Genomic DNA, 56,221 nt, shown 5'->3' on the forward strand with positions numbered 1-56,221 from the left:
CTACCTGGGCAGTATCGACCAGCAGGCCGAGACCCTGACCACCGACGGCCGCGCCGCCTTCCCGCGGACCTTCAGCGCCCAGTTCATCAAGGCGCAGGACATGAGATACGGCGAGAATCCGCACCAGCAGGCGGCCTTCTATGTCGAGCACGCCAGCGAAGCCTGCGTGGCCACCGCCACCCAGCTGCAGGGCAAGGAACTGTCCTTCAACAACGTCGCTGACACCGATGCCGCCCTGGAAACCGTGAAGAGCTACGGGGAACCGGCCTGCGTCATCGTCAAGCACGCCAACCCCTGCGGCGTGGCCGTCGCCGGCGACATCCGCCAGGCCTATGAACTGGCCTATGCCACCGACAGCGAATCGGCCTTCGGCGGCATCATCGCCTTCAACCGCGAACTGGACGCCGAAACCGCCCGCGCCATCGTCGAGCGCCAGTTCGTCGAGGTGATCATCGCCCCGCGCGTCAGTGCCGAAGCCCGCGACGTCGTCGCGGCCAAGGCCAACGTCCGCCTGCTGGAGTGCGGCGAGTGGCCCGCCGAGCGCAAGCCCGGCCTGGACCTCAAGCGCGTCAACGGTGGTCTGCTGGTGCAGAGCCGCGACATTGCCATGATCACCGCCGACGACCTCAAGGTGGTGACCCGCCGCGCGCCCAGCGAGCAGGAGCTGCAGGACCTGATCTTCGCCTGGAAGGTGGCCAAGTTCGTCAAATCCAATGCCATCGTCTACGCCAAGGGCCAGCAGACCGTGGGCATCGGCGCCGGCCAGATGAGTCGCGTCAACTCGGCGCGCATCGCCGCCATCAAGGCCGAGCACGCCGGTCTGGCCGTGGCCGGCGCGGTCATGGCCTCGGACGCCTTCTTCCCCTTCCGCGACGGCATCGACAACGCCGCGGCCAACGGCATTACCGCGGTGATCCAGCCGGGTGGCTCCATGCGCGACGCCGAGGTGATCGCCGCCGCCGACGAAGCCGGCATCGCCATGGTCTTCACCGGCATGCGCCACTTCCGCCACTAAGGCCCGCCACGGCGAGGGCCGCAGCCCTCACCGTCGACCCATTTGCGTGGCGGACGTGCCCAGCGTCCGCCCAGAGGAAAGCTTCATGAACGTACTCATCATCGGCAGCGGCGGTCGCGAACACGCCCTGGCCTGGAAGGTCGCCCAGGACACCCGGGTCACCAAGGTCTACGTCGCCCCCGGCAACGCCGGCACCGCCACCGAAGCCAAGTGCGAGAACGTCGCCCTCGACGTCCTGGCCCTGGAGCAACTGGCCGACTTCGCCGCCGCCAACGTCGAGCTGACCATCGTCGGTCCCGAGGCGCCGCTGGTGGCCGGCGTGGTCGACCTGTTCCGCAGCCGGGGCCTGCCCTGCTTCGGCCCCACCGCCGGCGCGGCGCAACTGGAAGGCTCCAAGGCCTTCACCAAGGATTTCCTCGCGCGCCATCAGATCCCCACCGCCGCCTACGCCAACTTCACCGAGGTGGAGCCGGCGCTGGCCTATCTGCGCGAGCAGGGTGCGCCCATCGTGATCAAGGCCGATGGCCTGGCCGCCGGCAAGGGCGTGATCGTCGCCATGACCCTGGCCGAAGCCGAGGACGCCGTGCGTGACATGCTCTCCGGTAATGCCTTCGGCGATGCCGGTGCGCGAGTGGTGATAGAGGAATTCCTCGATGGCGAGGAAGCCAGCTTCATCGTCATGGTGGATGGCAAGAACGTGCTGCCGATGGCCACCAGCCAGGACCACAAGCGCGTCGGCGACGGCGACAGCGGTCCCAACACCGGCGGCATGGGCGCCTACTCCCCGGCGCCGGTGGTGACCGCGGCGGTCCATGACCGGGTCATGCGCGAGATCATCGAACCCACCGTGGCCGGCATGGCCAGCGAAGGCAATGTCTACACCGGCTTCCTCTATGCCGGCCTGATGATCGACCAGAGTGGCGCACCCAAGGTCATCGAATTCAACTGCCGGTTCGGCGATCCCGAGACCCAGCCGGTGATGCTGCGCCTGCAGTCCAGCCTGGTGCTGCTGGTGGAGGCCGCCCTGGCCGAGGCCCTCGACAAGATCGAAGCCTGCTGGGATCCACGTCCGAGCCTGGGCATCGTCCTGGCCGCCGGCGGTTATCCGGGCGACTATGCCAAGGGTGACGCCATCGCCGGTCTCGAGGCCGCCGCAGCGCTGCCGGGCAAGGTGTTCCACGCCGGCACCGGCCTGCGCGACGGTCAGGTCGTCACCGCCGGCGGTCGGGTGCTGTGCACCACGGCTCTGGGCGAAACGGTCTCCGCCGCCCAGCAGAACGCCGCTGCGCTGGCCCGGGAAATCTCCTGGCAGGGCTGCTTCTACCGCAGCGACATCGGCTACCGCGCCATCGCTCGCGAGCGACAGTGAAGCTCGCCTAAGGGATCAGCCTGTTACACTGTTACGTCAACAGACGTGACGGGCTGGTCTATACTCGACGTCCGCATTTGCGAAGGGAACTCTCGTGCACCGGCTCTGGATCGCCATAGGCTTTGTGGTCAGCTGGCTGCTGTTGCTGCTGGTGGCCAATTCCGTGCAAGCCGAGAATTCGCCGGATGCGGGCTGGGCGCAGTACGAGGACGTCACCGGCGAATTCTCGCTCGACGATGTCCGTGATCGGCTGTCCGCCTTCAAACCGCTGACCACCGCCAGGGCCCACCGCCCAGCCGGTTCCGGTGCGCTCTGGCTGCACACCCGCATCCAGCCCGACGCCCAGCAGCGGCTGCTGCGCATCATTTCGCCCAACGTCGGCTATCTGGATTTCTTCGCCTATCGCGATGACCAGTTGCTCAGCGAGATCCGCGATGGCCTGTCGCGGCCGCTGCTCAATCCGCAGCAACTCAGTCGCGACTTCGTCTTTCCGATTCCACAGAGCGATCAGCCGCTCGACCTCTTCCTGAGATTCGAATCGCCCCAGCCGATGCGGATCGCCCTGACCCTGAGCAGCAGTGCCGAAGCCGAGATCACCCATCGCCTGGTGATGTTCGGCGTGTTGCTCGGCTGCCTGGCCATGCTGGCGCTGTACAACGGCGCCCAGCTGCTCTACCACCGCAGTCGCGCCACCAGCGCCCTCACCCTGCTGCTGGTGATGCTGGTCTGCGTGGCCCTGAACATCTTCGGACTGAGCAAGTTCTTCCTGGGCACCTTCAAGGGCCAGACGCCGCTGCTGACCGATCTGTCGGTGCTGGCCTGCAGCGCCGCCGGGCTGAATCTCGTGGGCGCCTTCTTCGGCTGGCGACGGCTGCCGCTGTGGGTCCGCCGCACGCTGCGGGGTCTGCTGGCCCTGGTCGGCCTGGCCGCCGTGGTGCGTATCGCCGCCGGCGAATTCTATGTCGGCGACTGGCTGATGGCGGTCAATGGCCTGGCACTGTGCGCCTGCCTGATCATCGCGCTGGAGCGCTGGCACCAGGGCGCCCGCTATGGGCGGCTGCTGGTGATGAGCTGCGCCCTGCTGGCCCTGGCCGGGCTGATCGCGCTGCCGATCCTGGCCGGCTACGCCAATCCACCGGTGTGGATGGGCCGCGGCCTGATCGCCAGCTGCATGCTCAGCGGCATCCTGCTGACCCTGGCCCTGGAGGAGCGGCGTCGCTATCTGCGCGAGGAACATTTCACCCGCACCCGTGACAGAGCCACGGACCATGCGGAGCTCAAGGGCAAGGCCGAATTTCTCTCGCGCATCAGTCACGAGATCCGCACGCCCATGAACGGCGTGCTGGGCATGACCGAATTGCTGCAGGGCACGGCGCTGTCGGCCAAGCAGCGCGACTATGTGCAGACCATCCACAGCGCCGGCGCCGAGCTGCTCAACCTGATCAACGAGATCATCGACATCACCCGCCTGGAAAGCGGCCAGATCGAACTCGAGGAGGTCACCTTCGACCTCAATGCCCTGCTCGACGACTGCCTGGACATCTTCCGGCCGCGTGCCGAGGAGCACCGGGTCGAACTGCTCAGCTTCATCCAGCCCCAGGTGCCGCGCCGTTTCATCGGCGACCCGACCCGCTTGCGCCAGATCCTGCTCAACCTGCTGGAAAACGCCTTCCAGCGCACCGAGGAAGGCGAGATCCTGCTGGTGATCTCACTGGAAGAGGCCACCGGCCAGCCACCACGCCTGCGCATCTCGGTGCAGGACAGCGGCACGCCGCTGGACGCGGCGCTCAGTCGCCAGCTGCTGTCCACCCACCTCGACCGCCGCGACTTCCTCGCCAGCGACACCGACAGCCTGGATTTCGGCCTGATCATCGCCCGCCAGCTGGTGCTGCTGATGCAGGGCGACTTCGGCATCCAGAACAACGCCGAGGGCGGTTCCAGCTTCTGGATCAGCCTGCCCATCCCGGCTCAGGCGCTGGTCCTGTCGCGCGGCGACAGCGACTATCCGCTGCAGGACGTGCGGGTGCTGGTGGTCGACGACAACGAACTCTGCCGCAAGGTCCTGCAGCAGCAGTGCAGCGCCTGGGGCATGCAGGCGGTGACCGCCGCCTCCGGGCGCGAGGCCCTGGCCCTGCTGCGTACCCAGTCGCACCTGCGGGAATACTTCGATGTGGTGCTGCTCGATCAGCAGATGCCGGGCATGACCGGCATGCAGCTCGCCGCGCGCATCAACGAAGACGAGAATCTCAACCACGACCTGCTGCTGATCATGCTCACCGGGCTGAGCAACGCGCCGAGCAAGGTCATTGCCCGCAACGCCGGCATCAAGCGGGTGCTGGCCAAGCCGGTGGCCGGCTATACCCTCAGAGCCACCCTGGCCGACGAACTGTCGCGCCGCGGCCAGCGGGTCAGCGAGCCCGAGCCCCAGGAACAGCCCAGCGGCATCCCCAGCGACTTCCGCGTGCTGGTGGCCGAGGACAACAGCATCTCGGTCAAGGTGATCCGCGGCATGCTGAAGAAGCTCGGCGTCGAACCCGATACCGTGAGCAACGGCCTGGAGGCCTTCGAAAAGCTCCAGCAGAACACCTACGACCTCATCCTGATGGATTGCGAGATGCCCCTGCTGGACGGCTTCGGCGCCACCCGCCGGCTACGTGCCTGGGAACAGCAGAATCATCGTTCGCGCACCCCGGTGGTGGCCCTAACCGCGCATATCCTCGCCGAGCACAAGGATCGCGCCCAGGAGGCCGGCATGGACGGCCACATGGGCAAGCCGATCGAACTCTCGCAACTGCGTGAATTGCTGCTCTACTGGGCCGAGCGGCGGCGCCTGGACGTGACCCGCGCCGGCCTCAAGGCGACTCCTTGAACCTGTCCTCGACATAGGTGATCCGGGTCTTGCCATGGGGCACCGGATTGCCTTCCTCGTCGAGATTGACGAAGACGATCTTGTCGATGGTGAGGATGCTCTTGCGGGTGATCTTGTTGCGCACCTCGCATCTCAGGGTGATGGAGGTACGCCCGAACTCGGTGGCGGTGATGCCCAGCTCGATGATGTCGCCCTGACGCGAGGCGCTGATGAAGTTGATCTCCGAGATGTACTTGGTCACCACCTTGGGATTTTCCAGCTGCACGATGGCGTAGATCGCCGCCTCCTCGTCGATCCATTTCAGCAGACTGCCGCCGAACAGGGTGCCATTGGCGTTGAGGTCTTCGGGTTTCACCCACTTGCGGGTATGGAAGTTCATCAGGGCTCCTTGAATTTCCAGGGGGGTTGGGGCATCAGATCAGGGTGCGCGCGGTAGATTCCGGTCGACATGAGGCAGAGCGCCACCCTTTGGGTTTATCGCGATCCTCGTTATACTGCCCGCGCATCGCGGCCACCAGGCCGCCCCGCCTTCCGTTCGAGGGGCGCTGCAGCACGCTGCGTTATCCCATCCTAGCCGACCCGCCGCTGGCGCGGGCATCACGGCCGGCATGACGTCAGACGTTGTCAGGCTCGAACGGAGCGTTATCAGAACGCATCAACGGCGCCCATTCGCACCTAACGAATGGAGACTCTTCAATGAGCGCTGTCCTCACGCCTGCCGCTTTCAACGATTTCAAGGTCGCCGACATCTCCCTGGCCGACTGGGGTCGTCGCGAAGTCATCATCGCCGAATCGGAAATGCCCGCCCTCATGGCACTGCGTGGCAAGTACGCCGGCGAACAACCCCTGGCCGGTGCCAAGATCCTCGGCTGCATCCACATGACCATCCAGACCGCCGTGCTCATCGAGACCCTGGTGGCCCTGGGCGCCGAAGTGCGCTGGTCCAGCTGCAACATCTTCTCCACCCAGGACCAGGCCGCCGCCGCCATCGCCGCCGCCGGTATCCCGGTGTTCGCCTGGAAGGGCGAGACCGAAGCCGAATACGAGTGGTGCATCGAGCAGACCATCCTCAAGGACGGCCAGCCCTGGGACGCCAACATGGTGCTGGACGACGGCGGTGACCTGACCCAGATCCTGCACGACAAGTATCCGCAGGTGCTGGAGCGCGTCCACGGCATTACCGAAGAGACCACCACTGGCGTACACCGCCTGCTGGACATGCTCAAGGACGGCACCCTCAAGGTCCCGGCGATCAACGTCAACGACTCGGTCACCAAGAGCAAGAACGACAACAAGTACGGTTGCCGCCACAGCCTCAACGACGCCATCAAGCGCGCCACCGACCACCTGCTGTCCGGCAAGCAGGCGCTGGTGATCGGCTACGGCGACGTAGGCAAGGGCTCGGCCGCCTCGCTGCGTCAGGAAGGCATGATCGTCAAGGTCTCGGAAGTCGACCCGATCTGCGCCATGCAGGCCTGCATGGACGGCTACGAGCTGGTCTCGCCCTATGTCGATGGCCTGAACGACGGCACCGAAGCCTCGGTGGATCGCGCCCTGCTGGGCAAGATCGACCTGATCGTCACCACCACTGGCAACGTCAACGTCTGTGACGCCAACATGCTCAAGGCGCTGAAGAAGCGCGCCCTGGTGTGCAACATCGGTCACTTCGACAACGAGATCGACACCGCCTTCATGCGCCAGCACTGGGGCTGGGAAGAGGTGAAGCCGCAGGTGCACAAGATCCACCGCACCGGTCTGACCGTCGACTCGGCCAACGACGACTACCTGATCCTGCTGGCCGAAGGCCGCCTGGTGAACCTGGGCAACGCCACCGGCCACCCCAGCCGCATCATGGACGGCTCCTTCGCCAACCAGGTGCTGGCGCAGATTCACCTGTTCCAGGAGAAGTTCGCCGACCTGCCGGTCGCGGAAAAGACCGCCAACGTCACCGTCATGGTCCTGCCCAAGAAGCTCGACGAAGAAGTGGCGCTGGAAATGGTGAAGGGCTTCGGTGGCGTGGTGACCCGTCTGACCGAAGCTCAGGCCAAGTACATCGGCGTGACCCAGGAAGGCCCCTTCAAGCCCGACAGCTACCGCTACTGATGGCCAGGCCACCCGCTCCCCGGAGCGGGTGGCCGCCCACGAGAGAGACGACGTGAAACCCAGTCTGAGTTTCGAATTCTTTCCCTGCAAGACCGAAGCGGGCCACGAGAAGCTGATCGCCACGGCGCGGCAACTGGCAAGTCATGGGCCGGAGTTCTTTTCCTGCACCTATGGCGCCGGCGGTTCGACCCGCGACGGTACCTATCGCACCGTGCGCCAGCTCAACGACGAGGTCGGGGTGCCGACCGCACCGCACCTGTCGTGCGTCGGTGACAGCAAGGCCAAGCTGCGCGAGTTGCTGCAGCAGTACCGGGAAGCCGGCATCAACCGTATCGTCGCCCTGCGCGGCGACCTGCCGTCCGGCATGGGCCTGTCCGGCGGTGGCGAATTGCGCCACGCCAGCGATCTGGTCGCCTTCATTCGCGAGGAAACCGGTGATCACTTCCATATCGAAGTCGCCGCCTATCCGGAAACCCATCCGCAGGCGCGCAGCTTTACGGACGACGTGCGCAATTTCGTGTACAAGATGCAGGCCGGTGCTGACCGCGCGGTCACCCAGTACTTCTTCAACGCCGATTGCTACTTCCATTTTGTGGAACGTGTCCGCAAACTGGGAGTCGAAGCCCCAGTGATCCCTGGCATCATGCCGATCACCAACTACAGCAAGTTGGCGCGCTTCTCCGATGCCTGTGGCGCTGAACTGCCACGCTGGCTGCGGAAGCAACTGGAAGCCTACGGTGACGACACCCAGAGCATCCAGGCCTTTGGCGAAGAAGTCATGACCGACCTCTGCGAGCGACTGCTCGAAGGTGGGGCACCCGGTGTGCACTTCTATACCCTGAACCAAGCGGAGCCGTGTATCGCCATCTGGCGAAACCTCGGTTTTTGAAGTCGGCCAGGCGAACTGGCGGCGACTTTACCCAATCGTGATTACCGCTATCGGTCATCGTCCGACTCGTCATCCAGCGCAGGATGACGAGGGTGGGCGAGACGTCCCAAGCCTTTCGGACGTCAACCGGCAGCGCAACCGCGCCCCCACGTCGGCGGGACGCCGACAGAGACAGGAACCCCGCATGTCCTTCATTTCCCTCGGTCTCTCCGAGGCCCTTGCCCGCGCTGTGGAAGACGCTGGCTACACGAATCCCACGCCTGTTCAGCAACGCGCCATTCCGGCCGTCCTGCAGGGTCGCGATCTGATGGTGGCTGCCCAGACCGGCACCGGCAAGACCGGTGGCTTCGCGCTGCCGGTACTCGAGCGCCTGTTTCCCAACGGTCATCCCGATGGTCACCACTATGTGGCCAAGCAGCCCCGCGTGCTGGTGCTGACGCCGACCCGCGAACTGGCGGCCCAGGTCCACGACAGCTTCAAGGTGTACGCCCGCGACCTGCCCATGCGCAGCGCCTGCGTCTTCGGTGGCGTCGGCCTCAAGCCGCAGGTCACCGCCCTGGCCAAGGGTGTCGACGTGCTCGTCGCCTGCCCGGGTCGCCTGCTGGACCTCGCCGGTCAGCAGAGCGTGGATCTGTCCGCCATCGAGGTCCTGGTGCTGGACGAAGCCGACCGCATGCTGGACATGGGCTTCATCCACGATGTGAAGAAGGTCCTGGCCCGTCTGCCGGCCCGCCGCCAGAACCTGCTGTTCTCGGCCACCTTCTCCAAGGACATCACCGACCTCGCCGGCAAGCTGCTGCAGGATCCCGAGCGGATCGAGGTCACCCCGCCGAACACCACCGTCGAGCGCATCGAGCAGCGGCTGTTCCGCATCCCCGCCAACCAGAAGCGCGCTCTGCTCGCCCACCTGATCACCCTGGGTGCCTGGGAACAGGTGCTGGTGTTCACCCGGACCAAGCACGGCGCCAACCGCCTGGCCGAGTATCTGAACAAGCACGGCCTGCCGTCGGCGCCGATCCATGGCAACAAGAGCCAGAACGCCCGCACCAAGGCCCTGGCCGACTTCAAGAGCAACGAGGTTCGTGTCCTCGTCGCCACCGACATCGCCGCTCGCGGCCTGGATATCGATCAGTTGCCCCACGTGGTCAACTTCGAGCTGCCCAATGTCGAGGAAGACTATGTCCACCGTATCGGCCGCACCGGTCGGGCCGGTCGCAGCGGCGAAGCCATTTCGCTGGTCTCCCCGGACGAAGAGAAGCTGCTCAAGGCCATCGAGCGCCTGACCAAGCAGAGCATCCAGGACGGCGACATGCAGGGCTTCGACCCGCAGTCCGTGCCGCCCGAGCAGCCGGAAGTCCGGGCACCCCGCGAACCGCGTGGCAAGCCGCAGCAGAATCGCCAGAAGAAGGCCGACAAGCCGGCGCGCAGCGAAGGCAGAGGCCAGGGTCAGGGTCAAGCCCAGAACCCGGGCAAGGCCGCCGGTGGCGAGCAGTCCGGCGCTCAGCCCCAGGGCGAGCGCAAGGGTCGTTCCCGCAATCGTCGCGACCGCCGCGATCGCGATGACGCCGGCCAGGACAAGGCCGCCGTGCAACCCGGCCAGGCCGTTGCCCAGCAGCCGCGCAATCGGGATCCGGAAGAATTTCTGGATGACGCCTACGACAACTTCGGCAACAGCGTCGACTACGTGAGCCCCTACCAGGGCAAGGGCCGCAAGGGTCCGCGCAGTGGCAACGGCGGCAGCGCGCCGCGCGCCGCCACTACCGGCGGCCAGGGCCAGCCCCGTCAGGGTCAAGGCCAGGGCGCTGCCCGCGGTCCGCGCAGCCAGCAACAGCAGCAGCCCGGCAAGCGGCGTGGTCAGAACGGTCAGCCCCGTGCCGCCCGGCCCTATGAAGCCGCGCCCAGCGAGCCGCGCGCCTATGCCACGGAAGAGCGGGCGTCGAACAAGCCGCAGCCGAAGATCGTGCACAAGCCGTCGCGTGCCGACCGCCTGCCGACCCTGGAGCAGCTGGAAGAGATGCCAAGCCGGCCGCGCAGCGAGAAGCCCGCGCTGCTGACCCGCAACCGCGACGCCTGATGGCCGACGGGCCGCTCATGCGGCCCGTTCACCAGGCAAAAAGAAACCCCGCCATGGCGGGGTTTCTTTTTTATGCGGCCATTTAGGCGTGGGCGGCGCGCAGGGCGTCGATATAGGGCTCGGCCTGGCGATGACTACGGATCAGCTCGATGAAGTCTTCACCCTGGTCGTTACGGGCATCCAGGTCGTAGCCGGCTTCGACGAAGAAGCCGACGAAGCGCTCGAAGTCGTCCGGGCGCAGGCCGCGATAAGCCTTGACCAGCTTGTGCAGAGACGCGGGAGTATCGTCCGCCGGCTCGACCGCGAGAAACAGCTTGATCTGCTCGTCGCTGATCTCTTCACCGATGACCTGCTTTTTATCCTTGCGCATCCTTTGGCTACCTGTGCTGGGGGATTCTTTGGAGAAAAGGAGGACCGATTCTAACCCCCGCCCCTCGCCTGCCCGCCAGTGACAAACCGTGGTGATACCGCGACCCTGGTCGAAAGTTCAATCGAATTGAGCGCGCATCCAGCTGCGATAGCACTCGGCGTCGGGCGCGCCCTCCAGCGGGGCCCAGGCCGGTCGTTCACCCTTGCCCAACGGCACGAAGGGCCCGGCCTTGCATTCGAAGAACAGGCAGTCGCCCCCCAGGGCAACCAGCGCATGGTAGTGCCCGGGGGCGAGATCGACGCCCGGGCAACCGGCGCGCTGGGACAGTTCGCGGCGCAGCAGCACCTGTCCGTCTTCACCGAAGATGAGCAGCCCGAGCCGGCCCTGCAGCACCAGCAGGCTCTCGGCCTTGTGCGGATCCAGGTGGCGATGGGGCGGTATGTAGCTGTCTTCGCACATCCCCACCACCAGGCGATGGCAGGGCTCGTCCATGAGATGCAGGTTGTGATGGGCGCGCCGTCGCGGGCTGGCCGCCGCCTGCCGGAGCAGGTCGGCGAACAGCGCCTGATCGAACAGCCGCGTGGTCACAGCCCCTTCACGGCATAGATGCCGGGCGCGTTGCGCCAGTAGCCCTTATAGTCCATGCCGTAGCCGAAGATGTAGCGATCGATGCAGGGCAGGCCGACGTAGGTGGCTTCCAGGCCCTTGACCTTGCGGTCGTGGGTCTTGTCGATCAGCACCGCGGTGTGGACTTCGCGGGCGCCGGCATGGCGGCAGAAGTCGATGATGGCCTTGAGGGTATGGCCCTCGTCGAAGATGTCGTCGACGATCAGCACATCGCGATCGATAAAGGACACCTCGGGCTTGGCTTTCCAGAACAGCTCGCCGCCGGTGGTCTCGTTACGATAGCGGGTGGCGTGCAGGTAGGACATTTCCAGCGGGAAATGCAGCCGGGTGGCCAGCTTGCCGGTCAGGATCAGGCCGCCGTTCATCACGCAGAAGACCACAGGATTGCGCTCGGCGAGATCGGCGGTGATAGACGCGGCGATCCGGTCGATGGCCGCTTCGACCTGGGCTTCGTCATACAGGCAATCGGCTTCCTGCATGATCTGGCGGATGTGGGCGAGATCGGCGGACATGGGGCTTCTCCGGGGGACGGGGCGCCTGCCTGATGGTTGGCGCGGATAAAAGGCGGCAAAGGTACAGACACCGCGAACCGATCTCAAGCGCCGCCAGGCGGCTACTATTGTCGCAGGGTACTGCCCACCTCGGGTCGGATGCTTTAATGTACCGCGGTTTTTTTGTGCGCCTGCCCTTCCTGCGGCAGGCCTTCGGGCCGCCGGTCGTACCGAAAACGTCCTCGATCCGCTGCCCTACCGTCTCTGGAGAATCCCATGCCCGTCCACGAAATCCGCCACCCGCTCATCCGTCACAAGCTCGGCCTGATGCGGCGCGCCGACATCAGCACCAAGAACTTTCGCGAACTGGCCCAGGAAGTCGGCGCCCTGCTGACCTACGAGGCGACCAAGGACCTGCCGGTGGAAGAGGTGGACATCGAAGGCTGGTGCGGCACCGTCAAGGTGGAAAAGATTTCCGGCAAGAAGGTCACCGTGGTGCCCATCCTGCGCGCCGGCATCGGCATGCTCGACGGCGTGCTCAGCCTGATCCCCAGCGCCCGGGTCAGCGTGGTGGGCCTCGCCCGCAACGAATCCACCCTGCAGGCCCACACCTACCTGGAAAAGCTGGTGGGTGAACTGGACCAGCGGATGGCCATGATCATCGACCCCATGCTGGCCACCGGTGGCTCCATGATCGCCACCATCGACCTGCTGAAGAAGGCCGGGGCCAAGGAAATCCGTGCCCTGGTGCTGGTGGCGGCGCCCGAGGGCATCGCCGCGGTCGAGGAAGCCCATCCGGACGTGCGCCTCTACACCGCCTCCATCGACGAACGGCTCAACGAGCACGGCTACATCCTGCCGGGGCTGGGCGATGCCGGTGACAAGATCTTCGGCACCAAGCAGAAGGACGCCTGAGCGTGAGCGCGCGGGAACCGCTCTGGCGGGAGATCCTGGTCGGCGCCCAGATGCTCTTCGTGGCCTTTGGCGCCCTGGTGCTGATGCCGCTGATCACCGGCATGGACCCCAATGTAGCCCTCTTCACCGCAGGCTTCGGCACCCTGCTGTTCCATCTCGTCACCGGCCGCCAGGTGCCGGTGTTCCTGGCGTCGAGCTTCGCCTTCATCGCCCCGATCATCGCCGCCAAGGCTGAATTCGGTCTGCCGGCGGTACTGGGCGGGGTCGTGGCGGCCGGCTTCGTCTACACCTTCCTGGGGCTGGCGGTGAAGGTGCGCGGCGTGGGCTTCATCGACCGCCTGCTGCCGCCGGTGGTGATCGCCCCGGTGATCATCTCCATCGGCCTGGGGCTGTCGCCGGTGGCGGCCAACATGGCCATGGGCAGGGCCGGGGACGGCAGCGCCCAGCTGGTGCCCTATGCCACGGCGATGATGATCTCCATGCCGGCACTGGTCACCACCCTGCTGGTGGCCATCTACGGCAAGGGCATGTTCCGTCTGGTGCCCATCCTCGCCGGGGTCTTCGTCGGCTACGCGCTGGCCTTCGTCTTCGGCATCGTCCATACCGAGGGCATGGCCGCCGCCCCCTGGCTGGCGATCCCGGCCTTCGTCGCGCCGGAATTCCACTGGGGCGCCATCCTGTTCATGGTGCCGGTGGCCCTGGCGCCGGCCATCGAGCACGTCGGCGGGGTGATCGCGGTGGGCGGCGTGACAGGCCAGAACTACCTCAAGCAGCCCGGGCTGCACCGCACCCTGCTGGGGGACGGCCTGGCCACCTCTTCCGCCGGGCTGTTCGGCGGGCCGCCGAACACCACCTATGCCGAGGTGACCGGCGCGGTGATGCTGACCAAGAACCACAATCCGCGAGTCATGCTGTGGGCCGCCGGCTTCGCCATGGTGCTGGCCTTCGTCGGCAAGTTCGGCGCGGCGCTGCAGACCATCCCGGTGCCGGTCATGGGCGGCATTCTCTGCCTGCTGTTCGGCTCCATCGCGGTGGTGGGGCTGAACATCCTGATCCGCCACCAGGTGGATCTGTCCGAGGCACGCAACCTGGTGATCGTCTCGGTGACCCTGGTGTTCGGCATCGGTGGCATCGTCTTCGGCAACGGCGAGATCGGCCTCAAGGGCATCTCTCTCTGCGGCCTGATCGCCATAGGCCTCAACCTGGTCCTGCCCGGGCACAACGCCTGGAAGAAGGACGCCGAACCGCCAGAGCGTCCGCTGCTCTGACGGTCAGCCCAGGATGCCGTTACGCCGGCATCCTGGGTTGTTCGATCGGCTGCGGCGGCAGTTCCGCCACCTCTTCGCACAACTCCACCAGCGCCCGGGCCCAGGCCGGGTCGTCGTTGACGCAGGGAATCAGCACCAGCTCCCGGCCACCGGCTTCGATGAACTGCTCGCGCCCGCGATCGCCGATCTCTTCCAGCGTCTCGATGCAGTCGGCGACGAACGCCGGGCACATCACCAGCAGGCGCTTGACCCCCGCCTTGGCCAGCGCGTCCAGCCGCGCCTCGGTGTAGGGTTCGATCCACTTGTCCTTGCCCAGCCGCGACTGGAAGGACACCGACCACTTGCCATCGGGAATGCCCAGGCGCCGGGCCACCAGTTCGGCGGTGCGCTGGCACTGGCTGCGGTAGCAGACGGCCAGGGCCTTGGCGGTGACCTTGCTGCTGTCGGGGGCGCGCAGGTCGTGCTTGCGATCCTTGACCAGCTTGCGGATATGCCGCTCGGGCAGGCCGTGGAAGGACAGCAGCAGGTGGTCGTAGGGCTCTTCGAGATAGGGCTCGACGCTGGCCGCCAGCGCCGCCTGGTATTCCGGACGGTCGTAGAACGGCGGCAGGATCTTCAGCGTCAGCGGCAGCTGGTGGGCCTGGATCACCCGCCGCGCCTCGACGATGGCGGTGGTGGTGGTGCTGTCGGCGAATTGCGGATAGAGCGGCGCATAGGTCACCTCGCGGATGCCCTGGCTGGCCAGGCGCTTGAGCACCGTTTCCACCGAGGGTTCGCCGTATCTCATGCACAACTCCACCGGACCGTGCCGCCAGAGTGGCCGTACGGCTTCCTGCAGCCGGCGGCTGAGCACGATCAATGGCGAGCCGTCGTCCCACCAGATCGACTCATAGGCCTCGGCCGAGGCGGCGGGTCGCTTGATCAGCACCAGGGATACCAGCAGACGGCGCAGCGGCCAGGGCAGATCGACCACATAGGGGTCCATCAGGAACTGGTTCAGATAGCGCTTCACGTCGGGGACATGGGGCGAATCGGGCGAACCCAGGTTGGCGAGCAGCAGAGCGTTGGTAGTCATCGTGAATCCTTGGCAGCGAGCAGGTCGGCCAGGGCCGCATCCAGCTCGGGATAGCGAAAGACATACCCGGCCGCGAGCAGGCGCTCGGGTCGGGCGCGCTGGCCACCCAGCAGGAGGATGGACAGCTCTCCCATCAGGCGCAGGGCGAAGGCGGGAATCAGCAATCGCGCCGGGCGCCGCAAGGCCCGTCCCAGCGCCTCGGTGAATTCCCGGTTGCGGACCGGCTGGGGGGCACAGAGATTATAGGGACCCTGGGCATCGCTTCGGTTGAGAAGAAAATCGATGGCCCCGATTTGATCCTGCAAATGAATCCAGGGCATCCACTGGCGTCCATTGCCCAGGCGCGCGCCCAGCCCGAAACGGAAGGGCGGCAGCAGGCGCAGCAGGAAGCCGTCGTCGGCGGCCAGCACCAGGCCGGTGCGCAGGTTGACCACACGGATGCCCAGCTTCTCGGCTTCGTTGGCGACCTGCTCCCAGGCCAGGCACAACTCGCCGGCGAAGTCGGGACCGGCCAGGCTGTCCGCCTCGCTCACCGGCTTCTCGCCGCTGTCGCCATAGAAGCCGATGGCCGAGCCGGACAGCAGGACCGCGGGTTTCTGCGGGCGGCCCTGCAGCCATTCGATCAGGCGCTCGGTGGTGCCGATGCGGCTCTGCCAGAGTTCGGCCTTGCGACCTTGGGTCCAGGGCTTGTCGGCGATGGGGGCGCCCGCCAGGTTGACCACGGCATCCAGGTGTTCGTCGCCCAGCGCCTCCAGTTGGGCGATGCCGCGCACGCCGGGTCCGCATTCGCGCGCCACCCGCCCCGGGTCGCGACTGAGCACGGTGAGTTGGTGCCCGGCGGCCGCCCATTGGCGGCACAGCGCACGGCCGATCAATCCGGTGCCACCGGTCAGCAGGATATGCATGTCGTCACTTCCTTCTCGTATTGCCCTGCCGCCCGTATGCATCTGAACGAAGGGAAGAGGATTGTTTGGTATGGTCGTGGGTCGAAAGATCCAGAACGGTTGCCAGTCGTAGCCGTAGAGCCCTTGCGCGCGCAAACGTTCGACAAGGGCGAATCGTCAGACAAGCGAGGTCCATCATGACTGCCCCCATCGCCATCGTTGGCGCAGGAATAGCCGGACTTGCCGCGGCCCAGACGCTGATTCGCGCCGGGCAGCAGGTCCAGATCTTCGACAAGAGTCGCGGCAGCGGCGGCCGCATGGCCAGCAAGCGCAGCGAAGCCGGCGCCCTCGACCTGGGCGCCCAGTATTTCACCGCCCGCGACCGGCGCTTCATCGATGCCCTCAACGAGTGGCGTCGAGCCGGTTGCGCGGCCGAATGGAACCCGGCGCTCTACCAGTATCGCGACGGTCGCCTGAGTCCGTCCCAGGACGAGCAGCCGCGCTGGGTCGGGGTGCCGCGCATGAGCGCCATCACCCGCCACCTGCTGGCCGATCTGCCGGTCACCTTCGACTGCCGCATCACCGAGGTCTTTCGCGGGGCCCAGCACTGGCACCTGCTGGATGCCGGCGGCGAGACCCACGGGCCCTTCGCCCAAGTCATCGTCGCCATGCCGGCGCCCCAGGCCACGGCGCTGCTGTCCAGCGTGCCCAAGCTGGCGGCCACCGTGGCCGGTGTCAGCATGGAGCCGACCTGGTCGGTGGCCCTGGCCTTTCCCACGCCCCTGCAGACCCCGGTGGAAGGCTGTTTCGTGCAGGACAGCGAACTGGACTGGCTGGCGCGCAATCGCTGCAAGCCCGAGCGCGACACCACCCTGGACACCTGGGTCCTGCATGCCACCAGCGCCTGGAGCAAGGCGCACCTCGACGCCTCGAAGGACGAGGTGATCGAACGCCTGCATGGCGCCTTCGCCGAACTGATCGGCTGCCCGTTGCCGGCGCCGACCTTCAGCCTGGCCCATCGCTGGCTCTATGCCCGCCCCGCGCAACCCCACCAGTGGGGCGCCCTGGGCGATCCCGACATGGGCGTCTTCGTCTGTGGCGACTGGTGCTCCAGCGGTCGGGTGGAAGGTGCCTGGTTGAGTGGTCATGAGGCCGCGCAGCAGCTCCTGGGCAGTCTGGATTAATCGACGAAGCGCACGCCGTCTGTAACCTGCAGCGAATCTTTTACCGCAGCCCCCTGTCGAAAGTTGCACCAAACTTGTACAAATAGGAAAACCTTGTACAAGAAAATACACGACAGGGGATCTCCATGGTTGCCAACGCCTCCTCCAGCCTGCCCCGCCCGCGCCTGGGTATCAGTGCCTGCCTGCTGGGTGACGAAGTCCGCTACAACGGTGGACACAAGGAATCCCGGCTCTGCAGCCAGACCTTCGCCGAGCACTTCGATTTCGTCCGGGTCTGCCCGGAAATGGCCATCGGCCTCGGCACGCCTCGCGAACCCATCCGTCTGGTGGGCGACTCCCAGGCGCCGCGCGCCGTGGGTACCGTCGACCCCAGCCTGGACGTGACCGCCGCCCTGACCGGCTACGGGGAAAAGATGGCGGGCGAGCTGACCGACCTGTCCGGCTTCATCTTCATGCAGAAATCGCCCTCCTGCGGCATGGAGCGCGTCAAGGTCTACCACGCCAACGGCCAGGGCAGCGAAACCGATGGCCGCGGTCTGTTCGCCGCCGCCATCATGCGTCTACAACCGGACCTGCCAGTGGAAGAAGCCGGCCGGCTGAACGATGCGGTGCTGCGGGAAAACTTCGTCACCCGCGTCTTCGCCCATGCCCACTGGCAGCAACTGCTGCAACAGGGTCTGACGGCGCGGGCGCTGCTGTCCTATCATTCGCGTTACAAGTACCAGCTCATGGCCCACGACGCCCATCGTGCGCGGGCCCTCGGTCAGCTGGTCGGCAGCATCGGCCAGCGCAACCTGGACGAGCTGGGGCAGGAGTATTTCAGCGGCCTGATGGCTGCCCTGAAGAAGTGCGCCACCCGTGGTACCCATTGCAATGTGCTCTATCATCTATTCGGTTATCTGCGTCGGGTCCTGAGCGACAGCGAGAAGCAGGAAATGCAGCAACTGATCGAGCAGTACCACGAGGGCATCGTGCCCCTGGTCGTGCCCCTGACGCTGCTCAAGCACCACTTCCGCCAGCATCCGGATCGTTATGTGAACGAGCAGGCCTATCTCCAACCGCACCCCGAACGTCTGAGTCTGCGAAATGCCATCTAGCGCCACTCCCTTGCCTTCGTCGTCGAACGGCGAAGATCAGGACTACCAGTCCGCTCTCCACGAGGGCTGGCTGCCCATCCGGGAAATCGCCCGGCGCACCGGTGTGAATGCCGTGACGCTGAGGGCCTGGGAGCGGCGCTATGGCTTGCTGGTCCCCAAGCGCACGCCCAAGGGCCATCGCCTGTACAGCGAGGCCCATGTGGTCCGCGTGCAGCAGGTCCTCGCCTGGATCGCCCGCGGCGTGGCGGTCAGCCAGGTCAAGGGGCTGCTCGACGAACAACGGCCCGCGGTGATCCCCAGCGATACGCCCTGGCAGGCCATTCACCAGGAGATGATTGACGCCATCGGCCGACTGGCCTCGCGTGCGCTGGACGAGGCCTACAACCGCGCCGCCTCGCTCTATCCACCGCGGGTGCTGCTGGACCAGTTGCTCTGGCCGCTGCTGCGGGAGCTGGAGCGCCTGAGCCAGGCGACCGACGATGGTCGCCTGCAACAGGTGTTCTTCCAGTCCTGGCTGCGCAGCAAGCTGGGTGCGCGGATCTATCACAGCCAGCACAGCCTCAGAGGTGCGCCCCTGGTGCTGCTGAATCTCGACGAGACCCCGATGAACACCTCGCTGTGGCTCTGCGCCTGGCTGATCAGCGCCGCGGAATGCCCGGTAGAACTGGTGGAGTGGTCGGTTCCCGCGGGCAATCTGGATCGCCTGGTCGAGCAGCTCGAACCCCGGGCACTGATCCTCTGTCGTGACAGCCGTCCCGACAGTGAGCTGCGGCGCCAGCTGCAGACCTTCGCCAATCGCCATGCGCGCCCCTGCCTGACGCTTGGTGCGCTGGGTGAATCCCTTACCGCCGATGCCGCGCCGGCGCGCAGCCCCGGCGAAGCCTTCGATCGCCTGCAGAGTGCCGGGCTGCTGCATCAGGAACGCCATGCATGAATCAGCTCGTCTGGTTTCGAACTGACCTGCGCACCCTCGATCATCCCGCTCTCCATGCCGCCGCCGAACAGGGCCCGGTGGCCGCCGTCTTTCTGCTGAGTCCTGCCCAATGGCAGGAGCATGACGAGGCGGCGGTCAAGGTCGACTTCTGGCTGCGCAACCTCGCCGAACTGGGCAAGACGCTCAAATCCCTCGGTATCCCCTTGCTGATCCGCAGCGCCGAGCGCTGGACGCAGGCCCCCCAGGTGCTGCTCGACCTGGCCCGGGAGCTGGGAGCCGAACACCTGCATTTCAATGACGAATACGGGATCAACGAAGCCGCCCGTGACGACGCCGTGGTCAAGGCCTTCGACGACGCTGGCCTGGCGACCCATCGCTATCTCGACCAGACGCTGTTCGCGCCGGGGACGGTGCTGACCAAGAGCGGTGGCTACTTCAAGGTTTTCGGCCAGTTCAGGAAGACCTGCCTGGCCCGCCTGGAGACCGGTCTGCCGACGCCCCTGCCAGCCCCGGGCAAGCAGCGCAAGAGCCCGGTCCCTTCGGACAAGCTGCCCACCGCGGTCGAGGGTTTCGCGGCCACCGCCGCCGACCTGCAAGGGCTATGGCCGGCAGGGGAAGAAGAAGCACTGCAGCGTCTGGAAGCCTTCATCCGGGATGATCTGGAAGACTATCAGCGGGCGCGGGACATTCCTTCCGAACCCGGTACCAGCCAGTTGTCGGCCTATCTCAATGCCGGGGTGCTGACGCCTCGCCAGTGCCTGCAGGCGGCGGTCCGCGCCAACGATGGCCTGCTCAGCGGCGGCAAGCAGGGAGCGGCCACCTGGATCACCGAGTTGCTCTGGCGCGAATTCTATCGTCACGTGCTGGTGGGTTACCCCTGGGTTTCCCGGCACCAGCCATTCAACCGGGATCTGACCGCCCTGCCCTGGCGTGACGACCCCGAAGGCCTCGCAGCCTGGCAACAGGGGCGCACCGGGATTCCCATCATCGATGCCGCCATGCGCCAGCTCTTGCAGACCGGCTGGATGCACAATCGCATGCGCATGCTGACGGCCATGTTCCTGTGCAAGAACCTGCTGATCGACTGGCGCGAGGGTGAGCGCTGGTTCATGCGGCAGCTCATCGATGGCGACCTGGCCTCCAACAACGGCGGGTGGCAGTGGAGCGCCTCCACCGGTACCGATTCGGTGCCCTATTTCCGGGTATTCAACCCGCACACCCAGGCGTTGAAGATCGATGCCCGGGGCGACTATGTGCGGACCTGGATACCGGAATTGGCTGACCTCAAGGGCAAGGCCGTGCATACCCCGGGGGGCCGCTACCTGACGCCCCTGGTGGACCTGGGCGAGAGTCGTCAGCGCGCGCTGGCCGCCTACCGCGGCATGGCGCGCAAGAAGGACACGAAAAAGCCGGACTAGGTCCGGCTTTTTTCATATCAGCCCTGGATCAGAGAGTATGGCTGTAGAACAGCGCATAGGACTCGATGCCATCGTTGGGCTGCTTGATGCCGGCGTTGGAGTAGTGGGTCGCACGGATGCCGACGCGCTGGGTGTCGCCGATCTTCAGGCCCAGGCCGATACGGTCTTCGAAGTTGAAGGCCGAACCCAGGTCCTGCTCGCCAACCTTGGTGCTGGAGAAGACGGCGACGCCGATACCGGCTTCGACGAAGGGCTTCACCTGGCCCTGGCCGAATTCGTAGACGAACACCGGGGCGAAGGACAGCGAATGCTGGTCGGAAGACCGGCCGTTGTCACCTTCCCAGTAGGTGTAGCCCGCATCCCAGTAGCCGGTCAGGCGACCGGTGGAGCTCTGCCACCAGCTCCTGTCCCAATTCCAGCCGGCACCGATACGGTAGGTCATGCCGCTCTGGCTGGTGGCACCGACTGCTCCGGTGATTTCCACAGCCTGTGCCGATGCGATGCCACCCAGAGAAAGCGCGGCGGCTACTGCGAGGGAAAGCAATTTGTTCATGAGAGTGCCCTTATGGATGTTTCTAGTTTTTACGAACTGGGAGCATTGACCATCAAGACGTGAAGGTGTTCACAGCCCTGGATATCTTTACCTACAAGGTCGGATGCTAGTCGCTGGCCCGGCATTTGGCGAGTGAAACCCGGAGGGAAAAGTCAGACGAACGCCTTTACCTCGGCCCCTGCCGGCCAGAGCTGCGGCAACACGGCGCGAAGCTCGGCGGGGTCGCCCGAGGTCCAGAATCGCGTAGGGCCGGCCGGCCCTCCCGCCAGGCGTCCGTCCCGCGCCAGCAGACTGTGCAGGCGCCGCGCCACGGCGGCGCCGGTGTCCACCAGGATGACCTGCGGTGGCACCAGTTCGGCCAGCAAGGGACGCAGGAAGGGATAGTGGGTGCAGCCCAGGATCAGGGTGTCGCACTGCGCCGCCAGCAAGGGGGCGAGAAAGCCCTCCAGCAGGCGCCGGGTCTCGGGGCCGTGCAGATCGCCGCGCTCGACCTGTTCCACCAGTCCCGGACAGGGCTGGGTCAGCACCTGGACGCCCAGGGCGAAGCGGTCCAGCAAGGCGGCGAACTTGGCGCTCTGCAGGGTACCGGTGGTCGCCAGCACCCCGACCCGGCCATTGCGGGTCGCCGCCGCAGCGGGCTTGACCGCGGGTTCCATGCCGACGATGGACCAGCGGGGATAGCGTTCGCGCAGATCGGCCACGGCCGCCACGGTGGCGGTGTTGCAGGCCACCACCAGGGCCTTGGCGCCCTGCGCGTGCAGCCGCGCCGCGATCAGCTGGCAGCGCTCGCGGATGAAGGCAGGGGTCTTTTCGCCATAGGGGATATGGCCGCAATCGGCGACGTAATGCAGGGTTTCCGCCGGTAGCAGCTGACGGATCTCCGCCAGCACCGACAGGCCGCCGACGCCCGAGTCGAAGACCCCGACCGGCGCCTCGTCAGCCATGGCGGGCGCCGCACACCGGGCAACCCGGATCGCGCTTGACCCGCAATTCGCGGAAGCGACTGCCCGCCGCATCCACCAGCAGCAGCCGCCCCACCAGGGGCTCGCCGAAGCCGGCCAGGAGCTTGAGCGCTTCCAGCGCCTGCAGACTGCCCACCAGCCCCACCACCGGACCCAGCACCCCGGCTTCGCTGCAACTGAGCTCGGCTTCGCTGCCCTCGCCATAGAGACAGTGATAGCAGGGGCTGTCGGCGCGACGCGGATCGAAGACGCTGAGCTGGCCTTCCAGGCGAATGGCGGCGCCGCTCACCAGCGGGCGTCCCTGAGCCACGCAGGCGGCATTCACCGCCGCCCGGGTGGTGAAGTTGTCCGAGCAGTCCAGCACCAGATCCACCAGGGCGATGCGCGCCGCCAGACTGTCGGCGTCCAGCGCTTCGCGCAGCGGCACCAGGCGCACTTCGGGATTGAGCGCCGCCAGCCGCTGCAGGGCGGAATCCACCTTGCCCTGGCCGATACGGCTTTCATCGTGCAGCACCTGGCGCTGCAGATTGCTCAGATCGACCTGGTCGAAGTCGGCCAGGTGCAATTCGCCGACGCCGGCGGCGGCCAGATAGAGCGCCACTGGCGAACCCAGACCACCGAGGCCGACGATGAGCACCCTGGCGTCTTTCAGCCGCAATTGTCCGGCGATATCCACCTGGGCCAGCAGGATCTGCCGGCTGTAGCGCAGCAGTTCGCCGTCGCTCAGCATGGCCGACGCCCTCCGCTGATGCGTTCGTGACCACCCAGGTCCTGGCGACTCTCGACCTCGACGAAGCCCTGGCGAACCAGCAGATCGCGCACCGCGGCGGCCTGGTCGAAGCCGTGCTCCAGCCACAGCCAGCCATCCGGCTGCAGGTGCGCGGGCGCCGCCGCGACCAGTTCGCGGATATCGTCCAGGCCATCGACGCCGGCCACCAGGGCGCTGCGCGGCTCGAAACGCACGTCGCCCTCATCCAGATGGCGATCGCTGCCGGCGATATAGGGGGGATTGCTGACGATAAGGTCGAAGCGCTGTCCGGCGAGGGCGCCGAACCAGTGACTCTGCTGAAAGACCGCATTGCCCAGGCGCAGGCGCTGGGCATTGCGTTGCGCCAGTTCCACCGCCGCCGCGATGCGATCCACGCCGCTGACCTGCCAGCGCGGTCGCTCATGGGCCAGCGCCAGGGCGATGGCACCGGTGCCGGTGCCCAGGTCCAGTACCCGCGCCTCGTCGGCCAGGGGCAATGCCAGGGCGGTTTCCACCAGCACCTCGGTATCGGGGCGGGGGATCAGGGTGTCGGGACTCACTTCCAGATCGAGCGACCAGAAGCCCTGCTGGCCGAGGATATAGGCCACCGGCTCACCCTGCCGGCGCCGTTCGAGATCGGCCCGAAAACGCGCCAGGGCCTCGCGCGGCACCAGCTTTTCCGGCCAGGTGCGCAGGTAGCTGCGCGGCTTGTCCAGGGCGGCGGCCAGCAGCAGTTCCACATCCAGGCGAGCGCTGGGCGAATCCGGTAGCTGGCTTTCGCGCAACAGGGCGCCGATGGTGGCCATGGCTCAGTCTCCCAGCGCCGCCAGCTGGTCGGCCTGGTATTCCTGCAGCAGCGGATCGATGATCTGCTGGACGTCGCCGTTGACCACCTCGCCCAGCGAATAGAGGGTCAGGTTGATGCGGTGATCGGTCACCCGGCCCTGGGGAAAGTTGTAGGTGCGGATGCGCTCGGAGCGGTCGCCCGACCCCACCAGCAACCGGCGGGTATCGGACATTTCTTTATGCGCCGCCGCGTCCTGCTGGTCATTGAGCTTGGCCGACAGCCAGGCCATGGCCTTGGCGCGGTTCTTGTGCTGAGAGCGCTCTTCCTGGCACTCCACCACGATGCCGGTGGGCAGGTGGGTGATGCGCACCGCGGAGTCGGTCTTGTTGACGTGCTGACCGCCCGCGCCGGAGGAGCGATAGGTGTCGACGCGCAGATCGGCCGGATTGATCTCGATGGCCTGCTGTTCGTCCGGCTCGGGCAGCACCGCCACAGTGCAGGCCGAGGTGTGGATGCGGCCCTGGGATTCGGTCTCCGGGACCCGCTGCACCCGGTGCGCACCGGACTCGAACTTGAGCTTGGCGTAGACGCTGTCGCCTTCGACCCGGGCGATCACCTCCTTGAAGCCACCGTGCTCGCCCTCGTTCTCCGAGAGCACCTCGAGACGCCAGCCCTGGCGCTCGGCATAGCGCGAATACATGCGGAACAGATCACCGGCGAAGATCGCCGCCTCGTCGCCGCCGGTACCGGCGCGGATTTCCAGGAAGACGTTGCGGCCATCATTGGGATCCCGCGGCAGCATCATGCGCTGCAGTTCGTCTTCCAGTTCCTGCAGCCGCGCCTTGGCGCTGGTCACCTCTTCCTCGGCCATCTCGCGCAGATCCGGATCGCTGTCCTTGAGCAGCGCCTGGGCGCCCTCCAGGTCGGCCTGCACCTTGCGGTATTCGGTGAACGCCTGGTTGACCGGCTCGAGTTCGGCGTATTCCTTGGAATAGGCGCGGAACTGGGTCTGGTCGCTGATGACTTCGGCGTCGCCCAACAGCGCGGTCAGCTCCTCGAAGCGGTCCTGCAGACCGTCGAGCTTGTGCAACAGAGAGGTCTTCATGTCTTGTCCAAACCCTCGTCGAGGGCGAAGAGTTCCTGAGCCAAGGTCAGCGCATCGACGCGCCCCTCGGCGGATAGTTTCTTGAGCTGCACGCTCGGGGCGTGCATCAGCTTGTTGGTGAGGCTGCGTGCCAGGGCCGCCAGGGCTTCCTGGGGATCGACGCCATTGGCCAGCTGGCGCTGGGCGCGCGCCAGTTCGTCGTCGCGGATCTGCTCGCCCTGCTGGCGATAGGCGCGGACCACGTCCACCGCGGCGCGCTCGCGCAGCCGCTGCATGAAGTCCTCGACCCCGGCCAGCACCAGCTTCTCGGCCGCCTGGGCGGCGCCCTGGCGACTCTTGAGATTTTCCGCCACCACCTCGTGCAGGTCGTCCACCGTATAGAGGTAGACATCTTCCAGCTCGCTCACCTCCGGCTCGATGTCGCGCGGCACGGCGATGTCGACCATGAAGATGGGCTTGTGGCGACGCTGCTTGAGTGCGCGTTCCACCGCGCCCTTGCCGAGGATGGGCAACTGGCTGGCGGTGGAACTGATGACGATGTCGCTGTTGACCAGTTCGTCGGGAATGTCGGCCAGCAGCACGGTATGGGCGCCGAATTCTTCCGCCAGGTGGCTGGCGCGCTCCAGGGTGCGGTTGGCGACGACGATGCGCCGCACGCCCTGCTCGTGCAGATGGCGGGCGACCAGGGTGATGGTCTCGCCGGCGCCGATCAGCAGCGCCTGGCTGCGACTGAGGTCGCTGAAGATCTGCTTGGCCAGGCTGACCGCGGCGAAGGCCACCGACACCGGATTCTCGCCGATCGCCGTGTCGGTACGCACCGCCTTGGCAGTATTGAAGGTGGCCTGGAACAGCCGGCCCAGCAGCGGACCGACGGTGCCGGCCTCGCGCGCCACGGCATAGGCCGACTTGAGCTGGCCGAGGATCTGCGGCTCGCCCAGCACCATGGAATCCAGCCCCGCGGCCACCCGCATCATGTGGCGGACCGCAGCCTCGTCCTGGTGCAGATAGATGCTGGCGCGCAGGTCTTCCAGGGGCACCCGGTGATACTGGGCGAGCCAGGCCAGCACGGCTTCCGCCAGGCTGGGCTCCAGCTCCAGGTAGAGTTCGCTGCGATTGCAGGTGGACAGAATCGCCGCTTCGCGACTGTGGGTGGCCTGCTCCAGCTGGCGCAGGGCCTCGACCGTCTGCTCCGGAGTGAAGGCCACACGTTCGCGCACCTCAACCGAGGCGGTCTTGTGATTGATGCCGAGCGCGAGAAAGGCCATGGACGCAAGCAGTCGAACGGATTGGGGAAAGCCGAACATTGTCCTACGCGCGGGCGGTGGCGACAACCAGCAGCGACGAGACGTCGGACAATCGCCGTCATAGCCTGGGCGAATGAATCTTGCCGGGCAAAAGGCGTCAACAGCCTCGACCACCGCACTTCTCGGCCGGCCGCTGCGCATGCGCGACGCGGCCACGGCGACTCTTGTGGCATGATGGACCGACTGTAAAAAGGCCGCCTTGACCCTATGACCAGATACCTTGCGCTGCTGACGACCGCCCTGCTGCTCGCCGGCTGCCAGAACCTCGGCCGTCAGCCGACGCCCGCCGCCGCCATCCCGCCGCCCACCGCCAAGACCAGCACGCCGCAACCGGCCGGTTCCTTTCGCGAAGACACCCTCTACGACCTGCTGGTCGGCGAGCTGGCCGGGCAGCGCAACCGATTCGATATCGCCCTGACCAACTATGTCGAGCAGGCCAAGTCGACCCAGGACCCGGGGGTCGCCGAGCGCGCCTTCCGCATCGCCGAGTACCTGGGCGCCGATACCCCGGCGCTGGAAACCGCGCAGATCTGGGCGCGCAACGCCCCCGACAACCTGGATGCCCAGCGCGCCGCCGCCATCATGCTGGCCCGCGCCGGTCGCTATGACGAATCCATGGTCTACATGGAGCGCGTGCTCCAGGGCCAGGGCGACACCCACTTCGATTTCCTCGCCCTCTCGGCGGCGGAAACCGACGAGACCACCCGCGCCGGCCTGCTCAAGAGCTTCGACCGGCTGCTGGCCAAGTATCCGCACAACGGCCAGCTGCTGTTCGGCAAGGCGCTGCTGCTGCAGCAGGACGGCCGTGCCGACGAGGCCCTCAAGCTGCTGGAGCGCAATCCGGCGGCCAGGCGCGAAGTCGCGCCGCTGCTCCTGCGCGCCCGCCTGCTGCAGAGCCAGGACCGCAGCGCCGAGGCCCTGCCGCTGCTCGAAGCCGGCATCCGCCAGCACCCGGAAGACCGCCGCCTGCGCCTGGCCCATGCCCGGCTGCTGGTGGAACTGGATCGCCTGGACCAGGCCAAGCGCGAATTCGCCGAGCTGGTCACCCAGTTCCCGGATGACGATGACCTGAGATTCTCCCTGGCGCTGGTCTGCCTGGAGGCCCAGGCCTGGCGCGAAGCCCAGATCTATCTCAAGGAACTGATCGACCGCGGCAGCCACGTGGATGCCGCGCACCTCAACCTGGGTCGCAGCTACGAAGAACTCGACCAGCCCGAGCAGGCGCTGGCCGAATACACCCAGGTCGGGCCGGGCACCGACTACCTGGCCGCCCAGCAGCGCCAGGCGGAAATCCTGCTGGGCAGCGGGCGCATCGCCGAGGCCCGTCAACGCCTGGCCGAGGCGCGCAAGCGCCAGAGCGAATACGCCGTGCCGCTCTATCTGCTGGAAGTCGAAGGCCTGGCCAGTGCCGACCAGACCGCCCTCGCCGACCAGACCGTGCAGCAGGCCCTGCAGCAGTATCCCAATGACCTCAACCTGCTCTATGTCCGCTCCATGCTGGCGGAAAAGCGCGGCGACCTCGGTCAGCTGGAAGGCGATCTGCGATACATTATCGCCCACGACCCCGACAACGCCATGGCGCTCAACGCCCTCGGCTACACCCTGGCCGATCGCACCCCACGTCTGGCCGAGGCACGCCAGCTGATCGACAAGGCGCACCAGTTGAGCCCGGACGACCCGGCCATCCTCGACAGCATGGGCTGGATCCGCTATCGCCAGGGCCAGCTGGCCGACGCCGAACGCTATCTGCGCCAGGCCTACGAACGCTTCCCCGACGCCGAAGTGGCGGCCCACCTGGGCGAGGTGCTCTGGGCCCAGGGCAAGCGCAGCGAAGCGCGCAAGGTTTGGCGCGTGGGCCTCGACGCCGACGCCGATGACGCCATCCTGCGCAGTACCCTCAAACGCCTGACTGGAAGCGAAACCCTCCGATGATCCGTGTGCGTACCTTCGTCACCCTGTTGCTGCTCGCCCTGCTGGCCGGTTGCGCCAGCACCTCTCGCCAGGAGGCCGTGGAAGGCCAGGGCAATGCCGCCCAGTGGCAGGCTCATAAAAAACGTATCGCCGCCCTCGACGGCTGGCAGATCGACGGCAAGGTCGGCATCCGCGCCCCGCGCGATTCCGGCAGTGGCACCCTGTTCTGGCTGCAGCGCCAGGACTATTACGACATCCGCCTGGCCGGCCCCCTGGGCCGCGGCGCCACCCGACTCACCGGCCGTCCGGGCGCCGTCACCCTCGATGTCTCCGGCCAGGGCAGCTATCAGGCCGATTCCCCCGAAGCCCTGCTGGAACAGCAACTCGGCTGGCGCCTGCCGGTCTCGCACCTGCTCTGGTGGGTGCGCGGCCTGCCGGCGCCGGACAGTCGCAGCCAGCTGACCCTGGACGCCGACAGCCACCTGGCACGCCTGGTACAGGACGGCTGGACCGTCGAATACACCCGCTACACCGAGCAGAACGGCTACACCCTGCCCGAACGCCTCAAGCTCACCGGCAAGGACCTGGAAGTCATCCTGGTGGTGAAGACCTGGCAGCCGCGCGAGCTGGGCAAATGACCGCGGCGCCTGCCTTCACCCTGCCGGCGCCGGCCAAGCTCAATCTGTTCCTGCACATCCTCGGTCGCCGCGCGGACGGCTATCACGAGCTGCAGACGCTGTTCCAGTTTCTCGACTGGGGCGACGACCTGGGCTTTGCCGGACGGGATGACGGCGAATTGCAACTGCACGACGGTCTGCCGGGCGTCGCCCCCGCGCAGAATCTCATCCTGCGCGCCGCCCGGCTGCTGCAGCAGGAAAGCGCCACGACCAAAGGCGCCGACCTCTGGCTGACCAAGCGGCTGCCCATGGGCGGTGGCATCGGTGGCGGCAGTTCGGATGCCGCCACCACCCTGCTTGGCCTGAATCATCTCTGGGGCCTGGGCGCCAGCCTCGACGACCTGGCGGCGCTGGGGCTGCGCCTGGGCGCCGATGTGCCGGTATTCGTCCGCGGCCAGGCCGCCTTCGCCGAGGGCGTGGGGGAAAAGCTCACCCCGGTCACCCCCCCGGAACCCTGGTATCTCGTGGCCGTGCCGCAAGTCTCTGTAAGTACAGCAGAAATTTTTTCAGATCCGCTGTTGACACGGGACACTCCCGCCATTAAAGTTTGCGCCGTTCTCAAGTGGTCAGGTCGAAACGACTGCCAGAGTACGGTCGAAAGGCGTTACCCAGAAATTCGTAACGCTTTGATCTTGCTAAACAAATTTGTTTCAGCTAGATTAACCGGCACTGGAGGTTGCATATTTGGAAGCTTTCCAAATAAGACCGAAGCTGATACAGTAGCTAGCCAGCTACCAGCATCACTTCCAGGCTTCGTGGCCAAAGGTAGCAACACTTCCATGTTGCACCGGGCGCTGGCAAGCCTGACCAGAGAATGAGTACAGCTAGTACTCTGCAAGATACAGGGGCGTCGCCAAGCGGTAAGGCAGCAGGTTTTGATCCTGCCATGCGTTGGTTCGAATCCAGCCGCCCCTGCCATTTTCCTTCCAAGACCCACCTCAAGCCGCAGGAACTGCAGCGTGTCCAAGATGATGGTCTTCACGGGGAACGCCAACCCCGATCTGGCACGGCGCATCGTGCGCCAGCTGCATATCCCTCTCGGTGACGTCTCCGTCGGAAAATTCTCCGATGGCGAGATCAGCGTCGAAATCAACGAGAACGTGCGGGGCAAGGATGTCTTCATCATCCAGCCCACCTGCGAGCCGACCAACGACAACCTGATGGAACTGGTGGTGATGGCCGATGCCTTCCGCCGCTCCTCGGCCACTCGTATCACCGCAGTCATCCCCTATTTCGGTTATGCCCGCCAGGATCGCCGTCCGCGTTCCGCACGCGTCGCCATCACCGCCAAGGTCGTGGCCGACATGCTGACCGTGGTGGGCATCAATCGCGTGCTCACCGTCGATCTGCACGCCGACCAGATCCAGGGCTTCTTCGATATTCCCGTGGACAACATCTACGGCTCCCCCGCCCTGGTGGATGACATCGAAGACCAGCGTTTCGAAAATCTGATGATCGTCTCCCCGGACATTGGCGGTGTGGTGCGTGCGCGTGCCGTGGCCAAGAGTCTGGGTGTGGACCTGGCGATCATCGACAAGCGTCGTCCCAAGGCCAACCAGTCGGAAGTGATGCACATCATCGGTGACATCCAGGACCGCACCTGCGTGCTGGTCGACGACATGGTCGATACCGCCGGCACCCTGTGCCACGCGGCCAAGGCCCTGAAGGAACACGGCGCCGCCAAGGTCCTGGCCTACTGCACCCACCCGGTGCTGTCGGGTCGGGCCATCGAGAACATCGACAACTCCGTGCTGGACGAGCTGGTGGTGACCAACACCATTCCGCTGTCCGCCGCGGCTCAGGCCTGCAGCCGTATTCGCCAACTGGACATCGCGCCGGTGGTGGCCGAGGCGGTACGCCGGATCAGTAACGAAGAATCCATCAGCGCGATGTTCCGTTAAGGAACAGCCGCTCTGGAAGCGCCCCGGAAGGCCGTGACGGTCTACCGGGGCTTTTTAGTCGGTAGGGCCATGGAACTGGTCGCAAGTCCCGGTCTGCCGATTCCTTATCCTGGAGATTCACAATGTCTGATTTCACTCTGAATGCCGAAGTGCGTTCCGACCTGGGGAAAGGTGCGAGCCGCCGCCTGCGTCGTAATGCCGGTAACGTTCCCGCCGTGATCTACGGTGGCGACAAGGCTCCGACGTCCATCACCCTGGTCGGCAAAGACCTGGCCAAGATGCTGGAAAGCGAAGCCGCCTTCGCCAGCGTCATCACCCTGAAGGTTGATGGCAGCAACGAAAGCGTGCTGGTCAAGGCCCTGCAGCGTCACCCCTCCAAGGGCTACGTCATGCACGCCGACTTCCTGCGCGTCATCGCCGGTCAGAAGCTGACCGCTCACGTGCCCCTGCACTTCATGAACCAGGAAACCTCCGTGGGCGTGAAGCAACAGGGTGGCGAGATCCTGCACACCATTAACGAAGTCGAAGTTTCCTGCCTGCCGAAAGACCTGCCGGAATTCATCGAAGTCGACATGGCCAAGGTCGCCCTGGACCAGATCGTTCACCTGAGCGACCTGAACGTCCCGGCTGGCGTCGAGCTGGTGTCCCTGGCCCACGGCAGCGATCTGCCGGTTGCCAGCATCCACATGCCGCGCATCCGTGAAGAAGCTGCTGACGGCGCTGCCGAAGAAGGCGCTGCCGAGTAAGTTCTCGCACGCCTGAAAGAGAAGGGCTCCTGACATGACTGCCGTCCAACTGATCGTCGGCCTGGGTAATCCGGGCCCCGAATACGACCAGACTCGGCACAATGCAGGGGCCCTTTTCGTTGAGCGACTGGCAGCCGCCCAGGGCGCGAGCCTGGCTGTCGACCGCAAGTATCATGGCCTGGTGGGGCGCTTCCGCCACGCGGGCAACGATGTTCGTCTACTCATCCCCACCACCTACATGAACCGCAGCGGCCAGGCCGTGGCGGCGCTCGCCGGCTTTTTCCGCATCCCGCCGGCAGCCATCCTGGTGGCCCACGATGAACTCGACCTGCCACCCGGCACCGCACGCCTCAAGACCGGCGGCGGCCATGGGGGGCACAACGGACTGCGCGACATCATCGCCCAGCTCGGCAATCAGAACGGCTTCCAGCGTCTGCGCCTGGGCATCGGCCATCCGGGGCATGCCAGCCTGGTCTCCAACTTCGTGCTGGGCCGCGCACCGCGCAGCGAGCAGGACCTGCTCGACACCAGCATCGATGCCGCCCTGGAGGTGGTTCCGGAGCTGCTGACCGGCGACCTGACCCGCGCCATGCAACGCCTGCACAGCCGCAAGGCCTGACCTACCCTACCCTCTTCCTTTTCTTCCGCGAGGACACACACCATGGGATTCAATTGCGGCATCGTCGGCCTGCCCAACGTCGGCAAGTCCACTCTGTTCAATGCCCTGACCCAATCTGGTATCGCGGCAGAAAACTTTCCCTTCTGCACCATCGAGCCCAACAGCGGCATCGTGCCCATGCCCGATGCGCGACTGAACGCCCTGGCGGAGATCGTCAAACCCGAGCGGGTGATCCCCACCACCATGGAGTTCGTCGACATCGCCGGGCTAGTGGCCGGCGCCTCCAAGGGTGAAGGTCTGGGCAACAAGTTTCTCGCCAACATCCGCGAGACCGACGCCATCGCCCACGTGGTGCGCTGCTTCGAAGATGAGAACGTCATCCACGTGTCGAATTCGGTGGATCCCAAGCGGGACATCGAGGTGATCGACCTGGAGCTGATCTTCGCCGACCTCGACAGCTGCGAGAAGCAGCTGCAACGCGTGACCCGCAACGCCAAGGGCGGTGACAAGGAAGCCCTGGCGCAGAAGGCCCTGCTGGAACAGCTGATTCCGCACTTCGAGGCCGGCAAGCCTGCCCGCAGCCTGCTGAAGGGCCTGGACGAGGAGCAGAAGCGCCTGGTGCGCAGCTTCCACCTGCTGACCAGCAAGCCGGTGATGTACATCGCCAACGTCGCCGAAGACGGCTTCGAGAACAACCCGCACCTGGATGTGGTCCGGGCCATCGCCGAAGAAGAAGGCGCCGTGGTGGTGCCGGTCTGCAACAAGATCGAGGCGGAAATCGCCGAACTGGACGACGACGAGGAAAAGCAGATGTTCCTCGAGTCCATGGGCATGGAAGAGCCGGGCCTGAACCGGGTGATCCGCGCCGGCTACGAACTGCTCAACCTGCAGACCTACTTCACCGCCGGGGTGAAGGAAGTCCGTGCCTGGACCGTCCGCGTCGGCGCCACCGCGCCCCAGTCGGCCGCCGCCATCCACACCGATTTCGAGAAGGGCTTCATCCGCGCCGAAGTGGTGGCCTATGCCGACTTCATCGCCTTCAAGGGCGAGAACGGCGCTAAGGAAGCCGGCAAGTGGCGCCTGGAAGGCAAGGAGTACATCGTCAAGGACGGTGACGTCATGCACTTCCGCTTCAACGTCTAAGCGACGGCGAACGCCAGAACCCCCTCCTCACCGCAAGGTGGCGAGGGGGTTTTCTTTTGCCCGTTCGCCAACGGCCTGGCTGACACCGGACGCCTGGCGATTTGGCACAATGACGGCGATCCGACCGCCGTCGAACGTCTCCCGCTGCCTGGATGCCGCCATGAATTTCGAAGACCTGCGCCTGTTCGTCACCACCCTGAACGAGGGCCAGCTTCACCGCCGCCGCCGACAAGCTGGGGCTGTCCAAGCAATACGTCAGCCGGCGGACCCTGTTGCTGGAGGAAAGTCTTGGCGTGCGGTTGATCAACCGCACCACGCGGCGTCTGCAGGCGACCGAGCTGGGGATGCTGCTCTACGAGCGAGCGGTGAAGATCCTCGAAGACGTCAACGACACCGAGGAGTTGCTCTCCAGCCGGCGGACGGTGCCCCAGGGGGTGCTGAGAGTCAGTGCGCCCATGACCTTTGGCACCCTGCACCTGAGTCCCCTGCTGCCGGATTTTCTCTCGGCCTATCCGCAGATCCGCCTGGAGCTGGATCTCAATGACCGGGCGGTGGATCTGCTCGCCGAGGGCTACGACATGTCGATCCGCATCGGCACCCTGGCCGATTCCAGTCTGATCGCCAAGCGACTGACCGAGATGCAGCTGGTGACCTGTGCCAGTCCGGATTATCTAAAGAAGGCGCCGCCGCTGCTGCAACCGGAGGATCTGGCCGAGCACAGCTGTCTGCTCTATGGCCATGGTCACCAGGTGGAATGGCGCTTTCAGCGCGGAGGCAAGCCGCTGGTGCTGCCCATGCAGGGTCAGCTCAGGGCCAACAACGGAGAGGTGGTGCGGGACGCGGCCATCGCCGGTCAGGGCATCGCGGTGCTGCCGACCTTCATCATCGGCGCGGCGCTGGCCTCAGGGGCGCTGGTGCAGGTGCTGGAAGACTTTGCCCTGCCCAGCGCGGCGGTCTATGCGGTCTATCCCCAGCATCGTCAGTCGGCGCGCATCGTCCAGCTGTTCTCGGACTATCTGCGCGACCGCCTGACGGTCGGGCCGACTCACGCTACGGCGCCGCGGGTCGGTTGACGCTGGGGCCACTGCTGGAGGGTTCGCTCGGCGCCGTCGGCAGCCAGGCGCTGGCCATCCAGACGCTGCTGCTGACGCTGGATCGCCGGCTGCAGACTGCGCTCGGCGCCGTTTTCAGCCAGGGCACGCCGCGGGTCGAGACGCTGCTGCTGGCGCTGGATCGACGGCTGCAGGCTGCGCTCGGTGCCGTTCTCGGCCAGGGTGCGATCCTGCTGCTGGTGCTTTTCGATCAGCGAACCCAGGGGGCGCAGGGCGCTTTCCTCGGCCTGGGCGGATTGGGCGATGGCGGTGGTGAGCAGAGTGGCGGCGAACAGAGCGGTGAGAGCTTTCATGGCGAGTACCTGTGTCGGGTGGGTGTGGACTCATTGTCGCCAGCCCACCCCGCGCCTAGAAATCGTCCCGCGGGATAGCGATCATCGACCGCGCTGATGATGGCGCTCAGGCCCGCGCCTGACGCTGGCGCAGCAGGAACAGGTACCAGACGGCCAGCGCCGTGGCGGCCAGCAGGCAGCCGGCCAGGCTGACGCCGGTCCAGCCAAAGTGCTCGTACAGCCGCGCCGACAGCAGCGAACCCAGGGAGCCGCCGAGGAAGTAGCCGGTCATGTAGCCGGCGTTGAGGCGACTACGGGCTTCCGGGCGCAGGCGATAGACCACGTTCTGGTTGCTGACGTGGCTGAGCTGCACGGCGAGATCCAGCACCAGGATGCCGACCAGCAGCGCCGCCAGCGACTGCTGGGCGAAGGCCAGGGGCAGCCAGGCCAGGGTCAGGGAAGCCAGCCCGATGCTGGTGGCGAGACCACCCTTGCCCTGGTCGGCCATGCGCCCGGCCAGGTTGGCGGCCAGGGCGCCCACCGCGCCGGCGAGACCGAACAGGCCGATGGTACCGTCGCTGAAGCCATAGGGTTCGGCGGCGAGCAGAAAGGCCAGGGGCGTCCAGAACACCGCGAAGACGGCGAAGCCCAGACAGCCCAGCAGGGTGCGCAGACGATGCATGGGTTCGTCGCGCAAGAGCACGAACACCGAACCCAGCAGCCGTGGATAGCTCAGGCCCGCCGACTGCTGATAGCGCGGCAGCGCCAGGCGCAGGGCCAGGGCGGTCGCCAGCATCAGACCGGCCGCCACGGCATAGACGGTGCGCGCCAGTCGCCCAGGGACGAGAGCGCCCCGGCCACGGTGCGGGCCAGCAGGATGCCGAGGATGAGGCCGCTCATCACCGTGCCCACCGCCCTACCCCGCTGCTCCGGCGCGGCCAGGGTCGCGGCGAAGGGCACCAGCACCTGGGCCACCACCGAGAAGAGTCCGGTCATGGCGGTGCCCACTAGCAGCCAGGTCAGACTGGTGGCGGTGGCGCTCAGGGCCAGGCCGGCGGCGGCGATCACACTCATGGTGACGATCAGCCGGCGGCGCTCCAGCAGATCGCCCAGGGGCACCAGCAGCAGGAGCCCGGCGGCGTAGCTGAGCTGGGCGGTGGTGACGATGCTGCCGGCCTGGGTGTAGCTGAGGTCAAAGCGCTGGGCGATGGTGTGCAGCAACGGCTGGTTGTAGTAGTTGCTGGCCACCGCGATACCGGTGGCGACGGCCATGAGCAAGGTCAGCCAGCGGCTGAGAGGAGGCGTGGGAGTCGACATCCGCAAGGTTCCGGCATGGGAAAGGCTGGTCAGTATCGGACAACGGCAGCCATCGGTTAAATGAATCGTTAAGATGGTTTCGATCTCATTTCAAGATAGCGCCATGAATCTCAAGCAACTGGAATTCGCCGTCGCCCTGGCGGAGGAGCGCCACTTCACCCGCGCCGCCGAGCGTTGCCATGTGGTGCAGTCGGCGCTCAGTCACCAGATCGCCCGCCTGGAAGCCGAACTGGGCGCCACCCTGTTCGAACGCCTGCCGCGGCAGGTGCGCCTCACCCCCGCCGGCGAAGCGCTACTGGTCCAGGCGCGGCAGGCGCTGGCGGCGGTGGAAAGGCTGCAGCAGGACGTGGCCGCCGCGGTCGGCGCCATTCGCGGCACCCTGACACTGGGCCTGATCTCCTCGGTGCCACGCCTGGATATCGTCGAGTTGCTGGCCACCTTCCATGCCCGCCATCCCCAGGTGGACATCCGGCTGCGCCAGGACAAGAGCGAGACGCTGCTGGCGGCGGTGCGCGAGCGACAACTGGATTTCGCCCTGATCGGCCTGTCGCGCCAGGTGGCCCTGGAGGCGGTGGCCAGCCGCCTACTGCTCAGCGAGGAACTGGTGGCAGTGCTGCCGGCCGCGCACGCCCTGGCGGGGCGGGAAAGGCTGTCGCTGCACGAGCTGGTGGATCTGCCGCTGGTGGACCTGCCCGCCGGCAGCGGCGCCCGGCGGCAGACCGACGAGGCCTTCGCCGCCCTGGGCCTGCCCCATCGGGTGCGTTTCGAGACGGGCAACATGCAGCTGCTGGAACGCTTCGTCCGTCGTGGCCTGGCGATCGGACTGGTGCCCCAGAGTATCGCCAGCACCTTTGCCGGCCTGGCCCGGGTGCCGGTCAGCGATGCCCCGCAGCGCAACGTCCATGCCATCTGGTCGCCGCTGCCGACGCCGGCGACGCGGGAATTTCTCAAGGTCCTGGAAGAGGCCCTGGTGGATTAGCCCCACTTACCAGCGGGCCGTGCAGCCGTTGAGGTGATGCGCGGGCTACGTGCCGGAGTATGGTCCGGTGACGGCCCCCTGGGGCACGAGGCGCTTCTTGGTCCGCGATCCTGGTGGCCAGTCGATGCGACCGCGCCTACGGTCTATCGCAGCCATGGCCTGAGCCTTTTCCAGGGGTGACGTCGCTGTGTGCAGGGCGTGCCCTCACCCCGACCCTCTCCCGGAGGGAGAGGGGGTTGTTCGAGCAGGCATTCAGCTCTATCGGAGCCGTAGCCTGGAAAACGGCGCAGCCTTTTCCGGGACTGACTTCAGTGTGCAGGGCGTGCCCTCACCCCAACCCTCTCCCGGAGGGAGAGGGGGTTATTCGAGCAGGCGTTCAGCTCTATCGGAGCCGTAGCCTGGAAAACGGCGCAGCCTTTTCCGGGAGTGACTTCAGTGTGCGGGGCGCGCCTTCACCCCAACCCTCTCATAGAGGGAGAGGAGAACCGAGCAGGTGTTCAGCCGCTGTGAAACGCTCGACAGCCTGCCGACCTGCCCTCAACCCTCGCTAACCGGCAGCCGGCGGACGAAGGTGCCCACCCGCCAGGCCAGCTGCTCGCCCTGGCACTGCACCAGCAGATTGCGTACCGGATAGGACTGGCCGGCAATGCTGGCCTCGGCTTCCGCCTCGCTGGCGCCGTCAAGGTGGTTGCGGGCCAGCACCTGATAGCTGCCGGTGGCGCAACGCTCGGCAGCTTCGCCCGCGCAGCCGGACCAGCTGCCGAATACCCCGTTGCACTGCACCAGGTAGGCGGTGCGGCCATCCTGCAGGTAGGCGGTGTGGGAGCTGGCACAGCCGGCCAGGAGGGCGAGCGAGCCGGCGCAGGCCAGCAGGCGGAGGGTATTGCGAAGGGCGGCGAGGGACATGGGAGTGGCTCCAAACAATATGGAGCCATCGTAAGAAGCCAACGCCCTCGTCCATAAATCGTACCGGCGGATAGCGCTTATCGACGCGGCTGATGGTGCCCCCGGACGTCTCCGGTCAGGCGCGGACTTTTGTGATGCTCACCTTAAGGTTCTCGTAAGCGCTCCGGGGAGAGGCTAGCGATACAACCACTACAACCAAGGCTGCCTCCCCACTGACCCCGCGAGCCGCCAGGGCGTCGACAGCCCTTCGAGCAAGGAGATTGGCCATGTCTACCTGGACTTCTACACAGCGCAACGTGGCCTTCGCCACCTTTGCCAGCTGGACGATGGATGCATTCGACTTCTTCATCCTGGTCTTCGTCCTCAGCAACCTGTCGACGTATTTCCACAACTCGGTGACCGATGTCTCCCTGTCGATCATGCTGACCCTGGCGGTGCGTCCGATAGGCGCCCTGATCTTCGGGCGCCTGGCCGAGCGGCATGGGCGCCGGCCGATTTTGATGCTCAACATCGTGCTGTTCTCGGTCTTCGAGCTGCTGTCCGCCTGGTCGCCGACCTTCATGGCGTTCATGGCTTTCCGTCTTCTCTACGGCGTGGCCATGGGCGGGGTCTGGGGCGTGGCTTCGTCGCTGGCGATGGAAACCATCCCCGATCGCGCGCGCGGGCTGATGTCGGGGATCTTCCAGGCCGGCTATCCCTGCGGCTACCTGCTCGCCTCCATCGTCTTCGGCTTGTTCTTCACCACGGTGGGTTGGCGCGGCATGTTCCTGATCGGCGCCCTGCCGGTCCTGCTGCTGCCCTTCATCTACTTCAAGGTGCCGGAGTCGCCGGTGTGGCTGGCCGCGCGCGAGCGCAAGGAGAGTACTGCCCTGCTGCCAATCCTGCGCCAGCACTGGAAGATCTGCCTGTACATGGTGCTGCTGATGGCCTGCTTCAATTTCTTCAGCCACGGCACCCAGGACCTCTATCCCACCTTCCTCAAGGTGCAGCACCAGTTCGATGCCCATACCGTGAGTCTGATCGCCATCGGCTACAACATCGCGGCGATGCTCGGCGGCGTGCTCTTCGGTTCGCTGTCGGAACGCATCGGCCGCAAGAAGGCGATCATGCTAGCCGCACTGCTGTCGTTGCCGGTCCTGCCCCTGTGGGCCTTCTCCAGCGGCTCCTGGACGCTGGGCATCGGCGCCTTCCTGATGCAATTCATGGTGCAGGGCGCCTGGGGCGTGGTGCCCACCTATCTCAACGAACTGGTGCCGGGCAATGTGCGCGCCGTGCTGCCGGGCTTCGTCTACCAGATGGGCAACCTGCTGGCCTCGGTCAACGCTACCCTGCAGGCGCATATCGCAGCGGCCCACGGCGGCAACTATGGCTTGGCCATGGCGCTGGTGGCAGGCACCGTGGCGCTGCTGATCATCCTCTTCGTGGCCTTCGGCAAGGAGACCCGTGGCATGCAGATTTCCGGAGCGGTGGCCGAGCAGCCGGCTGGGCTCACGCAGCCGGTTCGCCCATGAATCTGATGATCTCGCCGCGCAGCCAGCGCTCGCCCGGATCCTGGTCCTGGGCCGCGCGCCAGACCAGCGACAGTTTGGCCGGGACGATGGGAAACGGTGGTTCCTCGATGCGCAGGCCGCCGCCCGCAGCCAGCGCCCGGGCGGCGTAGTCGGGCACCGTGGCGAGCAATTCGCTGCCGGCCAGCAGGGCGCCGAGACCGTTGAAGTGGGGTACGCCCAGGGCCACCTTGCGACTGCGGCCGAGGCGCGCCAGGTCGTCGTCGATGTTGCCGCAGAGATCGCCGGACATCGACACCAGCACATGGGGCCGCGCGCAATAGTCATCCAGGGTCAGGGGCGCGGGATCGCGGTCGGCGCGCACCACCAGGGCGCGGATGTGCCTCAGGGTACGGCACCTGGCGTTGGCCGGCAGCTGGGTGGTGTAGCTGATGCCCAGGGACACCTCGCCACTGGCCAGCAGGCCGGGCAGCAGCAGGAAGTTGGCGTTGCGCACCACCAGCACACAGTGCGGCGCCACCTCGCGCAGATGGGCCAGCAGCGGCGGCAGCAGGCCGCACTCGACGTCGTCGGACATGCCCAGGCGAAACACCGCGCGACTGGCGCCGGGGTCGAAGTCGTCGACCTCGCTCAAGGCATTGGACAGGCCGTCCAGCGCCGGGCGCAGCCGTTCGAGAATGGCCAGGGCCCGCGGCGTGGGCTCCATCGCCCGCCCACTGCGTACCAGCAGGGGGTCGTCGAAGAATTGCCGCAGGCGCACCAGGGCGGCACTGATGGCCGGCTGGCCGAGAAAGAGCTTTTCCGCGGTGCGGGTGAGATTGCGCTCGTGCATCAGGCTTTCGAACACCACCAGCAGGTGCAGGTCGATGCGGCGCAGGTCGTTGCGGTTCACGGCATCCCTCCGCGAAGGTCAGGCGCCGGGAGGGGCGCCTGACTGTCGTTACCTTAGAGTCTGTTCAAAGTCTCGCGAGCTAGAGCCAAACAAGGCGAAGAGGCCTGAGGAAGCGGAGTTTACAAATAGTAAATGAGCATTCCGAAGGCCTCTTCAACGCCGTTTGGCCGACGCGCAGCAGACTTTGGATAGGCTCTTACTTGGCGGCCAGCTTGGCGTAGCTCGTCATCAGGTTGCGGTAGTTGGGGATGTGGTTGGACAGCAGGGCACCCAGGCCCTCGATGTCGTTGCGCCAGTCGCGGTGCAGCTCGCAGGCCACGCTGAACCAGTTCATCAGTTGCACGCCGGCGGCGCTCATGCGCGCCCAGGCAGCCTGCTGCACGGTCTTGTCGAAGGTGCCGGAGGCATCGGTCACCACGAAGACGTCGAAGCCTTCGGCGATGGCCGCCAGGGCCGGGAAGGTCACGCAGACGTCGGTCACCACGCCGGCGATGATCAGCTGCTTGCGGCCGGTGGCCTTGATGGCGGCGACGAAGTCTTCGTTGTCCCAGGCGTTGATCTGGCCGGGGCGGGCGATGTACGGCGCCTCGGGGAACAGCTCGACTAGCTCGGGCACCAGCGGGCCGTTGGGGCCCTGCTCGAAGCTGGTGGTGAGGATGGTGGGCAGGCCGAAGAACTTGGCGCTGTTGGCCAGGGCCAGGACGTTGTTCTTGAAGTCGCTGGGGGTGAAATCCTGGACCAGCGAGATCAGACCGGCCTGGTGGTCGATCAGCAGGACGACGGCATCGTTCTTGTCGAGACGGTTGTAGGGCTTGCTCATGGTGGAGTCCTCAGGGAGTGGGTTTGGGGGTTGCGGGTGAAGGGCGGCATCAGGCGCCGCCCAGGAGATGGCGAATAGCGACGGGTACGCCGGGGGTCTGGTACTGGCGCGCCGCCGCTTCCAGGCGCTGTTCGCCCTGGGTGACGCGGTGGTGGTGGCGCAGGTGTTCCAGCCAGGATTCGTCGCAGAAGAATTCCTGCCAGCGGCGTGGTTCGGCGCTGTCCTGCAGCAAGGCCCAGGAGAAGGCGCCGTTGCGTCGGCGCATGGCGCCCACCGCCTGCATGGCCTGGCGAAAGGCCGGACCATGCTCGGGGGCGATGTCGTACTCCAGGGTGACCATCACCGGGCCACGCTCGCGATCCAGGGAGTCGTCGAGGATCGGCGCCGGCCAGTGCAGCGAAGGGGCGATATCTGCGGCCGGGGTGACCGGCAAGCGCAGGCGCCAGGTCAGCCCGATGCCGGCCAGCAGCACCCCGGCCGCCGCGCTCAGGGCAAGACTCAGGGAGAAGTGACTGGCCAGGGCGCCCCAGAGCAAGCCGCCCAGGGCGCTGGTGCCAAAGAACACCAGGATGTAGACGGCCAGGGCACGGGCGCGCACCCAGGCGGGCACGACGGTCTGGGCCGCCACCTGCAGGCTGGAGAGCACGGCGATCCAGGCCAGGCCGCTGACCAGCATGACCGGCAGCAGCCAAGCGAAGTCGCGAATCCAGGCCAGGCCGAGCAGGACCCCGGCATAGAGCGCACTGGCACCCGCCACCAGCAGGTCGCTGGACAGCCGTTCGCGCAGCCGCGGCAGGAGCATGGCGCCGCCGATGGCACCCAGGCCGACGCACCCGAGCAGGATGCCGAAATCCAGGGCGGTACCCTGCAGGGCCTGGCGCACCAGCAGTGGCAACAGGGCCATGCCGGCGCTGGCGCCGAGGAAAAACGCGGCGGTCCGGGCCAGCACCACCTGCAGCTGGAGCGAGCTGCGGGCATAGCGGAGGCCGACCCGGACGGCGCCCAGCAGGCGCTCCGCGGGCAGCACGGCGGCTGCAGGTTGGCGTCGCCAGGTCAGGAGCGCGACGATCACGGCAAGGAAGGAAACGGCATTGAGGGCGAAGGTCAGCCAGGGACCGGTCAGGCTGACCAGCACCCCGGCGAGCGCCGGGCCGAGGGCACGGGCCACGTTCATGCCCAGGCTGGACAGGGCGATGGCCGCGGGCAACTCGCTTTTATCGACCAGCTCGGGGGTCAGCGCCGACCAGGCCGGCAGCATCAGCGCCGTGCCCACGCCCATGGCCAGGGTCAGGCCCAGCAGCAGCGGCACGGTCATCCAGCCGGCCAGGGTCAGCCCGGCCAGAGCCAGGGCCACCGCGGCCATCCACAGCTGCACGCCGAGCAGGTAGCGACGGCGGTCGACCATGTCGGCCAGGGCGCCGGCCGGCAGTGCCAGCAGGAACATCGGCAGCGCCCCCGCCACCTGGACCAGGGCCACCGCCAGAGGACTGGCCGACAACGAGGTCATCAACCAGCCGGCGCCCACCTCGTGCATCCAGGTACCGATGTTGGAGGCGATGCTGGCCAGCCACAGCCAGCGGAAGGTGCGCTGACGCAGGGGCTGCCAGGGCGAGGCGGTGGTGGAAGTCAGGGCGGCGGCGGTCATGGCGGACGCTCCTCAGAAGCTGAAGCAGGAGCAGCCGAAGGCGCCCCAGAAGCCACTGAAGTCGCTGACCGGCACCCGGCTCTGGCGCGCCCGCTCATGGCCGTGGCCATGCACGGAACAGGCGCCGGCGCACTGGTGCACGGCGGCCTGCAGGGGCGCACCGGGCTTCCAGTGGCCGGGCACCTTGACCACCGGCGACCAGTCCGGGGTGACGGGCAGGGGCGGCGGACCCAGGCGATCGAATTCCTCGGCGCCATGGACGATACGACCACCGACCACGGTCAGCACCGACTCCAGGTGCTTGATGGCCTCTTCCTCGACCGTGAAGAAGTCCGCCGAGAGCACCGCCACATCGGCCAGCTGGCCTACCCGCAGCTGGCCCTTCTTGCCCTGTTCCGAGGAGAACCAGGCGCTGCCCTGGGTGAACAGCTGCAGGGCGGTGGCCCGTGGCAGGCCTTCCTGGTAGAGCGCCAGGCCGCCGACGGTACGGCCGCTGACCAGCCAGTACAGCGAGGTCCAGGGGTTGTAGCTGGAGACGCGGGTGGCATCGGTCCCCGCCCCTACCGGTACGCCTTCGGCGAGCATCCGCTGGATCGGCGGGGTCTGCTCGGCGGCCTGGGCACCATAGCGGTCGACGAAGTATTCGCCCTGGAAGGCCATGCGGTCCTGGATGGCGATGCCGCCGCCGAGGGCCTTGACCCGCTCGATGTTGCGCGAACTGATGGTCTCGGCGTGGTCGAAGAACCAGGGCAGCCCGTTGAAGGGCACGTCGCGGTTGACCCGCTCGAAGACGTCGAGCATGCGCGAGATGGATTCGTCGTAGGTGGCGTGCAGGCGGAACGGCCAGCGCTGCTCCACCAGGTGACGCACCACCGGTTCCAGATCGGCCTCCATGGTGGGCGGCAGGTCCGGGCGCGGTTCGAGGAAGTCCTCGAAGTCGGCCGCGGAGAAGGCCAGCATCTCGCCGGCGCCGTTGTGGCGGAGGAAGTCGGTGCCCTGGTGCAGGGTGACGCTGCTGGTCCAGTTCCTGAAGTCGGTCAGCTCTTCCTTGGGCCGCTGGGTGAAGAGGTTGTAGGCGATGCGCACGGTGAGCTGGTCGGCATCGGCCAGTTCCTGGATCACCTGGTAGTCGTCCGGGTAGTTCTGGAAGCCGCCGCCGGCGTCGATGGCGCTGGTCAGGCCCAGGCGATTGAGCTCGCGCATGAACTGGCGGGTGGAGTTGACCTGGTATTCCAGCGGCAGCTTGGGCCCCTTGGCCAGGGTGGCGTAGAGGATCATGGCATTGGGCCGGGCGATGAGCATGCCGGTGGGCTCGCCGCGGGCATCGCGCTGGATCTCGCCACCTGGCGGATTGGGCGTGTCCTTGGTGTAGCCCACGACACGCAGGGCGGCGCGGTTGAGCAGTGCCCGGTCGTAGAGGTGGAGGATGAACACCGGGGTGTCCGGCGCGGCCTGGTTGAGCTCCTCCAGGGTCGGCAGCCGGCGCTCGGCGAACTGGAATTCGTTCCAGCCGCCCACCACCCGCACCCACTGGGGCGCCGGGGTGCGCTCGGCCTGGTCCTTGAGCATGCGCAGGGCATCGGCCAGCGAGGGCACGCCCTCCCAGCGCAGTTCCAGGTTGTAGTTGAGGCCGCCGCGGATCAGGTGCAGGTGGGAGTCGTTGAGGCCGGGGATGGCGCGGCGCCCGCGCAGGTCGACCACCTGGGTGCCCGGGCCGCGATGGGCCATGACGTCGCTGTCGCTGCCCACGGCAAGAAAGACGCCGTCCTTGATGGCGACCGCGGTCGCCTCGGGGCGCTCGGGATCGACGGTGTGGAGCTTGCCGTTGTGCAGAATCAGATCGGCGTGTTGCATGTGGCCTCCGGGACCAGGATCAGAAGTCCGGGCGCGAGGCGCCCGGGAAGGCTCAGCGGGCGACGAAGGCCAGCAGGTCGCGGTTCAACTGCTCGGCGTGAGTCACCGCGAAGCCGTGGGGGGCGCCGGCGTACACCTTGAGCTCGGCGCCACGGATCAGCTCGGCGGCCAGCTTGCCGGTGGTCGCGAAGGGCACCACCTGGTCGGCGTCGCCGTGGATCACCAGGGTCGGCACGTCGATCTTGGCCATGTCCGGCCGGAAGTCGGTCTCGGAGAAGGCGGTGACGCAATCCAGGGTGCCTTTCAGCGAAGCCAGCAGGGCGATGTTGAGGGTCTGGGTGAAGACGCCCGCGGAGACCGTCTGGCCCTGGTTGGTGCCATAGAACACCGGGGCGAAGTCGGCGAGGAACTGGGCGCGGTCCTTCAGCAGACCACCGCGGATACCGTCGAAGACGCCCTGGTCGACGCCCTGGGGGAAGTCCGGCTGCTGCCCGAACAGCGGGGTGACGGCGCCGAGCAGCGCCAGCTTGGCGACCCGCGCCGAGCCATGGCGCGCCAGGTAGCGGCTGACGTCGCCCCCGCCCATGGAAAAGCCCACCAGGGTGACGTCGCGTAGGTCCAGGTGCTCGATCAGCTCCTTGATGTCATCGGCGAAGGTGTCGTAGTCATAGCCATTCCACGGCTGGCCGGAGCGCCCGAAGCCGCGGCGGTCGAAGGCGATGGCGCGATAGCCGTGGCTGGCCAGATGGTGCATCTGGTAGTCCCACATGTCGGCGTCCAGCGGCCAGCCGTGGCTGAACAGCACGGGCTTGCCGCTGCCCCAGTCCTTGAAATAGATCTCGACGCCGTCGCGGGTGGTGAAGGTGCTCATGGTTGCTCGCCTCTGTGGGTGGAAGGAGTGGAAAAGGCGCCCGAGCGGGCGTTGAGCCAGGGCGCGCACAGGCGGCTCACCCTCGGCATGATCAGGAATACCACCAGCGGCACGATGCACAGGGTGATCAGCAGGTTGCTCGGCACAGTGCCGGCCAGCAGCGGATAGCGCGCGAACAGCGGCTGCCACAGTGGTGGGATCAGCATCGTCAGGGGCGCGATGACCAGGTAGGTCAGCACCGCCTGCTTCCAGGCCGGCGGCGGGCGCACGCCGGGGCGCGGCGGGTTGAACCAGAATTCGGCGTCGGCATGCACCTCGGGCGCATCGGCCTCGCGCAGCAGCGGCGCCACCTCGGCGATCAGCGCCTGGCGTTCGGGCGAGGCCAGCCAGGCCTGGAGCTGGTCGACGTCGGCGAAGCGCACCAGGGTGGTGAAGGCGGCGCCCTCCTCCGCCGGCGGGATGACATCCACGCCCAGGTGGCCGCAGGCCGCGCGGGCGGCGGTGACCGCGCGCTGCAGCCAGCGCTGGTAGGCGTCCTGCTGGTCGGCCAGGGGCTGGTGGCGGATCACCAGGGTGACGATGCGGCTGTGGGCCTGCTGCAGGTCCTGCCCGAGTGCGGCACTCATGACAGCGCCCTCGCGAAACCACCCTGGGTGGCTTGACGCCTGGCCAGCCGCGCCTCCAGCGAATAGCGACCCGGCCCGGTGAGCGCCAGGGTGCCGAACAGCACCAGCAGCAGCCAGCCGAACTGGCCTTCTTCCAGGGACCACTGCGGATGCACCACCAGCAGCGCAATCAGCAGCACGCCGAGGATCGGCAGGCAGGCCAGGCGCGTCGCCCAGCCCAGGGCGATCAACAGCGGGCAGACGACCTCGGCGAAAACCGCGAAACCCAGGGTCGGCCAGGCACCCAGGTGCAACGGGTCCTCGATCAAGCCGAGTTGCTGGCGGAAATGCAGCGACTTGGGCAGACCATGCACCGCCAGGAGCAGTCCGGCGCCACCCAGGCGCAGGAACAAGAGTCCCAGATCCAGTCGCAAGCGTTCCATGGCCCAGCCTCCCGCGAAAAGAATCGGCTGCGAGAAGACCCCGCGCCGTCGATGGAGCGGACTTTCACCCGGACGACGCTGGGCGGCCTTGGACGTCTGTGCTGGTTTTTGTACGCCTGTGCTGTGGCGTGCAGGTGAAAGGATTCAGGTCACAGTACGGATCAGTACGCCGGAAATAGTCAACTCTTGAGAGACTATGAAACGCGGAACGGCTACTTAATCGAATTCAGGGTGGACAGTAACCTGGCCCCATCGCATCCACACCGGATGCCGGACCTCACCAAGGACAGTCGACGATGAACACTCAAGCCCTCACCGCCACCACCGGCCGCCTGCTGCTCGCCAGCCTCTTCCTGTTCAGCGGCGTGGGCAAACTGCTCGCTCCGGCGGCCACCAAGGGCTACATCGCCGCCATGGGCCTGCCCTTCCCGGACCTTGCCTACCTCGGCGCCCTGGCGGTGGAGCTGGGACTCGCCAGCCTGCTGCTGATCGGCTATCGCACCCGGCCGGTGGCGCTGGCCATGGCCGCCTTCACCCTGGTGACTGCCCTGGTGTTCCACCACAACTTCGCCGACCAGAACCAGCTGATCCACTTCCTCAAGAATGTCGCCATCGCCGGTGGCCTGCTGCAGGTGGCCGCCTTCGGCGCCGGGGCCCTGAGCCTGGATGGCCGGCGGCCGGCGCGGTCGGCCCGCCTCGCCTGATCGCCCTCGCTCGATGCGCCCGCCCGATCCTTGCGTTCAGGCGGGCGCTGTCACATCCAGCATCCTGGCACAGGCCTCGCGCACCAGCTCGAGAAACAGGCGCAGTCGCGCCGGATAGACGCGGGCATAGGGATAGATGAGATAGATCGGCAGGGGCGCGGCCTGCCACTCGGGGAGCAGATGGACCAGGCGCCCCGCAGCGACGTCCTCGCGCACCATCCAGTGCGACAGTGCCGCGCAGCCCAGGCCGCGCACCGCGGCATGCCGGGCGACAAAGAGGCTCTCGGTGGCCAGCCGTGGCCGCAAGGGGACCAGCCGGCTTTCGCCAGTGGCGCCCAGCTGCAGGCGCAGTTCGGTCTGGTAGAACTGGGTCATGGCGATCCAGGGCAGCGCCGTCAGCTCCTCGGGTGTCTGCAGGGCGCTCGCCAGCTCCGGCGCCGCCACCAGGATGCGCTGGACGTCGCCCAGGCGCACCGCCACGGTGTCCGGATCCTCCACCACCCCCACCCGGATGGCACAGTCGACGCCATCGGCGACGAAATTCGGTGCCCGGTCGCTGAGCACCCAGTCCACCTGCATCCCCGGATAGCGCCGCAGATAGGTCTCCAGCGGATCGAGCAACTGCTCCTGGCCGAAGGCATGGGGCATCACCACCCGCAGCCGTCCCTCGGGCTCGGCATGGGCGCCGTGCAGGGCGGCGGCGAAGGCCTGCCAATCGCCGAGCAGTTGCTGGGCCTGGCGATAGCAGCGCTGGCCGTCCTCGGTCAGGCGCAGGGCGTGGGTCGAGCGCTGCACCAGGCGCACCTGCAGCGCGGCCTCCAGCGCCTGCAGGCGCCGACTGACGGTGGGCTGCGTGGTACCGAGCTGGCGTGCCGCCGCCGACAGGCTGCCGGCCTCGACGATGCGCACGAAGGTTTCCAGCAGATCGAGACGATCATGGGTAAAGGTGGTGTTCATACGGCCTACGTATACCCCCTGTACCCGGCGTTCGGCTACAGGTGGCGATGGCTCTGGTGAAGAATGCGTTCATCGTCTTCCCACCGGATGAACCGCCATGACCGACATTCCACTCCCGCATAGCCACACCTCACCTCAAGTTGCCAGCCTGTCCCCTGCCCTGCTCGGCCTGCTGGCCACCGGCGCCGGCCTGAGCGTGGCCAACCTCTATTACAGCCAGCCGCTGCTCGGCATTCTCGCGGGCGCACTGCCAGCACCTGCCGCCGACGTGGGACTGATCCCTACCCTTACCCAGCTCGGCTATGCCCTGGGGCTGCTGCTGCTGGCGCCCCTGGGTGATCGCTTCGACCGCCGCCGCATCATCCTGGCCAAGCTGGCCGTGCTGCTGCTGGCGCTGCTGGGCGCCAGCCTGGCGCCGGGGCTGCACGGGCTGCTGCTGGCCAGCCTGGTGACCGGGCTGGCCGCCACCGTGGCCCAGGACCTGGTCCCTGCCGCCGCGACCCTGGCGCCGCCGGCCGCGCGCGGGCGCATCGTCGGCACGGTGATGACCGGCCTGCTGCTGGGCATCCTGCTGTCCCGGGTGGTCAGCGGCCTGGTGGGCGAGTGGTTTGGCTGGCGGGCGGTCTATCTGCTCGCCGCCCTGAGCATCGCCGCCATCGGCGTGGCGGTGTGGCGCGGCCTGCCCGCCTTCGCCGCCACCACCCGACTCAGCTATCCGGCCCTGCTCGGCTCCCTGGGCGCGCTCTGGCGCCGGCATGCCGCGCTGCGCCGGGCGACCCTGGCGCAAGGCCTGCTGTCGGTGGGCTTCAGTGCCTTCTGGTCGACCCTCGCCCTCTATCTGCACGCCGGGCCCTTCCAGCTGGGCAGCGCCGCCGCCGGCGCCTTCGGCCTGGCCGGTGCCGCCGGTGCCCTGGCCGCGCCCTGGGCCGGCCGCCTGGCGGATCGCCATGGCTCGGAATGGGTGACGCGGCTGGGCATCGGCCTGGCGGCCCTGGCCTTCGCCAGCCTGCTCCTGCTGCCCTGGTTGCCGGGCGTGGCCGGTCTGGTACTGCTGGCGCTGGCGACGGTGATCTTCGACCTGGGCGTCCAGGCCACCCTGATCGCCCACCAGGCCCAGGTCTACGGCCTGGAACCCGAGGCGCGCAGCCGGCTCAACGCGGTGCTCTTCACCGGCATGTTCATCGGCATGGCCAGCGGCGCGGCCCTGGGCAGCCTGCTGCTGGCGCGGCTGGGCTGGAGCGGCGTCGCCGGTCTGGCGCTGGCGACCGCGCTGCTGGCGCTGACCGTCCGGCTCTGGCCGGCCCGTCCGCGCCAGGTTCAATGAGCGCGGAGCAGCAGGTGACGCCAGCCAGCCAGGGGTATCGTCAACCAAAACAGGACGACCATTCTCCTTCCAGCTCGTTAATCAAACCCAGGCGCCACAGTAGGATGACTTCCATGGCGTCGGAACAGACCGCGCCCCACTCAGACAAGGAGCCTCATCATGCTGGCCATTCGTAAAGCTTCCGATCGCGGCGCCGCCAACCACGGCTGGCTCAAGTCCTTCCACACCTTTTCCTTCGCCAGCTATCGCAATCCGGCGGAGCAGGGCTTCTCCGACCTGCTGGTGATCAACGACGACACCGTGACCGGAGGCCAGGGCTTCGGCGAGCATCCGCACCGCGACATGGAGATCTTCTCCTATGTGCTCGAAGGCGCCCTGGAGCACCAGGACAGCCTGGGCACCGGCTCGGTGATCCGCCCCGGTGACGTCCAGCTGATGAGCGCCGGCAGCGGCGTCAGTCACAGCGAGTACAACCACTCGGAGCGCGAGAGCGTGCACTTCCTGCAGATCTGGATCGTGCCCAACGTGCGCCGCGCCGAACCGCGCTACCAGCAGCAGCACTTCAGCGCCGCGGCCAAGCGTGGCCGCCTGGCCCTGATCATCTCGCCGGACGGCGCCGAGGGTTCGCTGGAAGTGCGCCAGGACGCCCGGGTCTACGCCGGTCTGTTCGACGGCAGCGAAGGCGCCACTCTGCAACTGGCCCCCGAGCGCCATGCCTATGTGCACGTCGCCCGCGGTAGCCTGGAACTGAACGGCGTCCTGCTGCAGGCCGGTGACGGCGCCAGGCTGCGCGGCGAGCGCGAACTGCAGCTGGCCCACGGCACCGACGCCGAGGTGCTGGTGTTTGATCTGCGGCCCAACGAACTGCCGCAAATGCCCTGACTACGATTTGCTCGCGAAATCGTAGGCCCTGTTTGCGCTAGGAGGCCGCTCCAACGGCCTCCCCTTGCCGAGAACGCGCCATGAGCACCCAAGCCCTGACCTCCCTGGTGGCCGGTAACGCCACCCTCTGGCTGACGCTGAACGTCTTTGGCGAACAGCTGGGCCTGCCGGTACCGGCCTATCCGTCGCTGGTGGTGATGGGCGCCGCGGCCGATGAAGCCGAATTGCTCCTGGCGCTGCTGGCTACCGTGGCGGTCACCGGCGTGGCCGATCTGCTCTGGTACTGGGCCGGCCGGCGACATGGCGCCTGGCTGTTGCGCCACCTGCCTGGCCACGTCCCGGCGGCTACCCGCCTGCCCGGCCTGCTGCTGGTGGCCAAGTTCGTCCCCGGCGCCGCGGCCCTCGCCACCCTCAGCGCCGGTGCCAGCGCCATGCCCCTGCGGCGCTTCCTGGCCTACGACCTGGGCGGCGCCACCCTGTGGATCGGCTCCGGCCTGGCCCTGGGAAAGCTGTTCGAAGAACACATCCTGGCCCTGCTCGACAGACTCCAGGCCTATGGTCCGGCGCCCCTGCTGCTCGCCGGACTGCTCGGCCTCGCCCTGCTGGGCTGGCACCTGCTGGCCCGGCGGCACCCTCGGCCAGCTCCGGCGCGACAGTATTGCGCCTAGAGCGTTGCCGCCTTAACGCTAATTAACGATAGGCAACTCGCACGTCAGACAGCTGCAGGGAATCATTCTCATCCAGACGGTCGCGCGACGCGGCTGGTTTGATAGGGAGAGCGCCATGTCCATGACCGTCGATAGCACCCTGGCTCTATCCAGCACCCGACTGATCGGTTTGGCCGCCTGGCAGGAACGGCTGGCCAAGGAGGTCCTGCTGCAGCATCTGGAGCGCGGTATCAGCGTCAGTCAGGTAGCCTCCGTCTGCGGCCTGTCGCGCAGTCACTTCACCCGCCAGTTCAAGCTCAGTGCCGGGCTCGCTCCACTGGAATGGTTGCGGCAGCAGCGCATCCACCGCGCCCAGCAATTACTCGCCGAGCGCGAATTGCCCCTGGCGGCGATCGCCCTGGAATGCGGCTTCTTCGATCAGGCGCATCTGAGCCGGGTATTCACCCGCGCCATCGGGGTCCCGCCGCTGGCCTGGCAGCAGCAGGCCCTGGAGCGGCGGTTGCTGGCGGAACTGCCGCAGATGCAGCCGCAGCATGGCCAGCAGGCGGTAGCCTAGCGTCGCCCCGCTGCCTTCCACCAGGATCAGCGACTTCTCCACCAGTTGCCCCAGCAGGGGGATGAAGTGCGCCTCCTCCAGCCCGCGCTGCGCCGCCAGCGCCAGGGCCTCGCTGCGACTGAAGCGCTCGCCGGCCTCGGCCAGGGTCGCCAGCACCGCGAATTCCGACTCGCCCAGGCTGTGCAGACTCCAGTCCAGCATGGCGCCGAGACTGCGTTGCCGCTGCGCCGCGGTCCGCCGCCCCTGGACACTGAGGTAGTAGCCGCCTTCGAGTTGCGCCAGCACTCCGTTCAGGCCCTGGGCCGCCACCTGCTCGGCGAGGATCTCCAGCGCCAGGGGCACGCCCTCGCTGCGCCGACAGATCTCGCCGACCAGTTGCACGTCGGCCGGCTGCAGTCGCAGCCCCGGCAGCCGCGCCCGGGCGCGTCGGACGAACAGGCGAAAGGCCGGTTCGCGCATGGCCTCGCGCAGGTGGTGCGAGGGTGGATTCGCGATCGGCAACGGTGCCAGGCGCAACACGGCCTCTCCCTCCACCCGCAGGGCCTCGCGACTGGTGACCAGCACCCTGAGCTGCGAACAGCCTTGCAGCAGATTTTCCACCAGCCAGGCCGCCGGCTCGACCAGCCGCTCGGCATTGTCCAGCACCAGCAGCAGGCGGCGCGTGGCCAGGGCTTCCTGCAGCGCCGGCAGACCGCTGCCGCTGGCGAGGCCCAGGTCGCTGGCGAGGCGCTCCACCAGCGCCATCATGTGGCCCAGTGCGGCGAGATCGAGACTCTGTATCCCGTCGGCAAAGTCCTCCGCCAGCACGGGCAGCAGATGCTGGACCAGCAGCGACTTGCCGACACCGCCGGTGCCCACCACCGACACCAGGCGGCGCTGGGCAAGCAACCGGCGCAGTTCGACCAGGCTGGTGTCGCGACCTTCCAGGGGCGTCAGCGGCGGTGACGTCTCGACCAGGGGTATCAGGTCGCCTTCGCCCAGCCGCTCCACCGGCGGCGCGAAGCCGTAGCCGCGCTGGCGGACGCTGAGGATGGGATCGTCGGCGCTGTAGGGGCGCAGCACCCGGCGCAGGGCCGAGATGTGCACCCGCAGATTGATGTCCTCGACGACGCTCCCGGGCCAGACCCTCGTCATCAGGATCTGCTTGTCGACCAGCTCCCCAGGGTGTTCCAGCAGCACCCGCAGGATGTCCAGCGCCCGCCCGCGCAGGGGCAGCACGCGCTCGCCATCGAGCAACAGGCGCCGTCGCGCATCCAGGACCAGGCCGCAGAAGCGGAAGGCACTGGCGTCTTCCAGGGACTTGAGCTCTTGCATGACCATGCCGCGCCACGCCGCCATGGGTCGCCGGGGGTACTCCTTCCCGGCGCCCGCGGGCGTCTGCGCCTCTCCTTAGCCGATAGGTAGGACCATTCTGGCCGCTGCCCAGGCAGGTTGTACGACGATCTACGGCCAGAAGCTGCCATCGATGGGCGTGATACCGCCATCAGCCGCCGATTTCAGCTGAATTGATAGCGGTACTGCGCCGGGGTCAGGCCCAGATGGCTCTGGAAGGCAGCGCGCATGCAGCGGTCGCTGGCGAAGCCGCTGCGAAAGGCCACCGTCTTCAGCGGCAGCTCGGAGGTCTCCAGCAATCCACGGGCGTGATCGATGCGCGCGCGCAGGACGAACTCCAGCGGCGTCATGCCGGTGTCGCGCTTGAACACCCGGGCGAAGTTGCGGGTGCCCATGGTCGCCAGCTCGGCGAGCCGGCTGATCGAATAGGCCTGGTCGATGTTCGCCACGACGTGGTGCTGCACCCGGGTGATGGCGGTGGCCGCCTCGGGTTCGTCGAACAGCGGACTGAACTGGGCCTGCTTGCCCTGCCGCTGGGTCACCACCACCAGCACCTTGGCCACCTCCCGGGCGATGGCCTTGCCATGGTCCTCGGCCACCAGCGCCAGCGCCAGGTCGATGCCGGCGGTGACCCCGGCCGAGCTCAGCAGCGGGCCATCGCTCAGGTAGATGTCATCGGCGGTCACCTGGGCACGGGGAAAGCGCCGCGCCAGGCGCTCGCGATAATTCCAGTGGGTGGTCACCCGCCGGCCATCGAGCAGGCCGGCACTGCCCAGCAGAAAGGTACCGGTGCAGACCGCCCCGTAGCGCGCGCACTGCGCGGGCACCTGGCGCAGCCAGGCCGCGACGTCCGGATGGGGCTCCAGATAGGCGCCCGGCCCGCCGGGCACCAGCAGCAGGTCATAGGCCGCGGGCGGCTGCTGGGTGGTGAGCTCCGTGCGTATCGTCATGCCATTGGAACAACGCAGGGTCCGTCGCCGCCCGGCGGCGATGGTCACGATGCGATAGTGGTCAGCCGCGGCCAGATAGCGATTGGCGATGGAAAACACCTCCACCGGCCCGGCGAAATCCAGCATCAGCACCTCGGGGACCAGCAAGAAAGCCACTGTCCTCGTCATGGCGATACATCCTTATCCGTGTTGCAGTTGGTCCTTGAACGCTGGGGCGTCCGGGTGAATGCAGGGACGAGGATAAGGATCTGTCCCCTGAGGACAAGCAGTGGCAAAAGGCCATCCATCTGCCTTTTGCCTTGCGCGATCAGGGCTCGAAGCGCCCAGGGGCTCTGGATCGGGATTCCTGGCGTGTCGGATGCGGATACCGCCGCTTCGCCTGCCGCTACCCTTTTCGCAACCTGATCAGGGTGATCTCGCTCGGCGCGCCGAATCTCAGCGGTGGGCCCCAGTAGCCGGTGCCGCGGCTGATGTAGACGGTCAACCGATCCAGGCGGTGGATGCCGGCGACCCAGGGTTGCTGCAGGCGCACGAAGTGCATCCAGGGCCAGAACTGGCCGCCGTGGGTGTGGCCGGAGAGCTGCAGGTCGGCGCCGGCGGCGGCGGCCTTGGGCGCCGAGCGCGGCTGGTGGGCCAGCAGCAGGCGGAACAGCCCTTGCGGGGCGTTGGCGAAGGCGATCGCGGCGTCGCTGCGGTGGCTCGGCACATAGAGCGGCGCCGAGTAGTCGGTGATGCCGGCCAGTACGAAGGGCGTGCCCTGGTGCTGTAGCACCCGATGCTCGTCGAGCAGCACGGTCAGGCCCTGCTCGCGCCAGGTGCGTACCCAGGCTTCGGCGCCGGAATAGTATTCGTGATTGCCGGTGATGGCATAGGTGCCCAGGCGCGCCTTGAGTTGTTGCAGCGGCAGGAATTCCTGGCGCAGTTCGGCCACCTTGCCGTCCACCAGGTCACCGGTGATGGCCACCAGGTCGGCGTCCAGACCGTTGACCCGCTCGACGATGCGTTGCAGATAGCCGGCCTTGATGGTCGGGCCGATGTGCAGGTCGCTGAGCTGGACGATGCTCAGGCCGTCCAGGCCAGCGGGGAGCGTCGGCAAGGCCACGTCCACCTCTTTGACCTTGGCGGTACGGCGGGCGTTGTAGACGCTGCGCAGCGCCACCAGCAGCACCAGCCCCAGCACCACCCAGGCGCTGCCGACGCGCCAGGCGGCGTCCAGCGGGTGGCCGACCAGGCTGGCGAGCGCCACCACCAGGCCGCGCAGCAGACTGAACACCGCCAGGCTGGAAAACACGCCCATGGCGATCAGCGCCGCCCAGGCCAGCAGGCGCGAGTTCATGTCCCGCGAGCGAAAGCCCAGGGGCACCAGCACGAAGGACAGGATCAGCAGGGCCCAGAACGGCAGCTGGGCGACAGGCGACAGCCCGAGGTCACCGATGACACTGAGGCCGATGAACAGGTGCAGGGCGAACAGGACCAGGTACATCATGGCGCGGGAGCGGAACATGGAGGGCCTTGAGGCAGGAAGAAGGCCTTACCTTAGCACCCTGCAGGGCGCCTCTCGGAGCCCCGGGCTGTTTCCGGCTACAACGATTCAGCCGGTATTCAGCGCCGCTCCGCCTCGTCGGCCTGGGCCGCCTGGTCCGCCCGCCGGCCCAGGTAGAAGCCGAGCCAGGCCCAGAGCGCCGCGCAACCGGCGCCCACCAGCGCCGGCAGCCAGGCGCCATGGCCGAGCAGGTCCAGCAGACTCTTGGCCCAGCCGCTGGCGGCGTCACCGGCGCGATAGACCACAGTGTCGATGAAGTTCTTGGCCTTGTACTGGGTCTCGGCGTCCAGCGGCGCGAAGAGCATCTCGCGGCCCGGGCGGATGAAGGCGTATTCGCCGATCCGCCTGACGATCATCAGCCCCGCCAGCATGGCGAAGGTGGGCAGCAGCGCGAGGCCCAGGAAGCCGATGCACATCAGCAGCGGCACCCCGGCCAGGAGCACCCGCACCCCGAGGCGCTGGGCCAGGCGGCCGGTGATCAGCACCTGGCTGGCCAGGGCGCCGGCCTGGACCACGAAATCCAGCAGGCCGAACACCTGCACCTGGCGGGAGCGGTCGGGAAACAGCTCGGCCACCAGGCGTGCCTGTTCGAAGTAGAGAAAGGTGCTGACCGTGGCCAGCAGGATGACGAAGGCGCTCACCGCCAGCAGATAGGGGGAGGCCAGCACCCGGGTCAGGCCGCTGAAGGGATTGCCGGCGACCGGGCGCCGCGGGCTTTCGGTCGGTGGCGCCCCTGGCCGCCCGGCGCCCCGGGTCTCGCGCCAGCCCATCAGATAGGCCTTGAGCCTGAGCGCCAGAAGCAGCAGCACGGCGGCCAGCAGCGCCAGGCCCGCCTCGCCGACCCGGGGCGCCAGGGCGGCGGCCAGTACCGGCCCGAGCAGCCCGCCGACACTGGCCCCGGCGGCGATGAAGGCGAACAGCCGCCGCGCCTGGGCGCCGTCGAAGACATCGGCCATCAGACTCCAGGCTACCGAGACCACGAAGAGGTTGTAGACCGATATCCAGACATAGAAGGCACGCGCCAGCCAGACGCTGTCGCCCAG

General features: G+C 67.1%; 51 protein-coding genes, 1 tRNA gene, 3 pseudogenes and 1 riboswitch (2 of these 56 running past the window's edge). Of the genes and pseudogenes, 28 read left to right on the top strand and 27 right to left on the bottom strand.

From position 1 onward, the window contains the following. The 3 genes from purH to QE444_RS23055 all read left to right on the top strand — a co-directional run. A protein-coding gene (gene purH, locus QE444_RS23045; protein WP_187980401.1) for a bifunctional phosphoribosylaminoimidazolecarboxamide formyltransferase/IMP cyclohydrolase crosses the window boundary here: on the top strand, positions 1–1,015 show its 3' portion. It extends 578 nt beyond the left edge of the window; only the last 1,015 of its 1,593 coding nucleotides appear in the window; the start codon falls outside the window, past its left edge; its stop codon occupies positions 1,013–1,015. 85 nt (positions 1,016–1,100) lie between these two features. Further along, positions 1,101–2,384 carry a phosphoribosylamine--glycine ligase gene (gene purD, locus QE444_RS23050; RefSeq protein ID WP_285388920.1) on the top strand — a complete coding sequence of 428 codons (1,284 nt, stop codon included), beginning with the start codon at positions 1,101–1,103 and terminating at the stop codon, positions 2,382–2,384. 94 nt (positions 2,385–2,478) lie between these two features. After that, positions 2,479–5,253 carry a hybrid sensor histidine kinase/response regulator gene (locus QE444_RS23055; protein WP_187980403.1) on the top strand — a complete coding sequence of 925 codons (2,775 nt, stop codon included), beginning with the start codon at positions 2,479–2,481 and terminating at the stop codon, positions 5,251–5,253. Here the strand turns inward: QE444_RS23055 and QE444_RS23060 are convergent. Further along, on the bottom strand, positions 5,237–5,632 hold the full coding sequence (locus tag QE444_RS23060; RefSeq protein WP_064309293.1) for an acyl-CoA thioesterase: 396 nt from the start codon (positions 5,630–5,632) through the stop codon (positions 5,237–5,239). The genes QE444_RS23055 and QE444_RS23060 overlap by 17 nt on opposite strands. 152 nt (positions 5,633–5,784) lie before the next feature. Then, positions 5,785–5,927: riboswitch (S-adenosyl-L-homocysteine riboswitch) on the top strand. A gap of 22 nt (positions 5,928–5,949) precedes the next feature. Here QE444_RS23060 and ahcY point away from each other — a divergent pair. The 3 genes from ahcY to QE444_RS23075 all read left to right on the top strand — a co-directional run bounded on the left by ahcY (position 5,950) and on the right by QE444_RS23075 (position 10,319). Beyond that, positions 5,950–7,356 carry an adenosylhomocysteinase gene (gene ahcY, locus QE444_RS23065; protein ID WP_133861533.1) on the top strand — a complete coding sequence of 469 codons (1,407 nt, stop codon included), beginning with the start codon at positions 5,950–5,952 and terminating at the stop codon, positions 7,354–7,356. Positions 7,357–7,408: 52 nt separating this feature from the next. Next, the gene (gene metF, locus QE444_RS23070) at positions 7,409–8,245 is read left to right on the top strand and encodes a methylenetetrahydrofolate reductase [NAD(P)H] (protein ID WP_133861534.1); all 837 of its coding nucleotides are present in this window, start codon (positions 7,409–7,411) and stop codon (positions 8,243–8,245) included. Between the two features lie 184 nt (positions 8,246–8,429). Further along, on the top strand, positions 8,430–10,319 hold the full coding sequence (locus tag QE444_RS23075) for a DEAD/DEAH box helicase (RefSeq protein WP_285388915.1): 1,890 nt from the start codon (positions 8,430–8,432) through the stop codon (positions 10,317–10,319). A gap of 82 nt (positions 10,320–10,401) precedes the next feature. Here the strand turns inward: QE444_RS23075 and QE444_RS23080 are convergent, their stop codons facing one another. The 3 genes from QE444_RS23080 to QE444_RS23090 all read right to left on the bottom strand — a co-directional run bounded on the left by QE444_RS23080 (position 10,402) and on the right by QE444_RS23090 (position 11,828). After that, complete coding sequence (locus tag QE444_RS23080; protein ID WP_007161573.1) at positions 10,402–10,689, bottom strand: PA4642 family protein; 288 nt, start codon at positions 10,687–10,689, stop codon at positions 10,402–10,404. Between the two features lie 117 nt (positions 10,690–10,806). Beyond that, entirely contained in the window at positions 10,807–11,277 is a 471-nt protein-coding gene (locus QE444_RS23085; RefSeq protein WP_285388912.1) for a WbuC family cupin fold metalloprotein, read from the bottom strand. Beyond that, the gene (locus QE444_RS23090; RefSeq protein ID WP_133861537.1) at positions 11,274–11,828 is read right to left on the bottom strand and encodes a hypoxanthine-guanine phosphoribosyltransferase; all 555 of its coding nucleotides are present in this window, start codon (positions 11,826–11,828) and stop codon (positions 11,274–11,276) included. The genes QE444_RS23085 and QE444_RS23090 overlap by 4 nt, the downstream gene beginning before the upstream one ends. Positions 11,829–12,083: 255 nt before the next feature. Here QE444_RS23090 and upp point away from each other — a divergent pair, with 255 nt between their 5' ends. Both upp and QE444_RS23100 read left to right on the top strand, forming a co-directional pair. Then, positions 12,084–12,722 carry a uracil phosphoribosyltransferase gene (upp, locus tag QE444_RS23095; protein ID WP_017641072.1) on the top strand — a complete coding sequence of 213 codons (639 nt, stop codon included), beginning with the start codon at positions 12,084–12,086 and terminating at the stop codon, positions 12,720–12,722. Further along, positions 12,719–13,990: a uracil-xanthine permease family protein gene (locus tag QE444_RS23100; RefSeq protein WP_285388926.1), complete on the top strand. Its 1,272-nt coding sequence runs from the start codon at positions 12,719–12,721 to the stop codon at positions 13,988–13,990. Before upp ends, QE444_RS23100 begins: the two co-directional genes overlap by 4 nt. A 19-nt stretch (positions 13,991–14,009) precedes the next feature. On the opposite strand, the gene QE444_RS23105 is transcribed toward QE444_RS23100, so the two are convergent. After that, positions 14,010–15,065 (bottom strand): ferrochelatase, encoded by a 1,056-nt coding sequence (locus QE444_RS23105; RefSeq protein ID WP_285388909.1) that lies wholly within the window; start codon positions 15,063–15,065, stop codon positions 14,010–14,012. Next, positions 15,062–15,970 (bottom strand): TIGR01777 family oxidoreductase, encoded by a 909-nt coding sequence (locus tag QE444_RS23110; protein WP_280308589.1) that lies wholly within the window; start codon positions 15,968–15,970, stop codon positions 15,062–15,064. The genes QE444_RS23105 and QE444_RS23110 overlap by 4 nt, the downstream gene beginning before the upstream one ends. 65 nt (positions 15,971–16,035) lie before the next feature. On the opposite strand from QE444_RS23110, the gene QE444_RS23115 reads away from it, so the two are divergent. From QE444_RS23115 to QE444_RS23130, 4 genes are all read left to right on the top strand, one after another. Continuing rightward, a complete protein-coding gene (locus QE444_RS23115) occupies positions 16,036–17,133 on the top strand; it encodes an NAD(P)/FAD-dependent oxidoreductase (protein WP_133861541.1) in 1,098 nt (365 codons plus the stop codon). A gap of 125 nt (positions 17,134–17,258) precedes the next feature. Next, entirely contained in the window at positions 17,259–18,230 is a 972-nt protein-coding gene (locus QE444_RS23120) for a DUF523 and DUF1722 domain-containing protein (protein WP_187980407.1), read from the top strand. 10 nt (positions 18,231–18,240) lie between these two features. After that, the gene (locus tag QE444_RS23125) at positions 18,241–19,164 is read left to right on the top strand and encodes a MerR family transcriptional regulator (protein ID WP_187980408.1); all 924 of its coding nucleotides are present in this window, start codon (positions 18,241–18,243) and stop codon (positions 19,162–19,164) included. Continuing rightward, on the top strand, positions 19,161–20,582 hold the full coding sequence (locus QE444_RS23130) for a deoxyribodipyrimidine photo-lyase (protein ID WP_285388903.1): 1,422 nt from the start codon (positions 19,161–19,163) through the stop codon (positions 20,580–20,582). Before QE444_RS23125 ends, QE444_RS23130 begins: the two co-directional genes overlap by 4 nt. A 28-nt stretch (positions 20,583–20,610) precedes the next feature. Here QE444_RS23130 and QE444_RS23135 read toward each other — a convergent pair whose 3' ends face one another. From QE444_RS23135 to hemA, 6 genes are all read right to left on the bottom strand, one after another. Continuing rightward, a complete protein-coding gene (locus tag QE444_RS23135) occupies positions 20,611–21,135 on the bottom strand; it encodes an acyloxyacyl hydrolase (RefSeq protein WP_133861545.1) in 525 nt (174 codons plus the stop codon). Positions 21,136–21,287: 152 nt separating this feature from the next. Then, positions 21,288–22,079 (bottom strand): glutamate racemase, encoded by a 792-nt coding sequence (gene murI / locus QE444_RS23140; RefSeq protein WP_273861884.1) that lies wholly within the window; start codon positions 22,077–22,079, stop codon positions 21,288–21,290. Then, positions 22,072–22,827 carry a molybdopterin-synthase adenylyltransferase MoeB gene (locus QE444_RS23145; protein WP_133861547.1) on the bottom strand — a complete coding sequence of 252 codons (756 nt, stop codon included), beginning with the start codon at positions 22,825–22,827 and terminating at the stop codon, positions 22,072–22,074. Before QE444_RS23145 ends, murI begins: the two co-directional genes overlap by 8 nt. Next, positions 22,821–23,651, bottom strand: a complete 831-nt coding sequence (gene prmC / locus QE444_RS23150) for a peptide chain release factor N(5)-glutamine methyltransferase (protein WP_187980410.1) — start codon at positions 23,649–23,651, stop codon at positions 22,821–22,823. Before prmC ends, QE444_RS23145 begins: the two co-directional genes overlap by 7 nt. Positions 23,652–23,654: 3 nt before the next feature. After that, a complete protein-coding gene (gene prfA, locus QE444_RS23155; protein WP_187980411.1) occupies positions 23,655–24,737 on the bottom strand; it encodes a peptide chain release factor 1 in 1,083 nt (360 codons plus the stop codon). Continuing rightward, positions 24,734–26,002: a glutamyl-tRNA reductase gene (gene hemA / locus QE444_RS23160; RefSeq protein ID WP_133861550.1), complete on the bottom strand. Its 1,269-nt coding sequence runs from the start codon at positions 26,000–26,002 to the stop codon at positions 24,734–24,736. The genes prfA and hemA overlap by 4 nt, the downstream gene beginning before the upstream one ends. 246 nt (positions 26,003–26,248) lie before the next feature. Here hemA and QE444_RS23165 point away from each other — a divergent pair, with 246 nt between their 5' ends. The 9 genes and pseudogenes from QE444_RS23165 (at position 26,249) to QE444_RS23205 (ending at position 34,111) form a co-directional block, all read left to right on the top strand. Further along, complete coding sequence (locus tag QE444_RS23165) at positions 26,249–27,973, top strand: tetratricopeptide repeat protein (protein WP_133861551.1); 1,725 nt, start codon at positions 26,249–26,251, stop codon at positions 27,971–27,973. Further along, positions 27,970–28,590 (top strand): lipoprotein insertase outer membrane protein LolB, encoded by a 621-nt coding sequence (lolB, locus tag QE444_RS23170; RefSeq protein ID WP_133861552.1) that lies wholly within the window; start codon positions 27,970–27,972, stop codon positions 28,588–28,590. Before QE444_RS23165 ends, lolB begins: the two co-directional genes overlap by 4 nt. Then, positions 28,587–29,447 carry a 4-(cytidine 5'-diphospho)-2-C-methyl-D-erythritol kinase gene (gene ispE, locus QE444_RS23175; RefSeq protein ID WP_285388897.1) on the top strand — a complete coding sequence of 287 codons (861 nt, stop codon included), beginning with the start codon at positions 28,587–28,589 and terminating at the stop codon, positions 29,445–29,447. The genes lolB and ispE overlap by 4 nt, the downstream gene beginning before the upstream one ends. A gap of 25 nt (positions 29,448–29,472) precedes the next feature. Continuing rightward, positions 29,473–29,547: transfer RNA gene (locus QE444_RS23180), tRNA-Gln, on the top strand. 41 nt (positions 29,548–29,588) lie between these two features. Further along, positions 29,589–30,530, top strand: coding sequence for a ribose-phosphate pyrophosphokinase (locus QE444_RS23185; RefSeq protein WP_007161553.1), 942 nt, complete (start codon positions 29,589–29,591; stop codon positions 30,528–30,530). A gap of 122 nt (positions 30,531–30,652) precedes the next feature. Then, the gene (locus tag QE444_RS23190; protein ID WP_133861554.1) at positions 30,653–31,276 is read left to right on the top strand and encodes a 50S ribosomal protein L25/general stress protein Ctc; all 624 of its coding nucleotides are present in this window, start codon (positions 30,653–30,655) and stop codon (positions 31,274–31,276) included. A gap of 34 nt (positions 31,277–31,310) precedes the next feature. Further along, on the top strand, positions 31,311–31,895 hold the full coding sequence (gene pth / locus QE444_RS23195) for an aminoacyl-tRNA hydrolase (protein WP_133861555.1): 585 nt from the start codon (positions 31,311–31,313) through the stop codon (positions 31,893–31,895). Between the two features lie 42 nt (positions 31,896–31,937). Next, positions 31,938–33,038, top strand: coding sequence for a redox-regulated ATPase YchF (gene ychF, locus QE444_RS23200; protein WP_133861556.1), 1,101 nt, complete (start codon positions 31,938–31,940; stop codon positions 33,036–33,038). Positions 33,039–33,198: 160 nt separating this feature from the next. Continuing rightward, positions 33,199–34,111 (top strand): annotated as a pseudogene (locus tag QE444_RS23205) (LysR substrate-binding domain-containing protein). Here the strand turns inward: QE444_RS23205 and QE444_RS23210 are convergent. Together QE444_RS23210 and QE444_RS23215 are read right to left on the bottom strand one after the other, a co-directional pair. Beyond that, positions 34,084–34,443, bottom strand: a complete 360-nt coding sequence (locus QE444_RS23210) for a hypothetical protein (protein WP_208693789.1) — start codon at positions 34,441–34,443, stop codon at positions 34,084–34,086. The pseudogene QE444_RS23205 and the gene QE444_RS23210 sit on opposite strands and share 28 nt — an antisense overlap. A 106-nt stretch (positions 34,444–34,549) precedes the next feature. Next, positions 34,550–35,739: pseudogene (locus tag QE444_RS23215) on the bottom strand (MFS transporter). Between the two features lie 103 nt (positions 35,740–35,842). On the opposite strand from QE444_RS23215, the gene QE444_RS23220 reads away from it, so the two are divergent. Beyond that, positions 35,843–36,718, top strand: coding sequence for a LysR substrate-binding domain-containing protein (locus tag QE444_RS23220; protein WP_285388887.1), 876 nt, complete (start codon positions 35,843–35,845; stop codon positions 36,716–36,718). A 537-nt stretch (positions 36,719–37,255) separates the two neighbouring features. Here QE444_RS23220 and QE444_RS23225 read toward each other — a convergent pair. Then, positions 37,256–37,624, bottom strand: coding sequence for a hypothetical protein (locus QE444_RS23225; protein ID WP_133861560.1), 369 nt, complete (start codon positions 37,622–37,624; stop codon positions 37,256–37,258). Between the two features lie 266 nt (positions 37,625–37,890). On the opposite strand from QE444_RS23225, the gene QE444_RS23230 reads away from it, so the two are divergent. Next, on the top strand, positions 37,891–39,135 hold the full coding sequence (locus tag QE444_RS23230) for an MFS transporter (RefSeq protein WP_285388885.1): 1,245 nt from the start codon (positions 37,891–37,893) through the stop codon (positions 39,133–39,135). Here QE444_RS23230 and QE444_RS23235 read toward each other — a convergent pair. The 7 genes from QE444_RS23235 to QE444_RS23265 all read right to left on the bottom strand — a co-directional run bounded on the left by QE444_RS23235 (position 39,113) and on the right by QE444_RS23265 (position 46,262). Continuing rightward, on the bottom strand, positions 39,113–40,024 hold the full coding sequence (locus tag QE444_RS23235; protein ID WP_158894809.1) for a LysR substrate-binding domain-containing protein: 912 nt from the start codon (positions 40,022–40,024) through the stop codon (positions 39,113–39,115). The genes QE444_RS23230 and QE444_RS23235 overlap by 23 nt on opposite strands. Positions 40,025–40,220: 196 nt before the next feature. Then, positions 40,221–40,844 carry an isochorismate family cysteine hydrolase YcaC gene (ycaC, locus tag QE444_RS23240; RefSeq protein WP_059313433.1) on the bottom strand — a complete coding sequence of 208 codons (624 nt, stop codon included), beginning with the start codon at positions 40,842–40,844 and terminating at the stop codon, positions 40,221–40,223. A gap of 49 nt (positions 40,845–40,893) precedes the next feature. Next, positions 40,894–42,489: an MFS transporter gene (locus tag QE444_RS23245; RefSeq protein WP_285388881.1), complete on the bottom strand. Its 1,596-nt coding sequence runs from the start codon at positions 42,487–42,489 to the stop codon at positions 40,894–40,896. A 12-nt stretch (positions 42,490–42,501) separates the two neighbouring features. Next, on the bottom strand, positions 42,502–44,343 hold the full coding sequence (locus QE444_RS23250) for an amidohydrolase (RefSeq protein ID WP_285388879.1): 1,842 nt from the start codon (positions 44,341–44,343) through the stop codon (positions 42,502–42,504). Positions 44,344–44,395: 52 nt separating this feature from the next. Beyond that, on the bottom strand, positions 44,396–45,214 hold the full coding sequence (locus QE444_RS23255) for an alpha/beta fold hydrolase (protein ID WP_263259266.1): 819 nt from the start codon (positions 45,212–45,214) through the stop codon (positions 44,396–44,398). Continuing rightward, entirely contained in the window at positions 45,211–45,840 is a 630-nt protein-coding gene (locus QE444_RS23260; protein ID WP_187980422.1) for an antibiotic biosynthesis monooxygenase, read from the bottom strand. Before QE444_RS23260 ends, QE444_RS23255 begins: the two co-directional genes overlap by 4 nt. Continuing rightward, the gene (locus tag QE444_RS23265) at positions 45,837–46,262 is read right to left on the bottom strand and encodes a DoxX family protein (RefSeq protein ID WP_285388874.1); all 426 of its coding nucleotides are present in this window, start codon (positions 46,260–46,262) and stop codon (positions 45,837–45,839) included. Before QE444_RS23265 ends, QE444_RS23260 begins: the two co-directional genes overlap by 4 nt. A 296-nt stretch (positions 46,263–46,558) precedes the next feature. Between QE444_RS23265 and QE444_RS23270 the strand changes: the two genes are divergently transcribed. Then, entirely contained in the window at positions 46,559–46,966 is a 408-nt protein-coding gene (locus tag QE444_RS23270; protein WP_187980424.1) for a DoxX family protein, read from the top strand. A gap of 36 nt (positions 46,967–47,002) precedes the next feature. Here the strand turns inward: QE444_RS23270 and QE444_RS23275 are convergent, their stop codons facing one another. Then, positions 47,003–47,923 carry a LysR family transcriptional regulator gene (locus QE444_RS23275; RefSeq protein WP_285388870.1) on the bottom strand — a complete coding sequence of 307 codons (921 nt, stop codon included), beginning with the start codon at positions 47,921–47,923 and terminating at the stop codon, positions 47,003–47,005. 97 nt (positions 47,924–48,020) lie between these two features. Between QE444_RS23275 and QE444_RS23280 the strand changes: the two genes are divergently transcribed. The 4 genes from QE444_RS23280 to QE444_RS23295 all read left to right on the top strand — a co-directional run bounded on the left by QE444_RS23280 (position 48,021) and on the right by QE444_RS23295 (position 51,353). Further along, entirely contained in the window at positions 48,021–49,247 is a 1,227-nt protein-coding gene (locus tag QE444_RS23280; RefSeq protein ID WP_187980425.1) for an MFS transporter, read from the top strand. A 159-nt stretch (positions 49,248–49,406) separates the two neighbouring features. Next, on the top strand, positions 49,407–50,129 hold the full coding sequence (locus tag QE444_RS23285) for a pirin family protein (protein WP_133861571.1): 723 nt from the start codon (positions 49,407–49,409) through the stop codon (positions 50,127–50,129). Between the two features lie 80 nt (positions 50,130–50,209). Beyond that, a complete protein-coding gene (locus QE444_RS23290) occupies positions 50,210–50,797 on the top strand; it encodes a VTT domain-containing protein (RefSeq protein WP_285388866.1) in 588 nt (195 codons plus the stop codon). 115 nt (positions 50,798–50,912) lie between these two features. After that, positions 50,913–51,353, top strand: coding sequence for a helix-turn-helix domain-containing protein (locus tag QE444_RS23295; protein WP_133861573.1), 441 nt, complete (start codon positions 50,913–50,915; stop codon positions 51,351–51,353). A 618-nt stretch (positions 51,354–51,971) separates the two neighbouring features. Here QE444_RS23295 and QE444_RS23750 read toward each other — a convergent pair. From QE444_RS23750 to QE444_RS23315, 4 genes and pseudogenes are all read right to left on the bottom strand, one after another. After that, positions 51,972–52,691: pseudogene (locus tag QE444_RS23750) on the bottom strand (transcriptional regulator); the annotation flags it as partial. A gap of 158 nt (positions 52,692–52,849) precedes the next feature. Beyond that, entirely contained in the window at positions 52,850–53,803 is a 954-nt protein-coding gene (locus QE444_RS23305; RefSeq protein ID WP_273861895.1) for a GlxA family transcriptional regulator, read from the bottom strand. Between the two features lie 217 nt (positions 53,804–54,020). Beyond that, the gene (locus QE444_RS23310; RefSeq protein WP_285388861.1) at positions 54,021–55,139 is read right to left on the bottom strand and encodes a metallophosphoesterase; all 1,119 of its coding nucleotides are present in this window, start codon (positions 55,137–55,139) and stop codon (positions 54,021–54,023) included. Positions 55,140–55,237: 98 nt separating this feature from the next. Continuing rightward, on the bottom strand, positions 55,238–56,221 hold the 3' portion of the coding sequence (locus QE444_RS23315; RefSeq protein WP_285388859.1) for an NTP/NDP exchange transporter. It continues 309 nt past the right edge of the window; 984 of the gene's 1,293 nt are visible here — the last part of the coding sequence; its start codon lies off the right edge, out of view; the stop codon is at positions 55,238–55,240.

Origin of the sequence: Pseudomonas sp. SORGH_AS_0199 (genome assembly GCF_031453735.1) — a bacterium.
In the GTDB taxonomy this organism is placed as follows: domain Bacteria; phylum Pseudomonadota; class Gammaproteobacteria; order Pseudomonadales; family Pseudomonadaceae; genus Chryseomonas; species Chryseomonas aestiva.

Excerpts from the sequence above, each read along its gene's own strand:
- purD (WP_285388920.1), top strand. The coding sequence starts at position 1,101 with ATGAACGTACTCATCATCGGCAGCGGCGGTCGCGAACACGCCCTGGCC.
- QE444_RS23060 (WP_064309293.1), bottom strand. The coding sequence starts at position 5,632 with ATGAACTTCCATACCCGCAAGTGGGTGAAACCCGAAGACCTCAACGCC.
- ahcY (WP_133861533.1), top strand. The coding sequence starts at position 5,950 with ATGAGCGCTGTCCTCACGCCTGCCGCTTTCAACGATTTCAAGGTCGCC.
- QE444_RS23075 (WP_285388915.1), top strand. The coding sequence starts at position 8,430 with ATGTCCTTCATTTCCCTCGGTCTCTCCGAGGCCCTTGCCCGCGCTGTG.
- QE444_RS23080 (WP_007161573.1), bottom strand. The coding sequence starts at position 10,689 with ATGCGCAAGGATAAAAAGCAGGTCATCGGTGAAGAGATCAGCGACGAG.
- QE444_RS23090 (WP_133861537.1), bottom strand. The coding sequence starts at position 11,828 with ATGTCCGCCGATCTCGCCCACATCCGCCAGATCATGCAGGAAGCCGAT.
- upp (WP_017641072.1), top strand. The coding sequence starts at position 12,084 with ATGCCCGTCCACGAAATCCGCCACCCGCTCATCCGTCACAAGCTCGGC.
- QE444_RS23105 (WP_285388909.1), bottom strand. The coding sequence starts at position 15,065 with ATGACTACCAACGCTCTGCTGCTCGCCAACCTGGGTTCGCCCGATTCG.
- QE444_RS23110 (WP_280308589.1), bottom strand. The coding sequence starts at position 15,970 with ATGCATATCCTGCTGACCGGTGGCACCGGATTGATCGGCCGTGCGCTG.
- QE444_RS23120 (WP_187980407.1), top strand. The coding sequence starts at position 17,259 with ATGGTTGCCAACGCCTCCTCCAGCCTGCCCCGCCCGCGCCTGGGTATC.
- QE444_RS23130 (WP_285388903.1), top strand. The coding sequence starts at position 19,161 with ATGAATCAGCTCGTCTGGTTTCGAACTGACCTGCGCACCCTCGATCAT.
- QE444_RS23135 (WP_133861545.1), bottom strand. The coding sequence starts at position 21,135 with ATGAACAAATTGCTTTCCCTCGCAGTAGCCGCCGCGCTTTCTCTGGGT.
- murI (WP_273861884.1), bottom strand. The coding sequence starts at position 22,079 with ATGGCTGACGAGGCGCCGGTCGGGGTCTTCGACTCGGGCGTCGGCGGC.
- QE444_RS23145 (WP_133861547.1), bottom strand. The coding sequence starts at position 22,827 with ATGCTGAGCGACGGCGAACTGCTGCGCTACAGCCGGCAGATCCTGCTG.
- prmC (WP_187980410.1), bottom strand. The coding sequence starts at position 23,651 with ATGGCCACCATCGGCGCCCTGTTGCGCGAAAGCCAGCTACCGGATTCG.
- prfA (WP_187980411.1), bottom strand. The coding sequence starts at position 24,737 with ATGAAGACCTCTCTGTTGCACAAGCTCGACGGTCTGCAGGACCGCTTC.
- hemA (WP_133861550.1), bottom strand. The coding sequence starts at position 26,002 with ATGGCCTTTCTCGCGCTCGGCATCAATCACAAGACCGCCTCGGTTGAG.
- QE444_RS23165 (WP_133861551.1), top strand. The coding sequence starts at position 26,249 with ATGACCAGATACCTTGCGCTGCTGACGACCGCCCTGCTGCTCGCCGGC.
- lolB (WP_133861552.1), top strand. The coding sequence starts at position 27,970 with ATGATCCGTGTGCGTACCTTCGTCACCCTGTTGCTGCTCGCCCTGCTG.
- ispE (WP_285388897.1), top strand. The coding sequence starts at position 28,587 with ATGACCGCGGCGCCTGCCTTCACCCTGCCGGCGCCGGCCAAGCTCAAT.
- QE444_RS23190 (WP_133861554.1), top strand. The coding sequence starts at position 30,653 with ATGTCTGATTTCACTCTGAATGCCGAAGTGCGTTCCGACCTGGGGAAA.
- pth (WP_133861555.1), top strand. The coding sequence starts at position 31,311 with ATGACTGCCGTCCAACTGATCGTCGGCCTGGGTAATCCGGGCCCCGAA.
- ychF (WP_133861556.1), top strand. The coding sequence starts at position 31,938 with ATGGGATTCAATTGCGGCATCGTCGGCCTGCCCAACGTCGGCAAGTCC.
- QE444_RS23210 (WP_208693789.1), bottom strand. The coding sequence starts at position 34,443 with ATGAAAGCTCTCACCGCTCTGTTCGCCGCCACTCTGCTCACCACCGCC.
- QE444_RS23220 (WP_285388887.1), top strand. The coding sequence starts at position 35,843 with ATGAATCTCAAGCAACTGGAATTCGCCGTCGCCCTGGCGGAGGAGCGC.
- QE444_RS23225 (WP_133861560.1), bottom strand. The coding sequence starts at position 37,624 with ATGTCCCTCGCCGCCCTTCGCAATACCCTCCGCCTGCTGGCCTGCGCC.
- QE444_RS23230 (WP_285388885.1), top strand. The coding sequence starts at position 37,891 with ATGTCTACCTGGACTTCTACACAGCGCAACGTGGCCTTCGCCACCTTT.
- ycaC (WP_059313433.1), bottom strand. The coding sequence starts at position 40,844 with ATGAGCAAGCCCTACAACCGTCTCGACAAGAACGATGCCGTCGTCCTG.
- QE444_RS23245 (WP_285388881.1), bottom strand. The coding sequence starts at position 42,489 with ATGACCGCCGCCGCCCTGACTTCCACCACCGCCTCGCCCTGGCAGCCC.
- QE444_RS23250 (WP_285388879.1), bottom strand. The coding sequence starts at position 44,343 with ATGCAACACGCCGATCTGATTCTGCACAACGGCAAGCTCCACACCGTC.
- QE444_RS23255 (WP_263259266.1), bottom strand. The coding sequence starts at position 45,214 with ATGAGCACCTTCACCACCCGCGACGGCGTCGAGATCTATTTCAAGGAC.
- QE444_RS23260 (WP_187980422.1), bottom strand. The coding sequence starts at position 45,840 with ATGAGTGCCGCACTCGGGCAGGACCTGCAGCAGGCCCACAGCCGCATC.
- QE444_RS23265 (WP_285388874.1), bottom strand. The coding sequence starts at position 46,262 with ATGGAACGCTTGCGACTGGATCTGGGACTCTTGTTCCTGCGCCTGGGT.
- QE444_RS23270 (WP_187980424.1), top strand. The coding sequence starts at position 46,559 with ATGAACACTCAAGCCCTCACCGCCACCACCGGCCGCCTGCTGCTCGCC.
- QE444_RS23275 (WP_285388870.1), bottom strand. The coding sequence starts at position 47,923 with ATGAACACCACCTTTACCCATGATCGTCTCGATCTGCTGGAAACCTTC.
- QE444_RS23280 (WP_187980425.1), top strand. The coding sequence starts at position 48,021 with ATGACCGACATTCCACTCCCGCATAGCCACACCTCACCTCAAGTTGCC.
- QE444_RS23285 (WP_133861571.1), top strand. The coding sequence starts at position 49,407 with ATGCTGGCCATTCGTAAAGCTTCCGATCGCGGCGCCGCCAACCACGGC.
- QE444_RS23290 (WP_285388866.1), top strand. The coding sequence starts at position 50,210 with ATGAGCACCCAAGCCCTGACCTCCCTGGTGGCCGGTAACGCCACCCTC.
- QE444_RS23295 (WP_133861573.1), top strand. The coding sequence starts at position 50,913 with ATGTCCATGACCGTCGATAGCACCCTGGCTCTATCCAGCACCCGACTG.
- QE444_RS23305 (WP_273861895.1), bottom strand. The coding sequence starts at position 53,803 with ATGACGAGGACAGTGGCTTTCTTGCTGGTCCCCGAGGTGCTGATGCTG.
- QE444_RS23310 (WP_285388861.1), bottom strand. The coding sequence starts at position 55,139 with ATGTTCCGCTCCCGCGCCATGATGTACCTGGTCCTGTTCGCCCTGCAC.